Source organism: Levilactobacillus parabrevis (assembly GCF_044051715.1).
GTDB classification, from domain to species: domain Bacteria; phylum Bacillota; class Bacilli; order Lactobacillales; family Lactobacillaceae; genus Levilactobacillus; species Levilactobacillus parabrevis.
In genome coordinates this window covers 1497810-1555480 of sequence record NZ_CP168688.1, presented here as the reverse complement: position 1 = coordinate 1555480, position 57671 = coordinate 1497810, and the positions used below count along the sequence as shown (strand labels likewise).

52 protein-coding genes, 1 other RNA gene and 2 pseudogenes (2 of these 55 cut by a window edge) are annotated in these 57671 nt (G+C 51.1%); 43 read left to right on the top strand and 12 right to left on the bottom strand.

All coding sequences use genetic code 11. From position 1 onward, the window contains the following. From ACEPSU_RS07350 to ACEPSU_RS07325, 6 genes are all read left to right on the top strand, one after another. Positions 1 to 523, top strand: the 3' portion of a protein-coding gene (locus tag ACEPSU_RS07350; protein WP_395320905.1) for an ATP-binding cassette domain-containing protein. The gene continues 338 nt to the left of window position 1, outside the view; the window shows 523 of its 861 coding nt (coding positions 339-861); the start codon falls outside the window, past its left edge; its stop codon occupies positions 521 to 523. Position 524: 1 nt separating this feature from the next. Beyond that, positions 525 to 1400 (top strand): ABC transporter permease, encoded by an 876-nt coding sequence (locus tag ACEPSU_RS07345; RefSeq protein ID WP_395320903.1) that lies wholly within the window; start codon positions 525 to 527, stop codon positions 1398 to 1400. 19 nt (positions 1401 to 1419) lie between these two features. Further along, on the top strand, positions 1420 to 1875 hold the full coding sequence (locus ACEPSU_RS07340) for a LytTR family DNA-binding domain-containing protein (protein WP_395320902.1): 456 nt from the start codon (positions 1420 to 1422) through the stop codon (positions 1873 to 1875). 12 nt (positions 1876 to 1887) lie between these two features. Then, positions 1888 to 2289: a DUF3021 domain-containing protein gene (locus ACEPSU_RS07335; protein ID WP_395320901.1), complete on the top strand. Its 402-nt coding sequence runs from the start codon at positions 1888 to 1890 to the stop codon at positions 2287 to 2289. 274 nt (positions 2290 to 2563) lie between these two features. Continuing rightward, positions 2564 to 3073: an LlsX family protein gene (locus tag ACEPSU_RS07330; protein WP_395361494.1), complete on the top strand. Its 510-nt coding sequence runs from the start codon at positions 2564 to 2566 to the stop codon at positions 3071 to 3073. Positions 3074 to 3084: 11 nt separating this feature from the next. After that, positions 3085 to 5079 (top strand): KUP/HAK/KT family potassium transporter, encoded by a 1995-nt coding sequence (locus ACEPSU_RS07325; protein WP_395320899.1) that lies wholly within the window; start codon positions 3085 to 3087, stop codon positions 5077 to 5079. Positions 5080 to 5175: 96 nt separating this feature from the next. On the opposite strand, the gene yjeM is transcribed toward ACEPSU_RS07325, so the two are convergent. Together yjeM and ACEPSU_RS07315 are read right to left on the bottom strand one after the other, a co-directional pair. Beyond that, positions 5176 to 6690 carry a glutamate/gamma-aminobutyrate family transporter YjeM gene (gene yjeM, locus ACEPSU_RS07320; RefSeq protein WP_020088968.1) on the bottom strand — a complete coding sequence of 505 codons (1515 nt, stop codon included), beginning with the start codon at positions 6688 to 6690 and terminating at the stop codon, positions 5176 to 5178. A 56-nt stretch (positions 6691 to 6746) separates the two neighbouring features. Next, positions 6747 to 8162 (bottom strand): C69 family dipeptidase, encoded by a 1416-nt coding sequence (locus ACEPSU_RS07315; protein ID WP_260340118.1) that lies wholly within the window; start codon positions 8160 to 8162, stop codon positions 6747 to 6749. A 281-nt stretch (positions 8163 to 8443) separates the two neighbouring features. Here ACEPSU_RS07315 and ACEPSU_RS07310 point away from each other — a divergent pair, with 281 nt between their 5' ends. The 6 genes from ACEPSU_RS07310 (at position 8444) to ACEPSU_RS07285 (ending at position 16041) form a co-directional block, all read left to right on the top strand. Then, on the top strand, positions 8444 to 9334 hold the full coding sequence (locus tag ACEPSU_RS07310) for a YitT family protein (protein WP_395323157.1): 891 nt from the start codon (positions 8444 to 8446) through the stop codon (positions 9332 to 9334). Between the two features lie 111 nt (positions 9335 to 9445). Beyond that, complete coding sequence (locus ACEPSU_RS07305; RefSeq protein WP_020090404.1) at positions 9446 to 9634, top strand: 2-hydroxymuconate tautomerase; 189 nt, start codon at positions 9446 to 9448, stop codon at positions 9632 to 9634. 176 nt (positions 9635 to 9810) lie between these two features. Then, entirely contained in the window at positions 9811 to 11310 is a 1500-nt protein-coding gene (gene glpK, locus ACEPSU_RS07300; protein WP_395320896.1) for a glycerol kinase GlpK, read from the top strand. 65 nt (positions 11311 to 11375) lie between these two features. Then, complete coding sequence (locus ACEPSU_RS07295; protein WP_395320895.1) at positions 11376 to 12242, top strand: helix-turn-helix domain-containing protein; 867 nt, start codon at positions 11376 to 11378, stop codon at positions 12240 to 12242. Positions 12243 to 12385: 143 nt separating this feature from the next. Next, entirely contained in the window at positions 12386 to 14020 is a 1635-nt protein-coding gene (locus tag ACEPSU_RS07290) for a glycoside hydrolase family 43 protein (protein ID WP_395361492.1), read from the top strand. Positions 14021 to 14892: 872 nt separating this feature from the next. Further along, the gene (locus tag ACEPSU_RS07285) at positions 14893 to 16041 is read left to right on the top strand and encodes an ArgE/DapE family deacylase (protein ID WP_395320892.1); all 1149 of its coding nucleotides are present in this window, start codon (positions 14893 to 14895) and stop codon (positions 16039 to 16041) included. 101 nt (positions 16042 to 16142) lie between these two features. On the opposite strand, the gene ACEPSU_RS07280 is transcribed toward ACEPSU_RS07285, so the two are convergent. Next, positions 16143 to 16955 (bottom strand): Cof-type HAD-IIB family hydrolase, encoded by an 813-nt coding sequence (locus tag ACEPSU_RS07280; RefSeq protein ID WP_395320890.1) that lies wholly within the window; start codon positions 16953 to 16955, stop codon positions 16143 to 16145. Between the two features lie 218 nt (positions 16956 to 17173). Between ACEPSU_RS07280 and ACEPSU_RS07275 the strand changes: the two genes are divergently transcribed. Further along, the gene (locus tag ACEPSU_RS07275; RefSeq protein ID WP_395320888.1) at positions 17174 to 18544 is read left to right on the top strand and encodes an RsmF rRNA methyltransferase first C-terminal domain-containing protein; all 1371 of its coding nucleotides are present in this window, start codon (positions 17174 to 17176) and stop codon (positions 18542 to 18544) included. 123 nt (positions 18545 to 18667) lie between these two features. Here the strand turns inward: ACEPSU_RS07275 and fni are convergent, their stop codons facing one another. The 4 genes from fni to mvk form a co-directional block, all read right to left on the bottom strand. Continuing rightward, positions 18668 to 19708 (bottom strand): type 2 isopentenyl-diphosphate Delta-isomerase, encoded by a 1041-nt coding sequence (fni, locus tag ACEPSU_RS07270; protein ID WP_395320886.1) that lies wholly within the window; start codon positions 19706 to 19708, stop codon positions 18668 to 18670. Positions 19709 to 19719: 11 nt separating this feature from the next. After that, positions 19720 to 20793 (bottom strand): phosphomevalonate kinase, encoded by a 1074-nt coding sequence (locus ACEPSU_RS07265; protein ID WP_395323314.1) that lies wholly within the window; start codon positions 20791 to 20793, stop codon positions 19720 to 19722. Positions 20794 to 20861: 68 nt separating this feature from the next. After that, positions 20862 to 21845, bottom strand: a complete 984-nt coding sequence (gene mvaD / locus ACEPSU_RS07260; RefSeq protein ID WP_395320882.1) for a diphosphomevalonate decarboxylase — start codon at positions 21843 to 21845, stop codon at positions 20862 to 20864. Next, entirely contained in the window at positions 21842 to 22789 is a 948-nt protein-coding gene (mvk, locus tag ACEPSU_RS07255) for a mevalonate kinase (RefSeq protein WP_395323630.1), read from the bottom strand. The genes mvaD and mvk overlap by 4 nt, the downstream gene beginning before the upstream one ends. Before the next feature lie 634 nt (positions 22790 to 23423). Here mvk and ACEPSU_RS07250 point away from each other — a divergent pair. The 4 genes from ACEPSU_RS07250 (at position 23424) to ACEPSU_RS07235 (ending at position 28952) form a co-directional block, all read left to right on the top strand. Then, positions 23424 to 26267: a helicase C-terminal domain-containing protein gene (locus ACEPSU_RS07250; protein ID WP_395320880.1), complete on the top strand. Its 2844-nt coding sequence runs from the start codon at positions 23424 to 23426 to the stop codon at positions 26265 to 26267. A gap of 49 nt (positions 26268 to 26316) precedes the next feature. Beyond that, the gene (locus tag ACEPSU_RS07245; protein ID WP_020089270.1) at positions 26317 to 26820 is read left to right on the top strand and encodes a DUF5590 domain-containing protein; all 504 of its coding nucleotides are present in this window, start codon (positions 26317 to 26319) and stop codon (positions 26818 to 26820) included. 115 nt (positions 26821 to 26935) lie between these two features. Continuing rightward, positions 26936 to 28111: a pyridoxal phosphate-dependent aminotransferase gene (locus ACEPSU_RS07240; protein ID WP_395320878.1), complete on the top strand. Its 1176-nt coding sequence runs from the start codon at positions 26936 to 26938 to the stop codon at positions 28109 to 28111. Positions 28112 to 28253: 142 nt separating this feature from the next. Next, on the top strand, positions 28254 to 28952 hold the full coding sequence (locus ACEPSU_RS07235; protein WP_395320876.1) for a DnaD domain-containing protein: 699 nt from the start codon (positions 28254 to 28256) through the stop codon (positions 28950 to 28952). A 91-nt stretch (positions 28953 to 29043) separates the two neighbouring features. Here ACEPSU_RS07235 and ACEPSU_RS07230 read toward each other — a convergent pair whose 3' ends face one another. Together ACEPSU_RS07230 and recU are read right to left on the bottom strand one after the other, a co-directional pair. Further along, positions 29044 to 31374, bottom strand: a complete 2331-nt coding sequence (locus ACEPSU_RS07230; protein WP_395320874.1) for a transglycosylase domain-containing protein — start codon at positions 31372 to 31374, stop codon at positions 29044 to 29046. A gap of 30 nt (positions 31375 to 31404) precedes the next feature. Next, positions 31405 to 32013 (bottom strand): Holliday junction resolvase RecU, encoded by a 609-nt coding sequence (gene recU, locus ACEPSU_RS07225; RefSeq protein ID WP_020089274.1) that lies wholly within the window; start codon positions 32011 to 32013, stop codon positions 31405 to 31407. 202 nt (positions 32014 to 32215) lie between these two features. Here recU and ACEPSU_RS07220 point away from each other — a divergent pair. The 6 genes and pseudogenes from ACEPSU_RS07220 to ACEPSU_RS07195 all read left to right on the top strand — a co-directional run. Next, positions 32216 to 32776: pseudogene (locus ACEPSU_RS07220) on the top strand (DUF1273 domain-containing protein); the annotation flags it as partial. 54 nt (positions 32777 to 32830) lie between these two features. Further along, a complete protein-coding gene (gpsB, locus tag ACEPSU_RS07215; RefSeq protein WP_020089276.1) occupies positions 32831 to 33184 on the top strand; it encodes a cell division regulator GpsB in 354 nt (117 codons plus the stop codon). Positions 33185 to 33203: 19 nt separating this feature from the next. Continuing rightward, positions 33204 to 33583, top strand: an RNA gene (rnpB, locus tag ACEPSU_RS07210) — RNase P RNA component class B. A 223-nt stretch (positions 33584 to 33806) separates the two neighbouring features. Beyond that, complete coding sequence (locus ACEPSU_RS07205) at positions 33807 to 34952, top strand: class I SAM-dependent RNA methyltransferase (protein WP_020089277.1); 1146 nt, start codon at positions 33807 to 33809, stop codon at positions 34950 to 34952. A gap of 6 nt (positions 34953 to 34958) precedes the next feature. Then, the gene (locus ACEPSU_RS07200) at positions 34959 to 35345 is read left to right on the top strand and encodes an HIT family protein (RefSeq protein WP_395320871.1); all 387 of its coding nucleotides are present in this window, start codon (positions 34959 to 34961) and stop codon (positions 35343 to 35345) included. Between the two features lie 499 nt (positions 35346 to 35844). Further along, positions 35845 to 36411, top strand: coding sequence for a DUF1643 domain-containing protein (locus ACEPSU_RS07195; protein WP_395320869.1), 567 nt, complete (start codon positions 35845 to 35847; stop codon positions 36409 to 36411). Positions 36412 to 36512: 101 nt separating this feature from the next. Here ACEPSU_RS07195 and ACEPSU_RS07190 read toward each other — a convergent pair whose 3' ends face one another. Continuing rightward, positions 36513 to 36884 carry a helix-turn-helix domain-containing protein gene (locus ACEPSU_RS07190; protein WP_395320867.1) on the bottom strand — a complete coding sequence of 124 codons (372 nt, stop codon included), beginning with the start codon at positions 36882 to 36884 and terminating at the stop codon, positions 36513 to 36515. A 467-nt stretch (positions 36885 to 37351) separates the two neighbouring features. Between ACEPSU_RS07190 and ACEPSU_RS07185 the strand changes: the two genes are divergently transcribed. From ACEPSU_RS07185 to ACEPSU_RS07160, 6 genes are all read left to right on the top strand, one after another. Then, positions 37352 to 38119, top strand: coding sequence for a hypothetical protein (locus ACEPSU_RS07185; protein WP_395320865.1), 768 nt, complete (start codon positions 37352 to 37354; stop codon positions 38117 to 38119). Between the two features lie 581 nt (positions 38120 to 38700). Then, positions 38701 to 40044, top strand: a complete 1344-nt coding sequence (locus ACEPSU_RS07180) for an ammonium transporter (RefSeq protein ID WP_395320863.1) — start codon at positions 38701 to 38703, stop codon at positions 40042 to 40044. Positions 40045 to 40174: 130 nt separating this feature from the next. Then, positions 40175 to 40363: a hypothetical protein gene (locus tag ACEPSU_RS07175; protein ID WP_260339790.1), complete on the top strand. Its 189-nt coding sequence runs from the start codon at positions 40175 to 40177 to the stop codon at positions 40361 to 40363. A 96-nt stretch (positions 40364 to 40459) separates the two neighbouring features. Next, entirely contained in the window at positions 40460 to 41560 is a 1101-nt protein-coding gene (locus ACEPSU_RS07170) for an acyltransferase family protein (protein ID WP_395320860.1), read from the top strand. Further along, a complete protein-coding gene (locus ACEPSU_RS07165) occupies positions 41539 to 42009 on the top strand; it encodes an 8-oxo-dGTP diphosphatase (RefSeq protein WP_395320859.1) in 471 nt (156 codons plus the stop codon). The genes ACEPSU_RS07170 and ACEPSU_RS07165 overlap by 22 nt, the downstream gene beginning before the upstream one ends. Positions 42010 to 42072: 63 nt before the next feature. Further along, positions 42073 to 42417: a hypothetical protein gene (locus ACEPSU_RS07160; protein ID WP_395320857.1), complete on the top strand. Its 345-nt coding sequence runs from the start codon at positions 42073 to 42075 to the stop codon at positions 42415 to 42417. Positions 42418 to 42470: 53 nt separating this feature from the next. On the opposite strand, the gene ACEPSU_RS07155 is transcribed toward ACEPSU_RS07160, so the two are convergent. Beyond that, complete coding sequence (locus ACEPSU_RS07155) at positions 42471 to 43136, bottom strand: lysostaphin resistance A-like protein (RefSeq protein WP_395320855.1); 666 nt, start codon at positions 43134 to 43136, stop codon at positions 42471 to 42473. 186 nt (positions 43137 to 43322) lie between these two features. Here ACEPSU_RS07155 and ACEPSU_RS07150 point away from each other — a divergent pair, with 186 nt between their 5' ends. The 6 genes and pseudogenes from ACEPSU_RS07150 to ACEPSU_RS07125 all read left to right on the top strand — a co-directional run bounded on the left by ACEPSU_RS07150 (position 43323) and on the right by ACEPSU_RS07125 (position 49639). After that, positions 43323 to 43847 (top strand): TetR/AcrR family transcriptional regulator, encoded by a 525-nt coding sequence (locus ACEPSU_RS07150; RefSeq protein ID WP_395320853.1) that lies wholly within the window; start codon positions 43323 to 43325, stop codon positions 43845 to 43847. 148 nt (positions 43848 to 43995) lie between these two features. Further along, positions 43996 to 44214, top strand: coding sequence for a type II toxin-antitoxin system HicB family antitoxin (locus ACEPSU_RS07145; RefSeq protein ID WP_395320851.1), 219 nt, complete (start codon positions 43996 to 43998; stop codon positions 44212 to 44214). Between the two features lie 296 nt (positions 44215 to 44510). Beyond that, a pseudogene (locus tag ACEPSU_RS07140) lies at positions 44511 to 45649 on the top strand (RNA-guided endonuclease TnpB family protein). 342 nt (positions 45650 to 45991) lie between these two features. After that, positions 45992 to 47497 (top strand): carboxypeptidase M32, encoded by a 1506-nt coding sequence (locus tag ACEPSU_RS07135; protein ID WP_395320849.1) that lies wholly within the window; start codon positions 45992 to 45994, stop codon positions 47495 to 47497. Positions 47498 to 47601: 104 nt separating this feature from the next. After that, positions 47602 to 48204 (top strand): nitroreductase family protein, encoded by a 603-nt coding sequence (locus tag ACEPSU_RS07130; protein WP_395320847.1) that lies wholly within the window; start codon positions 47602 to 47604, stop codon positions 48202 to 48204. Positions 48205 to 48514: 310 nt separating this feature from the next. Further along, positions 48515 to 49639, top strand: coding sequence for an NAD(P)/FAD-dependent oxidoreductase (locus tag ACEPSU_RS07125; RefSeq protein ID WP_395320845.1), 1125 nt, complete (start codon positions 48515 to 48517; stop codon positions 49637 to 49639). Here ACEPSU_RS07125 and ACEPSU_RS07120 read toward each other — a convergent pair. Beyond that, complete coding sequence (locus ACEPSU_RS07120) at positions 49615 to 50022, bottom strand: ribonuclease HI family protein (RefSeq protein ID WP_395320843.1); 408 nt, start codon at positions 50020 to 50022, stop codon at positions 49615 to 49617. The genes ACEPSU_RS07125 and ACEPSU_RS07120 overlap by 25 nt on opposite strands. 38 nt (positions 50023 to 50060) lie before the next feature. On the opposite strand from ACEPSU_RS07120, the gene ACEPSU_RS07115 reads away from it, so the two are divergent. The 8 genes from ACEPSU_RS07115 to ACEPSU_RS07080 form a co-directional block, all read left to right on the top strand. Beyond that, positions 50061 to 50477 carry an EbsA family protein gene (locus ACEPSU_RS07115; RefSeq protein WP_395320841.1) on the top strand — a complete coding sequence of 139 codons (417 nt, stop codon included), beginning with the start codon at positions 50061 to 50063 and terminating at the stop codon, positions 50475 to 50477. Beyond that, a complete protein-coding gene (locus ACEPSU_RS07110) occupies positions 50474 to 52129 on the top strand; it encodes a formate--tetrahydrofolate ligase (protein ID WP_395320839.1) in 1656 nt (551 codons plus the stop codon). Before ACEPSU_RS07115 ends, ACEPSU_RS07110 begins: the two co-directional genes overlap by 4 nt. 145 nt (positions 52130 to 52274) lie before the next feature. Continuing rightward, complete coding sequence (locus ACEPSU_RS07105) at positions 52275 to 53045, top strand: hypothetical protein (RefSeq protein ID WP_020089292.1); 771 nt, start codon at positions 52275 to 52277, stop codon at positions 53043 to 53045. A gap of 550 nt (positions 53046 to 53595) precedes the next feature. Continuing rightward, a complete protein-coding gene (lspA, locus tag ACEPSU_RS07100) occupies positions 53596 to 54060 on the top strand; it encodes a signal peptidase II (RefSeq protein WP_020089293.1) in 465 nt (154 codons plus the stop codon). Next, positions 54060 to 54983, top strand: coding sequence for an RluA family pseudouridine synthase (locus ACEPSU_RS07095; RefSeq protein ID WP_395320837.1), 924 nt, complete (start codon positions 54060 to 54062; stop codon positions 54981 to 54983). The genes lspA and ACEPSU_RS07095 overlap by 1 nt, the downstream gene beginning before the upstream one ends. Before the next feature lie 132 nt (positions 54984 to 55115). Further along, entirely contained in the window at positions 55116 to 55649 is a 534-nt protein-coding gene (gene pyrR / locus ACEPSU_RS07090) for a bifunctional pyr operon transcriptional regulator/uracil phosphoribosyltransferase PyrR (protein ID WP_020089295.1), read from the top strand. Between the two features lie 24 nt (positions 55650 to 55673). Further along, complete coding sequence (locus ACEPSU_RS07085) at positions 55674 to 56753, top strand: carbamoyl phosphate synthase small subunit (RefSeq protein WP_395345632.1); 1080 nt, start codon at positions 55674 to 55676, stop codon at positions 56751 to 56753. A 2-nt stretch (positions 56754 to 56755) separates the two neighbouring features. Then, positions 56756 to 57671, top strand: the 5' portion of a protein-coding gene (locus ACEPSU_RS07080; RefSeq protein WP_395320833.1) for a carbamoyl phosphate synthase. Its footprint extends 1658 nt past the window's final position; the window shows 916 of its 2574 coding nt (coding positions 1-916); the start codon lies at positions 56756 to 56758; its stop codon lies off the right edge, out of view.

The following is a 57671-nucleotide window of genomic DNA, read 5'->3' as shown; positions in this document are numbered from 1 at the left end:
TACTCACCAACGGTATGGCACTCTGTCTGGGGGTCAGAAGCGGCGGGTGGATATCGCCCGAGCCCTATTGAACGATCCCGATATCTTGTTTTTAGACGAGCCCACGACCGGACTGGATATTCAAACGCGAACGGCCATCTGGGATCTCTTGCGGCACCTGCAGCGAACCCGTCAACTGACGGTCGTCCTGACGACACACTATCTGGACGAAGCCGATGCGGCGGACAGTGTTTATATCATTGACCATGGGAGTTTGGTTGCGGCTGGGACCGCCACAGCCATTAAGGCGCAGTATGCTGAGGATGTTTTACAGGTGACGAGCGCCCATGTTGACCAGTTGCGGGCTCAGCTGACGGTAGAACCGACAGCGTGTGAGGGTGATCGCCTAGTTTTCAAGTTGTCATCACCGCAGACCGCTCTCGAGATATTGACGACTAACCGCGATCTGATTACGACCTTTGAGTTTCGGCCAGGGACGATGGACGATGCCTTTCTCGCCCTGACCGGAAGGGAGATGCGTTAGAATGCTAGCCATGATAAAACGGAATCTATTGTTATACTTTCGTAATTGGAGTGGCGTCTTCTTCTCACTGATGGGGGCGTTGATCTCATTTGTCCTGTATCTTATTTTCCTGAAGCAGAACATGCTAAATAGTTGGGCTCAGGTTCCCCATGCGGCGCGTTTGCTGGATCTGTGGCTCATCGGGGGAACGCTTGCCATTACAGGGATTACGACCACCCTGACCAGTCTATCGCAGATGGTTATCGACCGAGAAAAACACGTGACGGCAGACCTGCAGTTGGCCGATGCCGGCCCGTTGCGGTTGCAGCTGAGCTATTTACTGAGTGCTGTAGTGGTTGGCGTATTGATGCAGGCAGCCATGTTTGCGATTATGCTAGGTGACTTTGCGCTCACAGATCACGTGACGGTCACCATCCCCCAAACAATCAATGCCCTGGGACTTATGGTGGTGAGCGCGTTATTGGCGACCGCCGTGAATGCCATCCTGATTCAGGGGGTTCGGACGGTGACTAATTTAAGTAAACTTGGCTCAATCATCGGGACGGCCGCTGGATTCTTAGTTGGCACCTACATCCCTATTGGGCTATTGCCGACCTTTGCTCGGGATCTTGTCAAACTCACGCCTGGTAGCTATGTGGCTGCACTGTATCGGCAGCTTTTGATGGATGATCGGCTGAATACGGTCTTTCGGCAGGCGCCAGCGGCTCGGTTGAATTTTGAAAAATTAATGGGGATCCGTCTCAGCTGGTCGGGACTGTTGACCCAGTCTGCAACTTACCACATAATAGGGTTAATCTTTATCGGTGCGCTGATCTTGACGGTGGGCCCAACTTGGGTGAAGCAGTACCACCAGCGGCGCCGATTGCGCGAACGGTAGTAGTGGGGAGGCGTGGTGCGTGCGGCATAAATTTGAGGAAAATTCTGAAATCGACCCAGCAGATCCGGTGGTCGTGGTCCAAGCTGCTAGTGAGACGGGAGCGGTGCCCGACTTACTGGCGTATTTGGATCGCTATGCGGCTACGCAGCCGGGGATGATTGCGGTGAAGACGCCAGATCGGTTGGTCATGGTCAAGGTCGCCACGATTATTTCGGCGGAAATTCAGACCGCCACGCTACTTCTGTACACGACGTCGGGAGTTGTGACGACTAAGGAGCCGTTACGGCACCTGCTGCAGCGGCTAGCCAATCCGAATTTTGTGCAGGTTTCGAGGCACAGCGTTTTGAATTTGGACCATCTACAGTCGTTGGAGGATAGCTTCTCAGGTAGTATGACGGCGACGTTGACGGCAAAAGTGAAGACCGATGTGAGCCGGAAATACGTGAAGGGACTCATGCAGCGGTTGGGTATTTAGGAGGTGACCCTAGTGAGTAAAGTAATACGTTATGCCTTGCAGGGCATGGGTTACGGTGGGGTGGCCTACCTTCTGTTGATGGCTAGTCATATGGAACCGACAACTAGTACCACGAAGAGCATTCTGAGTATTTTACTGATGAGTGCGGCCATTGGTGTTGTTAGCCTGATCTTTGAAAGTGACCGGCTCGGTTTCCCCGTGGCCCTGGGCCTGCACCTGAGCGGCACGTTAGCTTTGGTGATGGCTATGTTGTTCTATAATGGGTGGCAGTTTGTGTTGGTGACGAGAGGGACATTTTGGATTGTGTTTTTCCTGGTGTATGCCGGTATTTGGGCCGCAGTCACATTGGATCAACACTTACGCGTCACCAAGATTAATCGAGCCATTGCTGAACGGAATAAAAATAAAGCTTGACGAATCTTAATTAAACGTGTATAGTTAATTATTAGAGTTTAAGAGATGCTAATAAAGAGATTCAGAGAGATTGTTTAGCAAGCCGGAGTTTCTTAGATTTTAAAATGGTCCGCCCATTCGCAGGAATGGGGGGCCATTTTTTGCGATATGAAGTGAGTGTAGCGGAGTATGATGGGTAGTATAAAAATCATTTGTACAATTAATGTGAAACTGTACACTTTTAAGTACGCTTTGTGATATAATAACGCTATGTTATGAAAGGTGGCATGCATCCATGGCAACAACTGCAACCAACATTACGGACGCTCGGAAAAACCTTAAAAGTTTAACTGATGACGTCGTCGATTATAATGAACACGTTATTATTACCAAGCCTAAAAACAGAAATGTCGTATTAATGTCGGAATCAGAATTTCGATCTTGGCAAGAGACCCTATATATTTTAGGTTCTGATGAGAACCGAAAAGCGCTTGATAAGTCGATCAATCAGATGCGCAAGACGGTACTACGGCTCAGTTTGGAAATCGTGGGTGGGATGATTGTGTCGGCAGGCTTACTGTCGCTGATCATTTCCAGCACCTACGTCTACGTGCACGCATCGGGAGTCGCGCACTACAATCTCAATTTATTGGGATTATCATTCTTTCGGATTAGCCACGTGGCGGGCCACTTTAGCGGGCAATCTAATTCGTTAGGTATGGGTTATGTGTGGCTAGCGGGAACGGCAATGATTCTGCTTCTAGGCGAGCTGCGCCACCGGCTAATCACGCATCGGTGGCTGTAGGGGGCGAGCACATGCGAATGACGACACAGAAACTCACGGGGGTGGGGATGCTGATCACGCTGGGGATCGTTTACGGCGACATCGGTACCTCGCCCCTTTACGTCATGAACGCGATTGTTGATCAGGCGGGCCGCGGGGCGATGACGGCCGTGACGCCGGTCATGCTGGGTAGCATCTCCCTAATCTTTTGGACGTTGATGCTGATCACCACGGTCAAATACATCCTACTGGCGATGCGGGCCGATAATCGGCATGAAGGTGGCATCTTTGCCCTGTATGCCCTGGTTCGTAATCATGCCAAGTGGCTGATCTTCCCCGCGCTGATTGGGGGTGCCGCGTTACTAGCAGACGGCACCTTGACGCCAGCGGTAACGGTGACCTCGGCGATTGAGGGCCTGAAGAGCCAGACACTCGGCCCCCTACATTTCAGCGGGAGCCAGGGATGGGTCCTACTCGTGGTCACGGGGATTCTGGTCGGACTGTTCTTGGTCCAGCGCCTGGGGACCCAGTTGATTGGCTGGTCATTTGGCCCGTTGATGCTGGTGTGGTTCAGTTTTATTGGGTTGGTGGGTCTGCGGAATCTCCTCGGTGATCCCCTGATTGTCCGAGCACTCGCGCCGACGTATGCACTACGTTTCTTAGTCAGTCCGGACAATCGTCAGGGTATCTTTATCCTCGGGAGCGTGTTCCTGGCGACAACTGGTGCGGAGGCTCTATACTCCGATATGGGGCAGGTTGGCAAACGCAATATTTACGGGACCTGGCCGTTTGTTTACCTGACGCTGATGCTGAGTTACTTGGGCCAAGGAGCCTGGGTGATTCACCACGCCAGTCAGCTGGGAGCGGCTCATCCGGTAAATCCCTTCTATGCGATGGTGCCGGGGAGTTGGCGGTTGTTTGCCATTGGCATTGCGACCGTGGCGGCAATCATTGCCTCTCAAGCCCTGATCACTGGGTCTTACACCTTGGTGCATGAAGCGATGGGACTGAAATTACTGCCGCGACTACGTATCAATTTTCCTGGTAGTGAAAAGAGCCAGCTGTATATCTCAACCGTCAATTGGTTGCTGTGTGCCGTGACCCTAGGCATCGTCTGGTTCTTCCGGACGTCCAGCCACATGGAGGCGGCGTACGGTTTGGCAATCACGTTGACCATGCTGATGACGACGTTGCTCCTCCACGCGTTTTTGCGGCAACGCGGTCATCGGGTGCTGGCTCAGGTCTACGTGGGTGTGTTCGGCTTGCTTGAAGGTTTATTTCTAGTGGCAAGCTTGGCGAAATTCGTTCGTGGTGGTTACGTGACACTGTGCCTGACGGTGGTGATTCTGACAATCATGGTCTTCTGGTACTACGGTAACCGGCGGCGGAGTGCCCACGTGGAGGATGCCGAGTACGTGTCGTTGCTGGACTTTCTGCCACAGTTGGCAGCCTTGAGCCAGGACGACCAGGTGCCACCGTTTGCGACGAATCTGGTCTATGTGGGTCACGTGGCACCGAACTACGCGATTAAACGGGCGGTGGTCTACTCGATTCTGGATCAGCAACCGAAACGCGCGGCAGTCTACTGGTTTGTGACGGTTAACGAGACAGATACGCCCTATGAGTGTAGCTACACGGTGGAAACGCTGGGCACGCGAAACGTGATGGACGTGCAGCTCTATCTGGGCTTTAAAAAGCCACAGCGAGTCAACGTGTACTTGCGTCAAATCGTCAATGATTTACTAAAAGCGGGAATTTTGCCGGACCAAACGCCCCGGTATTCGAGCGTCCCGGGCCGCCGCGTCGGCAACTTCAAATTTGTCATGCTCAACCAGCAATTCCAGGATCTCGGCGCGGATGATGACCTGCCGGCAGTGGATCGATTGCTAATCGGTGGTCGACTGCTACTCCAACGCGTGAGCCTGTCTCCTCAACGTTGGTACGGTCTGGAATTTAGCGACGTGGTGGAGGAACGAGTGCCATTGTTCATTGGGCATGCGCCGGACCGGACGTTGCGGCGGAAATAATATGAAGCTTCGGTAGATTAATTGTGGTACTAATCGTATAAATGTAACGTCAAAAAAGTTCGAGACCAATCGTCTCGAACTTTTTTAGTAAGCAATTTAATTTTCGTCACTAGCCGGATCGTTTTCCTTAGCTGAACGCTTTTCAGCATTGCGGTAGAAGATCCAAGCCACGGCACCGAAGAAGATGGGGCCGATGATCGTCCAGAAGGCGGTCTTGTAGTCGGCGTCCAGAATTGGTTGCAGGCAGGTGAAGACAATCCCGGCAATCAAGACCAGCAGCACGATTCCCACAATGATGTTGGTGAAGACCTTGTTCTTGTAAACGACGAATGGCCGTTCCAGGTCGGTCCGCTTCTTGAAGAATGGGAAGGCCCCAATCAAGAAGAGGTAAGGTGCTGAAGTGGAAACGTTGGCCATGTTGGTCAAGATTTGGTAGAACTCCTTGGCTGCGGAACCCCCAAAGGAGACGAAGAAGATGAAGACGGCAACCACTGTGGCTTGAATCCACATGGAGTAGGCCGGCACACCAGCTTTGTTGAGGCGCGTCATCTTCTTAGGCCACAGCTTTGGTGAAGATCCCATGATGAAGGATTTCAGTGGCGAGTAGACCAGAACGAAGAAGGAACCCAGGTAAGCCATGAACATACTCAACCCGGTCAAACGAGCCAAGATATCCCCAATCAGCACGGAAGTTCCGTGAGACAGGTTCATTGCGTGCCCCATGACCAGCCCTAAGTTATTCATCAGAACGTAGGTGATGTTCCCCAAGTTAACGGAACCGCCACCCAGGACTTCATGCCAGTTAGCACTGACCCCCCAGAGGAAGATCGAGACGGAGTAGGCAATCGTGATGGTAATCGTGGAAATGATCAGCCCCTTAGGGAAGGTCTTTTCCGGTTTCTCCATACTATCCGTGATCCCCCCCATAGATTCCATACCGGCGTAAGCAAAGACGGCGTAGATCACGAAGGACAACAGGGCCATTGGTGACTGGAATTGTGGGTTGGGTGAGGCAATGAAGCTGTGCAGACCGTTAACGGGTTCTGCCAGTTGGCCCTTGTTCAAGATCCAGATTAGAATGCTGGCAATGAAGAACAAGATGGTCAGGCCCATCACGAAGATTCCCCCCAATGAAGAAATCTTAGCGATTGAGCTAACCCCACGCGTTGCGAAGAAGGTAACGGAGAGAATCCAGATGATTCCCAAGATTCCGATTGTTTGCGTGGAGCTTAAACCAAGGATTCCCCAGGTCTGCGTTTGGTCGCTCCCAGAGATCAGGGTCGACAGTGGAATCCAAACCTTAGTTGAGGTCGACAACATCCAGATGATCCAAGAAGATAGCCAGATGAAGGTCCCAATGAACGCCATCTTTTCGCCAATGGATTCGGCCAACCAGGAGTAGATCCCCCCTTTGGCTTCCTTAAATGTTGATCCGTATTCTGCCAACATCAAGGCACTTGGCAGGAAGAAGAACAGGGCGGCTAAAACGTACCAGATAATGCTGGCATATCCCATTTGGTCATAGGCAACAGTTCCGTTAGCGAAACCGTAGATGGCCGAAAAAATCATTAAGATCAGACTGAAGAGTCCAATCTTCTTTTGCTTTTCCATTAGATTAATATCTCCCATTTATGTGGTGCGGACTAGACTGGCTAGCCCGAGCCGTGTTATAAGTTCAGGTCCTGGTGATAATTGAGGGGCCCGAGGTCGGTGGCCTTGGTGATCAAGGTCGCCGCTAGCTCGCGGTAACGCCGAATTCCCAATGCGGCGTTCTCGTTGGCTTGTTGCGTTAAGTACTGATTCAGCTCGGTACCGGATAGTTGTTGACCGACGATATCGGTGTGTTGGACGGACTGTTTAAAGGCAATCCGCAGTTCCTTTTGAACGGCACTAACTGTTGGCCAAGCCGACTGGTAGTGCGCATCTAAGAGGACGCTGACGAGCTTGTAGACCCAGTAAGCGGAGTCCGCATCGTAGGTCTCTTTGCCCAAGTGGTAGGCGGTCGGTGTACTTTCGATGCCAGCATAGAACGGCACGTAGACACTCTGAGCACCGACCCCCATGGCAAGCCACTGGATACCAGCTAAGGCTGGGTCCATGGCCGGTCGTAACTGTAAGACGTGTGATTCCTGTGTCTTAGCGAGGCTGACTGGTCGGAATCGTTTACGCTGTTCCGGTGTGCCAGCACCGACTGGATCGTAAGGGGTGCCCTCAAAGTGACTGCTGAGGTAGCCCTGTGCGTCATCGACACTCAACAGGTGATCGGCGTACTGAATAAAAGGTAAGTCGAATGATTGCGGTTCCTGTGCGACTTCTGGATTAAAGCAACGTTGGCCGTACCAGACGCGCGGGGTGTTGTAGTACAGATCCGATTGGTCCTGTGTCCCGAAGATGTTGCGCCAGCAGAAACGGTCGCGGTCAGGGTTCAAGTGATTCGTCGTCACAAATTCGCGTAGGTTGCGTGCGAACATAAAGTTCTCGTGATCCTTGAAGTCAATGTCCTGAATGGCCATTTGATTGGCAACGACCGCGTAGCCATTATCCGGAATCCGTTGGGCGACCCAGTAGTGGCCGGCCCCCGTTTCCAGGTACCAGGCTTCCTGTTGGTCGGCGAATAAAATACCGTTGGACTCGCTGGTCCCGTAATGCTCAACGATTTGGCCGAGCAGGGCGACCCCGTCTCTAGCAGAGGTGACGTAAGGCAGGACGACCGTGATCATGGCTTCCTCACCAATACCATCTTTGACCAGCGGATCGGCGCCAAGTACCCGTTCGTTTGAATAGGTACTTTCGGTGGCACTCATGGCTACGCCAAATTCATTGATCCCGTCTTCCTCGAACAGGCCGTATTTGTCGGTCCATTCAGGGGTGGCGGTGTATTTGGCAGCAGACTGGGGTAGCGGCATGGTGAAGCCGTTGTCCGTGCTGACGAAGGTTTGGGGCGTCGTGGCTGTTGTCGCGGGGTGAACGATGAAGTGCTTGGGCCAAGCGGCCTTAGCATCTTCGTTGCGGCCAATCATGACCGATCCATCCGTGGAAGCTTGCGCACCAATTAAAATACTTGTACAAGCGGAATAATTCATGGGAGCGCTCCTTTCTATATAGTAGTGAATAAATTCTCGTTACTATTCTATCATTTTTAAGGATTAACGGGGCCGGTTTCCGAATATTTTTAATTATTTTACACGATTTTCTCATGAAAATAAATATTTATACAATTTGGTGTTTACGTTAGACTGGGATTTTACGGTGGTTGTGGGGGCTAAAGACTGATGGGATGGCCGTACTAGGGCTAGCTAAGTCGTAAGAGTTGTGGTTAAATGGTGAAAACAACTGATGATTGAAAGGCGTGAAGATGAGAATTATGTTAGAAAACAATCGGCGCGAGGTGGGCAAACACCTGTTAATTTTGCTTGGATCGGCCATAATCACGGCCATTGCATTAAATGAATTCTTAGTTCCCGGTAAGATTTTCAGTGCAGGTATCAACGGGATCTCTCAGATTATTGCCACGTTACTGGCAGCGGTCGGACTCCACCTGAGTACTGGGTGGTTCATCCTGCTCTTTAACATTCCCATTGGCCTGTTGGGCTGGTTCAAGGTGGGCCGGGGCTTCACCATCTATTCCATTGCGGTGGCGATTTTGACTTCGGTGCTGGCCATTGTGATTCCGGTCAACAACATCTCAAATAATTCGTTATTGGCAGCGCTGTTCGGGGGCATTTTGACCGGCGTTGGCGTGGCTTATCCGTTGAAGAACGGGTTCTCAACCGGGGGGATGGATATCATTGCCGTGGTGCTAGAGAAGACCACGGGGCGGACGATTGGGACGTTAATGATGATGATCAACTCGGGAATCGTCATCGTCGCTGGCTTCCTGTTTGGCTGGGAAAGTGCGTTATACACGATTATTTCCATTTATGCAATGTCTCGAGTGGTTGATAGCATTCACACCCGGCACCAAAAGCTGACCGCTTTCATTGTGACGTCGGAACAGGACGCCGTTATCACAGAACTTAATAAAACTCTCATTCGCGGCATCACAGCCATTCCGTCATTCGGGGCCTACACCCGGCAGTCGAGTACGGTGTTAATGACCGTTATTTCGCGGTATGAACTTTATGCATTGGAGCGGGCAGTCAAGGAAGTTGATCCCCGGGCCTTCGTCAACCTGGTCAACACCGTCGATATTGAAGGGAACTTCTACAATGAAACGGAGCAGTTGAAGTTGCGGGCAGAGACGATGAAAAAGTAGGTCTATTCGTTGCTAGGTTATGGCAGCCTAGCAGGAACGACAGTAGAGGATTGCCATCTTTAGTGGTTATCGGTATAATAAGTGCATTCAATTAAGAAGGGAACGAAAATAATGCCAATTGTTAACATTGATTTGATTGCGGGCCGTTCACAAGCCCAACTCAAGGCTTTAGTTCAAGACGTGACGTCTGCTGTGACCAAGAACACTGGTGCCCCAGCCGAACATGTCCACGTCATCTTACGCGAAATGCAACCCGACCGTTACGGTGTGGCCGGCGTTTTGAAGAGCGACGAAAAGTAGTAAAAATTTCCAAAATCTTATAAACCGCCACCAACCCCGATACTCTCGTCTTGGTGGCGGTTTCATTTACAAAAACATTTGGCGCGGCGAGCACTTTTCGGTATACTGGTAACAAGTGCGACATCACGGTGGATTTAGGCCGTCGCTTACAACGAATGAATGGAGAGTCTATGACAATGAATGATCAACAATACATGATGGCAATTGACGAAGGGACGACGAGTACCCGGGCTATTTTATTCGACCGGCACGGCCAAATTGCGGGACAGGCACAGCGGGAATTTCACCAGTACTTTCCCCAGCCAGGTTGGGTCGAACACGATGCCAACGAAATCTGGAATGCGGTCCAATCCGTCATTTCAGACGCGCTGATTGATTCCGACGTGCAACCTTACAAGGTGCGGGGAATCGGGATCACCAACCAACGGGAAACCACGATCATCTGGGACAAGAAGACCGGTGAACCCATCTACCATGCGGTTGTTTGGCAATCCAAGCAAACCAGTGATCTGGCCGATCAACTGAAGACAGACGGCTACACTGACGCCATTCACGACAAGACCGGGTTGGTCATCGACTCCTACTTCTCTGCGACCAAGATTCGTTGGATCTTAGACCACGTTGAAGGGGCCCAGGAGCGCGCTGAACGCGGCGAGCTGCTCTTCGGGACCATCGACACCTGGATTCTCTGGAAGCTGACTGGTGGCCGGGTTCACGCCACGGACTACACCAACGCCAGTCGGACCATGCTGTACAACATTCACGATCTGAAGTGGGACGATGACATCTTGAACTGGATGAATATTCCAGCCGCCATGTTACCCGAGGTTCGCTCGTCTTCTGAAATTTACGGCTACACCGCTGGTTACACGTTCTCCGGAGTTCAGGTGCCCATCGCTGGTATCGCTGGAGACCAACAGGCTGCCTTATTTGGCCAGACGGCCTTTGACAAAGGGATGGTCAAGAACACTTACGGTACTGGGGCCTTCATCGTTATGAACACCGGAGAAGAACCGACCTTATCCCACAATGGGTTATTGACCACGATTGCCTACGGCTTAGATGGCAAGGTCACCTATGCGCTGGAAGGATCGATCTTCGTGGCCGGTTCCGCCGTACAGTGGTTGCGTGATGGGATGCGGTTCTTCGAGCACGCTGGTGAATCTGAAAAGATGGCGGTCGACGCCAAGACTACCGGGAACGTTTACGTGGTGCCTGCCTTTACCGGGTTGGGTGCGCCGTACTGGAACCAAGAAACGCGGGGGGCTGTCTTTGGCCTGACTCGCGGGACCACACGTGAACAGTTCGTGCGGGCAACGGTGGAAGCCATCGCCTACCAGACACGAGATGTTGTGGACACCATGACCAACGAGACCGGATTGCACATTCAATCTCTGAGTGTCGATGGTGGGGCAGCCAACAACAACTTCTTGATGCAGTTCCAGGCGGATATTTTGGATACGCCAATCAAACGGGCGGCCATCAACGAAACGACTGCGCTAGGGGCAGCTTACCTGGCTGGTTTAGCCGTTGGCTTCTGGCCCGACATGGACGCCATCCGGAAGATGCACGCCTTGCGGGACGAATTCACCCCACACATGGCGGCCGACAAACGGGAAAAGTGCTACAAGGGCTGGCAAGCCGCTATTAAGGCGACCCAAGCCTTCGAAGATTAAGTGATTGTTTCGCTACCACCGGCCCGTGTTGGCTGGTGGTAGTTTTTGGCTAGGAGGAGATTGAGATGGCAATTGACTATTTACCGGTGATCAACACGCACTTTACGCTGTTCGGCGGTCATCAGGAGACCGTTCCCGCCGACTGGCAGTGGCCGGCCGAGGAGCATCCAGCCTTTGAGCTGATGTACATTCTAAAAGGGCGACAGCGGACCATTACCGAAACGGGCGAGCTCGTCTTACAAGCGGGGGAGTTCACGGTGATTCCAATCGAGACGCGCCATACCAATTACGCGTTGGACCACCGACCGATGACGTACTTCTGCATGCACTTTAATCTGGACGATCCGGCACTGCGCTACCTGTTGATTCGCGAGTATGCCGGTCGGATCATCACACCGGCCGATGCGATTTACCCGGCGTTGCGGACCCAGGCCGAGCACCTCATGGCGATGATCGGTCCGGACTATAACTTGGCCGACCAATTGGATCTGCAGGTGAGTGTGATCGACGTTATCATGACACTGGTCAAGGATCTGAAGGTCGCCGGGAAATTCAAGCCACACGCCGCCGACGTGGACCAGTTCATGCTCTGTCACCAGTTGGCGAGTGATCTGAAGGCCCAGTTGGACTATCAAATCTATCACGCCGCCGAGCCCCAGCAGCCATCCGTAGCGAAAATCGTTGCAGCACGGAATATCTCGCAGAGCTACGCCTTGAAGCTGTTTCAGAAGTATTATCATGAGTCGCCGCAGCAGTACCTGATCGCCCTCAAATTGGCCACGGCTAAGGAACTCCTGCGCCAGCCCAAAGCCCGAATCAACGCGGTTTCAGCCAAGCTGGCTTATACTTCGCCAAGTCACTTCACGCGAGAATTTAAGAAGCATTTTGGCCAAACGCCCCGCGAGTACATGCGTCAGGAGAAAACAGAATAGTACGAATCAGGGATAGTTCTATACGGATTATCCTCTTTTTTTGTTGCTAAAAACGCGTACAATGTTTACTGTAAGCGCTTAACGGAACTGCTATTTAAAAACGACCGTCAGTTGACGGCCATTATTCAAGGAGGATTTTATCCATGACTGAAATTCAAAATCCAATTCTACCCGGCTTCACTCCGGACCCTTCAATCCTGCGAGTCGGTGAGGACTACTACATTGCCACGTTGACCTTTCACTGGAACCCCGGGATTCAGGTCTACCATTCAAAAGACTTAGCCAACTGGGAACTGATTGCCCATCCATTGGCTGATGTGCCCGAGGTAGATCTGCGGGGAACTATGACCCCCGGTGGGATTTGGGCACCAGATTTGTCCTACGACAATCAGACAAAGCTATTCTGGATGACCTACAGCAAGATGAATAATCAGGACGGCCGGATGTTTGACGCCGACAACTATACCATGTCGGCCAAGAGTATCCTGGGGCCTTGGAGCAAGCCCGTTTACCTCAATTCCATCGGCTTCGATCCGTCACTGTTCCACGATGATGATGGCCGTAAGTGGGTCGTCACGCTGGAATGGGAGACGCGGTTGGGGTATCAACACCCTGGGGCCATTGTCTTGGAAGAATTTGACCCTAAGCAGGGCAAATTAATCGGTGATCCCGTCCGCATCACGCGTGGTGGTACCGACCGTGGGGCCCAAGAAGCACCGCATTTGTACAAACACGACGGGTACTACTACCTGATGACGGCGGAGGGTGGTACCGGCTATGGGCATGCGGTCGTCTTACAGCGGTCTAAGAATATCGCGGGGCCATACGAGTCCGATCCGCAAAATCCCATCATCACGTCGACGCCGTACTACTATTACCGGCGTAACGACCCGGATGCTGGGCGCCCAGATCTATACAATCCGGATGCGCCGCTACAAAAGGCCGGTCACGGGTCGTTGGTTTCTACCCAGACGGGTGAATGGTACGTTGCTCACTTGTCAGCGCGGCCGTTACCCGGACTGCATTCCATTCTCGGTCGAGAGACGTCGCTGCAGAAGATGGTCTGGACGGATGATGGCTGGTTACGGATGGCCGATGGTAGTAACCTGGCTAAGGCCTCGACACCGGGGATGACTGGCGTTGAGCTAGAACATGCTCAGCGGCCATTTACGCTGATCGATGACTTTGGTAAATCAACTCTGGACCTGCACTGGCTCACGCCATATGGCCGTCCTAATAAAGACTGGTTGACGTTCCAAGACCAAGGCCTGCGGATGCGCGGGCGTCAGTCGTTCTTCTCGCGGATGGACGTCTCTTTGATGGCCACGGCGGTTACTGGATTCCACGAGACGGTGACGACCAAGCTGAAATTCAAGCCAATTCATTTTTCACAGTCGGCAGGACTAGTCTTGTACTACGACAACCACAACTGGCTGTTTGAACGGTTGAGCTACGACGAACGCAACGATCAAACAGTGTTAGACGTGGTTCAGGCCAAGGATGGCGAACGAACCGAACTCGAACCCATCAAGATTCCGGTGGCCAGCTCAGCCGCTGAACTCCGGGTCACGACCGATGATGCCCAGGCACAGTTCTCCTGGCGTGAAAACATCAACGCCAAGTGGGCGCCGGTTGGTAAGCCTGTTGACATCAGCTACCTGTCTGATGAGGACATCGATGGCTTCACGGGACTGATGGTCGGTATCGGTGCTTGGGATGCCTACCGGCGGGAATCATACGCCGACTTCGGCTGGTTCACGACGGAGACGCAGGGTTAATCGTGGTTAAATACTAAAGATAAGTGCGAGATTGCCGTGAGTTGGTCACACTGCGGCTGCCAGAGATTCTGCCTGCTGTGGGGACCGGTCCAAGCCTGTGAAGCGGTCTTGGACCTCGACTTGGAGCCGTCACAGTTCAGACGTCTCCAAGCTCGTCCCAGGACCTAACCTGACAAAAGACGTCAGCTAAGGTCATCGTCACGGCTGGCTCCATCTCTGGCCGCCTCCGGCTTAGGTTGAGTATCTATAAAAACATTGGTGCTCACGATTAATACTGGGGTCTCTCGAATCATCATGTTGTAACTATTTGATTCGGATTAAACTGTCAAATTTAGTGCTAATGGTTTTGCCGGAATAATTACGATTACGACTAAGTAAATGGTGAATTTGCAGTAAATATACTGATTGAAAGTCTTATTTGGAGAAAGCTATTCCTCTTAATGAGGCTTTTTGCTATATACAAATGGCCAAAATCTTCGTAATTATTATGTAGATTAAGAGCTTTTTTGAATATTTTGGTTAAGCTTGCAGCAGATTAGACTAAATATTAGATGTGGTTTGTCCAAAAGTGCTGAGTTACCAATTATATGTAGTATACAACTAATTTAATGCGATAGTTTATCAAAATAATGAGACTGATTTGGCGATTTTTACATTAGTAATAGTATAGGGATCACTTGGACGGGAGAAGACGGATTTCAAAAGTGCACAAATTCTGTGGCAGAGATGAGGTGTCGCCTATGGGTCGCATCCAGTTGATAGAGTGGTTAGTACCATGGCAGACAAATCGGCGCCGAATTCTATGTGGGGTCAAATAAGTGAGATTCGCAATTATTTGCGTTAAAATCGACTTAACTAAGGAGGAATCAGCGATGGCAGTGTTTACAGATGAACAGAAATTACAGATTCTCACGGACTTGGTGGCGATTCGATCGGTCAATAATCACGAGACCGATGTGGCCACCTATCTCCAGCAGTTGTTAGGCCAACATGATATTCAGGCCCAGCTCGTTCCCTTGAGCGATTCGCGGGCTAACTTGATTGCGGAAATCGGTTCCGGGCATCCGGTGCTTGGCGTTTCTGGTCACATGGATGTGGTTGCGCCGGGCGACGTTAACGCCTGGTCATCCGATCCGTTTCAAGTCACGGCCCGGGCTGGGAAGCTCTACGGTCGTGGCATTACGGACATGAAAGCCGGACTCGCGGCGCTGGTCATCGCGATGATCGAGCTTCATGCGGCCGGACAGCCCGCAAAGGGGACAATTCGACTGATGGCAACCGTGGGTGAAGAAGTCGGCGAGACTGGCTCTGAGGCCTTTTATGAGGCTGGTCACATGGATGATGTCGATGGCCTGCTTATCGGTGAACCCACTGGCTATCACATTTTCTCCGCCCATAAGGGGTCTATGGACGTTAAGCTGACTTCACAGGGCAAGGCGGCACACAGCTCGATGCCCGAACTGGGTCAAAATGCAATTGATCCGCTACTGTCGTTGCTGGGTCAGGCAAACGAAGCCTTCCGAAAGACTGACCGCGTGAACGCTGCTCTCGGAAAGTTAACCTTCAATACGACCGTTTTCAATGGTGGTGACCAGGTTAACTCGATTCCGGCAGTGGCCACGGCGGAAATGAATATTCGGACGATTCCCGAATTCGATAATGCCACAGTCACACAAGTCTTACAGCAGCTGGTAACGCAGGAAAATGAACAGGGTAGCCATGTGACCATGGATATTTACATGTCCCAGTCGCCCGTTGAAGAGCCTAAGGACAATCCGCTGAGTGACTTGGCGGCCACTATTGGGGCGACCTATGCGTGTGCACCCGTACCCAAGCTGGCATTACCGGCGGTTACCGACGCGTCCAACCTGTTAAAGGATAAGGGGCATAATTATCCGTTCATCGTCTTTGGTCCCGGTAACGAGACGGCGCATCAGGTCGATGAGTATGTGGATCAACAGATGTACCTGGACTTCACGGAACTCTATCAGAAGTTAATGACGTCATATCTTGAGGACTAACTGAAGCGGCAGAATCCCTAACTGCCGCAGGTGACTACTTTTAAGCAGATCATCAAAAAACGCGTGAGCCCCCAATCGAGTTCACGCGTTTCGTATCACAGCTATTCGGCTAGTTTGAGATAGTCTTGTAGGTAGGTGGCCAGACCGTCGTGGTCGTTGTCACGGGCAGTCATGTCGTTAGCCAGTGCCTTGATCGGTGCGGTGGCGTTTTGCATGGCCACGCCCCAACCGGCGTAATCGATCATTGCGGCATCGTTGTGTTCGTCGCCAAAGGCAATGATATTTTTCCGGTCAATTTGGTAGTGGTGAGCCAGCGCTTCAACACCAGTGGCCTTCTGAACCCCTTTGACGCCCAATTCAACCACGGCGTTAGGTCCGCCCCATGGTGCTGCATCCACGACATCGTTAAAGTTGTGGCGCAGATAGCTCAGTAGGTGGTCCTCGTGGCTACGGTCAACGGCGACCGTCAGGCTGATGGGATTTTGCTGAAGCGTTTTTTGATTTAAAATTTCGTTGGACTGCAGGACTGTTGGGAAGAAGCCAACTTCGACGGGATGGTCGCGAGCGGCCAAGAAGAGGTTCTTGCCCTCAGCGGCAATCATGTTGATACCCAGCTCAGCACGGTGAGCCAAGAGATCGAAGGCAACATCCTTACTGAACGTGTACTGGTACTCATCATCCCAGTGTTGGTGGGGGATGTGGCCCAGACTCCCGTTGAAGTTGATCATGGGTCCATCCAGATGTAATTCATCGTAAAAGTTTGCGGAGATGCGGTTCGGCCGCCCCGTCACGATACTGACGATGTGACCGGCTTCGCGCGCCTGAGTCAAAACGGTTTTCGTCTTGGCAGAGATCTGGGCGTCCGCATTTAAAGTGGTACCATCAAGGTCGATGGCGATTAATTTTCGTTCCAACAGAGAACACCTCGCATTAGTGGTTTAGAGTCGTGTAAATTGCGTAAAGTAACCCTCTTAATGTAACATATCTCAGTGCGACTTGCATCCATTTCACCCAGCTCCGGGGTAGTGCTAACGGGGCGAAACGGGTATAATAGGCAGAGTGAATTTGAGCGAATTAGCATTATGTATATAGCAAATAAATTAATTGTAAGATACAAAATGGAGGAATAACGGTGAATTTACCTGAAGACTTTATCACGAAGTACCGCGACCTGTTGGGCACAGAAGCCGATGCTTTTTTAGCGAGCTTTGACACCCCTAGTCTGAGTGGCTACCGGGTCAATCCAGCCCATCATGACTTGCCAACGAAATTAACCACGGCTGAGCCAGTCCCTTACGAGCCGCTTGGCCATTTTGGGACGGTCGGTGGACGGACGTTGATGCATCAGAGCGGGGCCGTTTACAGTCAGGAACCGAGCGCGATGTTTGTCGGTGCTACGGCGGCCCCAAAACCGGGTGAGAAGGTTCTTGACCTGTGTGCCGCACCTGGTGGAAAAACGACCCATTTGGCCAGTTATTTACAGGGAACTGGCCTGCTAGTGACTAACGAAATCAATCGCAAACGGGTCAAGGTGCTCGCAGAAAACGTTGAACGTTTTGGTGTGCGGTCCGCTTTGATCTTAAATGAATCTCCAGATCGACTGAGCCCAATTTTCCCCGATTACTTCGATAAGGTATTGGTTGATGCGCCGTGTTCTGGTGAAGGGATGTTTCGCAAGGATCCCGATGCCATGTCCTACTGGTCCCTCGATTACGTTCAGGATTGTGCAACGCGGCAACGTGAAATCATGACGGAAGCTTTGAAGATGGTGAAGCCTGGTGGTCAACTGATCTACTCGACGTGTACTTTTGCACCCGAGGAAGATGAACAGATGATGGCCTGGGTGTTGGATAACTTCCCAGAGTTCCACCTGCTGCCGATCAAGAAGGTCGGCGGTGTCGTGGATGCTCGTCCAGAATGGGCCAACGGTAATCCGGAACTCAAGAAGGCAGCACGTCTGTTCCCGCACCTGATGAAGGGTGAGGGTCACTTTGTGGCGAAGCTCGAACGTGACGCCGGTGATGCGCCAGCCATTCACGGCCAAGCTAAGTTGGGCACGCCGTTGACGGGTGATCAACGAAAGTTGTGGCAAGCCTTTGCAACTGAAGTTCTGGGGCAAGATTCGTTTGATAATTTAATCACCGTCAAGGATCAACTATTTGCCGTACCAGCTGGGCTACCTAACCTGAAGAAGTGCCACGTGTTCCGGCCCGGCTTACATTTAGGAACGTTCAAAAAGAACCGTTTCGAGCCGGCTTATGCGTTGGCCTTGGCGAGTGACCCGCAAATGGTGACCCAGATGCTGGCCATCACTACAGATCAGTGGCGGGCCTGGGTTCACGGCGAGACTTTCACGTTGGCAACGGCGCCACAGAAGGGCTGGTACCTATTAACGTGTGACAGCCAGCCGGTTGGTTTCGGTAAAGTCGTTGGTACGACGGTGAAGAACTTCTTCCCTAAGGGCCTGCGCTTTACGGTTTACGATGAAGATTTACAGAATTAAGTAGTTTGTTGGTTTAACCGGTTAAAAAAATCCCCATAGCACGGCAACACTGGCTGGTAACAACCACGTTTGTCCTGCTATGGGGATTTTCTAAATTCTAATGTTTGTAAGGGCCAAAAAGCGCTACTGCGTTAGGCCGCGTTGTCGGCAATAACTCTCTAATTCGGGGGACAAAAGAAGCTGCTGTTCCCGGAGTGCCGCCAAATTGCGAGTACCAAGTAACGTCATAATCGTTTTGAGTCCGGTTTGCCACTCCAGCAGCATTTGCGTGGTCGTGGCCTCATCGGTCTTGATTAAGCTGTGTAACACTTGACCAGCACTTCCAACCACCGATGCGCCCAAGGCTAAGGCTTTGGCTGCATCGAGCGGTTGGCGAACTCCACCAGTCGCGATGACCGTTAATTCTGGGGCCTGTCGTGTTTCCAACAGGGACTCGACCGTTGATTGCCCCCAACCAGCCAGGTAGCTGAGTTCCTTTTCCGGGCGGCGGAAGTTTTCAATCTGCGCGAAGTTTGTCCCACCACGGCCGCCGAGATCAACGAACTTTACGCCGACATTGGCCAACTGTGCCAGCGTCTCGTGGGCCATTCCGAAGCCGACTTCCTTGACGATCACTGGAACGTCGAGTGCGGCCACAATTTCACCGATTTCATCCAACCAGTGAAAGTCGCGATCACCCTCGGGCATGACCAACTCTTGGGCCACGTTGACGTGGACTTCCAGAGCATCTGCCGCCAGCATGGCCACGGCTGCTCGTGCTTGGGCTACCGAGTGACCGGCACCGATGTTGGCAAAGACCAGACCGTCGGGATTGTTTTCCCGTAACACGGTGAAGGTGGGGACAGCAGCGGTATCCTTGAGCGCAATGCTCTGGGAACCACTGGCTACGGGCATCCCCGTGGCGGCGGCAATCCGACCCAACATAGCGTTGACCTTGCCCGTCCGTGGACTCCCACCGGTCATGGCTTCAATCATCAACGGCACGGGTAGCGTCAGCGGTCCGAGCTGCGTTTGCAGGCTCACATCACTGACCGCCATTTCTGGCAGACTCTGGTGCACGAACCGCAACTGGTCGAATTGACTGGCGGCGTGTTCCTGATAAAATTTTTCAGCCAGCGAAAGGTGTTCGTCCTTCCGGTGGGCGTGGCGGGATAGTTGTGCCATAAGTGGTCTCCTTACTCAATCACGTGATGGACGTTTAGTTTCAATGGTTCGATACCGCGGTGTTCCCATTCTTTGAGCAGGCTGGCCAGGTCTTTGGCAGCGTTGATGATGACAATACCGCAGTCACCACCACCGGCACCGGAAGACTTAGCCGCACCGCCGATATGAACGGCGATATCGCACATAGTTCTCAGTAGTTTCGTTTCAATGGTAACGTGGCTCAAGTTGGCCAGTTGATTCAACAGTTGCCGGTTGACGGCAATTTCTTTTTGAATGGCGTCGAGGTCTTGATCGTGGAAACCGGCAATCATCCGTTGTAGGCAAGCTTTACTTTCTCGCAGAAAGGCGTGATAGTCGTCACGGCGGGTGGCCTTAAAGAGGGCAACCTTATCGACGAGATGGGAGGTAGAAGCCGGCGTACCGGTCCAGCCGATCATCAGGCGTAAAGACTCTGGTGGCGTCAGGAGCTCGATCTGTAGGCCGGGCCAATCCATCGTCAACAGGTCGGTCAGACTAATCTCACGGCGTGCGGAAGCCAGCCAGTCACGGTCGAAGGCTTGATAGGCGATCCAACCGCCGTAAACGGAAGCAGCGATGTCACCCAAAGAGCCGTTACCTTGGACGTCTAGGTGCGCGATGGCGGCTAGTTTGAACAGCCGGTCCTTAGGCATCTCGATGTCGTAGAATTGGCACAGAGCCTTCACGGTCGCCACAGTGACGGCAGCGGAAGATCCTAACCCGTATTTCTTACCATCGGCGCTGTCGAGGTCACTGTTGACGTTCAAATGGTAAATAGCTAAGGGTTTGCCCAATGATTGGGCGTACTGTTCGGTCAATCGAATGGCCGACAGAATATAGTGGAAGGGGTTATCCCGGTTGTCAAAAACGAGCTCGGTTCCCTGGCGTTGCCAGTAGAGGGAGTTCTCTTGGTATTGTTTGGAGGCGATACGTCCATAGTCGTGGCTGGGGGTAATTGTGACGGTCACAAATTGGTTCAAGGCCACAATAATGGCCGGATAGCCCGGTTCAACCACGGCGTATTCACCAGCAATATAGAGTTTTCCGGGTGCTTGCGCGGAAATCAAAAAATCAGGTCCCTTCTGTAACAGTTAATATTTTTTATGGTTTGTCATTAGTTTAAGTTTTGAAGCGATTAGGCTTCGTTTAGAAACTGAATACCAGGTCCTGGGTGGGCCACAATAACGTTGTCGCTCCCGAACTGGCGGGCGAAACGGTCTTGAATCGCGGGAACGTCCGCCGTCTGGCAGAAGACTTTCAGGTTCGGACCGGCATCTAGGGTGTAGTAGCATTCCAGGCCGGCTGCTCGGAGTCCTTTGACCATCTGCATGGCGATAAGGGTATCGCCGTTGAAGTAGCTAAAGGGTGGCCAGGCACTGAGCGTCAGGGCGTGCATGCGCATGGCGTTCGTTTCCAGCGTTTCCCCCATCGTCGTGAAGTCCTGCGCCCGAATGGCGGGCTTGATGGCGTCGAGGTCATCGGCAACCACCTGTTTCCAAGCCGGATAGAACGGTGAGGTGGTCACACTACTCTGCATCCCTTGACGTGAACTGACTTTTTTGTGGTGAGGGTCCAAGACCAGTGCCACCACGGCGATTGGCCAGGTTACCTCTTCAATCAGGGGAACGGCACGGGAACTGAGATCATCGTGACCTGCTTCCCATTCGACAAAGCCGCCAAAGATGGAGCGAGTGGCGGAACCGGAACCACGGCGTGCAAGTCGTGACAGGGCGGTCTTGTCGAGGTTCATGCCGGCAGCCTTACTGGCGGCACCGGCTAACGCCGCAAAAGCGGAGGCCGAGGACGCCAATCCCGCAGCGGTTGGCACGTGATTCACGGAAGTTACTCGCGCAAAAGAGGTGCGCGAAGCTTGTTGGCGCACCAAGTTGAGAAAGTTATGTACTTTTTTAGCTGCTGTCGGCGAGAGTAACTGATCGTTGACGGTCACCTCATCGGCAGTCAGTTGGTCATCGAATGTGACCGTAGTATCCGTGTAGAACTGGTCGAGAGTCAGTGAAAGACTGTTCGTTTGGGGCAGCATCAACTCGGTGTCGGCCTTGCCCCAATACTTGACTAGCGCAATGTTGGTGTGGGCTCTTGCGGTTACGGGTGCGTTCATTCGGGTTCCTCCTCTAAGTTGAAGGCTTCGATCCACGTTGCCGTGGCGCCAGCAGCGACTAAGCTTTGCTGGACGCGCTGGGTGGTGGTCACGTCGGGACACAGGGCGATGAGGCAGCCACCCATGCCGCCACCAGTGAGCTTGGCGCCCAGTGCACCGTTAGCTGTGGCGACCTGCGTCAGGTGGTCCAGTTCGGGTGAACTAACGCCCAGACCGCGTAACTGTGTTTGTGCCTCACTGATGATGGCTCCCAGACGGGTTAGGTCGGGCTTAGCCAGTGCCGTTCGGGCTTCACCACTCAAGCGGCCCAACGTTTGAATTTGTAAATCCGTTTCGGTGGGCAACGTCGTCTTCCGCCGAGCCACGGCAGAAACGGCCTTACCAGTTTGCCCCTTGATGCCACTATCGGCAATCACTAAGTATCCTTGCAAGGCGAAAGGAATCTGCGTCGTTTCTTGGTGGGGGACAAACCAGATGGGGACGTCCGAACTGACCGTTGCGGCGTCGATACCACTGGGATTCCCGTGGGTGATCTTCTCTGCAATCTCGGCATTGGCCAGCAAGAGATCGCGATTCAACGGGCGGTCAAAAAAAGCGTACATGGCCCGGGTAATCGCCACGGCGACGGCCGCAGAAGATCCCATGCCACGTTCGGCCGGTAAATCACTGGTGATATTCATTTCAAACGGCGTCTCGTGACCGTCAAAACGGGTGAGCAAGGTGTCAATCAGCTTGGCAACGCCGGCCAGGTTTTGACCCAATTGGGAAATGGGACCGTCGAAATACCGGCTAGTCAGGCGTTGTCCGGCGGTCACTGACCGCATCGCAACGTTAGTCGTTACGGATGGTAGTGGCAGGGCAATCGCAGGCTGGCCATAGACCACGCTATGATCACCAATAAGAATAATTTTGGCATTACTTTGTCCGCTGACGGTTCTACCCAAGGTCACTCGCTCACTTTCTTCATTAAATTTCCTACCAGAATATCATACTCTACTGATTGGTATTGCGCTAGTTTTGCCGCCGAAAATTCGTAAAACTACGAAAAATTAACCCTTTCTATAGAAAGTTTCCCGAAAAAACGGCAAAATCCAGTAGAAAGTGCGGATAATTGGTGGCTGTTTGCGGTAGTTAGGAACTTTGTTGCTATTGGAGACCAGATGAAATCGAAGAGCATCCGGCCTCCAGCAGTTTTGTTTGAAAATCGAAAATCAGATAATGATGGTGGCACATTGATAAGAGGTGCGAGAAAACTGTTGTAGCCATAGGAGGCCGAGGGTGTAGCCGGCCGTGACGATGCCGTTAGGACGGGCGCTTGGTCTTACCCGTGCTTACGGCATGGGATGAGCTTGAAGCCTTGCTGGACTTTGGCAAGGCTTCAAGTCAAGGTGAAAGACCGCCTTCTTAGGCTTTCACCGGTCCCCACAGCAGGCGGAACCCTGGGCATCCGGAGGCGGCGTGCAGCGACAGTGTTGCCTGGACCATATTTAGACCGAGACCGTAGTAGCGCTACTGGCTCAAGTGGTGTATCATAGTGCCAGTTATTAACGCAATTATGCAGAAATTGGTGAGCATATTATGGATAAAGACACGGTTTACGCGGTGGTCGATATTGAGACTACCGGAACCAGTGTGACAGATGGCGACCGCATTATCCAGATCGGGTGCGTCTTCGTCCAACATAATCGGATTATTAATCACTTTGAGACCGATGTGAATCCGTTGCGGGAGATCCCCGCGTCGATTTCACGGTTGACCGGAATTACGAACAAACGAGTCCGTCACGCGCCGCTCTTTGACGACGTTGCCGCGACGTTGTACAGCCAGCTGACCAATACGGTCTTCGTGGCCCACAACGTTAATTTTGATTTACCCTTTATCAATGCGGAATTTGCTCGGGTGGGGTATCCAGAACTGACGATTGAAGGCCTCGATACGGTCTCACTCAGTCAGATTCTACTTCCTACGGCGGCTAGTTTCCGTCTTCGTGACTTGAGTAGTCTCTTCAACATTGAGCATGACAATCCGCACTCCGCGGACAGCGATGCCAGTGCCACCGCAGAACTCTTTATTTTCCTCTTTCGGCGGTTGCGGGCCTTGCCGCTGGTCACACTGCAACAGATGATTGATTTGCACCCTGAACTACCGCTACAAACGGCGGCACTTTTTGACGTGGCAATGCGGCTGAATCATGAGAAGCCTCGGAAGCTGCCAGACTATCTGTACATTAAGAATGGCTTGGCTCTGAGACACGCGTCAGCGCTACCGGCAACGACCTTGGCGGAACCGGTCAAGTATCCTAAGACCAAGAAACAGAAGCAAAAGCTGATGCCGGACAACCTGGAATGGCGGCCGGAACAGGCTAAAATGATGAATTACATCTACAATAATTATGCTAACAGCGACCAGCATCCCGTCAAGCAGATGATCGTCGAGGCGCCAACTGGGATTGGGAAGAGTCTGGGCTACCTATTGCCAATGGCTTACCTGAATCAGCAAGGGCCAACGGTGGTGATCAGTACCGCGACAACGCTTCTGCAGGAACAGTTGTTGGACCAGACTTTGCCACTACTCAATCAGATCGTGCCGTTTCAGATCAATGCGGTGCTGGTCAAGGGGAGTCGCCACTACCTAGACTTGCAGAAGTTTGCGGCGACCTTGAAAGTGGCGGAAACCTCGAAGCAAACGCAGCTACTGAAGCTCCGCCTGCTGGTTTGGTTGACGATGACCACGACCGGTGATTTGGATGAGTTGCATTTAGCTACGTACCGAGCACCGTACTTCCAAGAGGTCGTCCATGAGGGAACGATTCGTGAAGATAATCCGTTTTATGAGGACGACTTCTTACGACGGCGGGATCAGCAGATGACGCAGGCTCAAGTAATCATCGTCAATCACGCCTACCTTAGCGAGCATGCCAGTGACTTAGGTGAGCGCCTCGATCGGCCATATCTGGTCATCGATGAAGCTCAACATCTGGCAGAGAACACCTTGCGACAGCGGCGAACCCAGATTAAATTTGCCCAACTGACTAATGCGTTGCACCATATTCAACGCGATATTAACCGGGAGATCGGTCCGAGCCTGTTGGCGCTGTTCACCGGTGATACGCAAGCAACCAACACGTTACATCGGTTGGTGCTACTGAGTGAAGAGCTAGAAGAAACGCTGAATCAATTGGTTAATCAGTTGTTCCTAGCCTTTCTCGCCCGCCAACGAGGGAACAATCAGAACCAAACGATTGAAAAGTTAATTCCAACTGAAGAACTCGACGCCTTGCGTCCGCAGACCGATCCACTGGTTGCGACGATTGTGGGCGACACGACCGATCTGTTAGCCCAGTTAGGCGGACTACGGCAGAGCTTCGATCGCCAGCAGGACCGCTTTTCGGCATCCGAACGCCACTTATTCGAACAGGTTGATACGCGAATTCATCAGTTTGATGACGAAGTCTCGCAGTTACAAGACATCTTTGCTCAGGTGACGAAGACCCATACGGCCAGTCTCTTTTGGGTGACCATCAATCATGTGGGTGACCGTAACAGTTTACAATTTGCAAGTGGCTTGTTGGCAACTGAGGGTTTCCTGCGTCGCCAAATTTATGCGCACTTCCAGCCAGTTCTGTTAACGGGGGCAACCCTCTTTTCTTCCGGTCGTTCTCAGTACATTCTGGACCAGTTTGATTTGGACCGGGATGAGACTGTGACTCACCGAATGCGGTCAAGCTTTGACTACAGCGAGCAAGCCCAGTTATTCATTGCCGACACGGGTCCCGAACTGAGCCGCGTGGCACCGGCAGACTATGTGGTCTACCTAACCGCGGCGATCAGTCAGATTGCGGGGGCCGTCAATAAGCAAACCCTGATTCTATTTAATTCCCTGAGTGTTATTGAACAAGTTTACCAGCAGTTGGTCGAACAACCCGAGTTTGCCCAACGGGAGATCTTCGCCCAAGGCATCAGTGGCAGTCGGGAACGAATTGCTAAACGTTTTGCCACCAGTCACGGCGCCATCTTGTTAGGGGCAGCTAGTTTCTGGGAGGGCATTGATCTGCCTGCCGAACAACTGGAATTGCTGATTGTGACGCGGTTGCCGTTCGATTCACCGGACCGGGTCTTCGTGAAGGCCGATTATGCACGGTTAGAGGCGGCGGGAAAGAACCCATTCTACAACGCGGCCTTACCCGCGGCTACCCTGAAGCTTCGGCAAGGGGTGGGCCGGTTGATTCGGACGCCGACGGACCGTGGTGCCATTGTGATTCTGGATCAACGGTTGATTGAGCGTCACTACGGTCAAAGCATCCTGCGCGCACTGCCAGCTGATTTGCCGCGGACGACAGGGGATGTTACGGCTATTTCCCAAGGTTTAGTTAATTTTTTCGAAAAAAAGCCGGCCAAGCCGGTGACGCCGCCAGAAGTTTGATATAATTGAACAAGATTGAATTCTGACAAGGGAGTACGATGGAAAATTGATGAGACAACAATATCAGCGGCGCCAGCGACCACGGCATTGGGTGTTACTCAGTGTGTTAATCGTGATCCTCGTGCTGTTGCTGAGCGCGGGCTACGTGATCAATAAAGCCACGAAACCCCTCAGCCAAGACCAAACGCGGGCCGAGTCGGTCGCTAAGAAGTCTGGCCACCTGACCAGCACCAGTGGGTTCTACTGGACGAATCTGGATACGACTTACTACACGGTTGCTGGGAAGAATAAGGCCAAGCAGGCTGTCTACGCCATTGTGCCCAAGTCAGGGGATAATGTGACGGTGCTCAAACAAAGCGAGGGCCTTTCTCGGAATGCGGCTCTTCAACGCGTTTGGAATCGGAATCCGAAGAAGGTTCTGTCGGCGGCGTTGAGTATGTTTAATGGCAAACCGGCTTGGCAGATCAGCTACTTGAATAAGAGTGGCAAGCTCTGCTACCTGACGTATGAGTATCGTAATGGTAAAGTATTACAACAAATTTCTAATATCTAATTGTGATGACCGAGGCGGCGATTGGCGTCGGCTTGGCCATTGAATAAACGCCACCCGCACAACAACTCTGTCGTGCGGGTGGTCCTACATAATCGTTTAACGGAGGCGGATTCACATGCAATTGTCTAAGCGAGCTTCAGCAGTCAGTCCCTCGGCAACGTTGGCGACCGGTCAGCGGGCCCAAGCCTTGCAAGCACAGGGCATTGATGTCATTAATTTAAGCGTTGGTCAGCCAGACTACGCCACGCCACAGACCATCAAGGAGGCGGCGGTTACGGCGATTCAGGCCGACCAAGTCAATGGGTACACGGCAACGGAAGGGGTCTTACCCTTGCGGCAAGCGATTGCGGCGAATCTAGCCGCCTTGCATGGTGTGCAGGTCGATCCCAGCCAAGTAGTGGTGACGACTGGTGCCAAGATGGCGCTCTATGCGCTGTTTCAAGTGCTATTGAATCCTGGCGATGAGGTGCTCTTACCGGCACCATACTGGGTCAGCTACAGCGAACAGGTCAAGCTGGCTGGTGGCCAACCAGTCGAGGTGGCGCCAACGGCTAGCCTTAAAGTCACGCCCGACCAGTTAGCCGGTGCACTCACGCCGGAAACCAAGGCCATTGTCTTGAATTCGCCACAGAATCCGAGTGGGACGACCTATACGCAGCCTGAACTACAAGCGATTGGCGATTTCGCGGTGGCTCATGATCTGATTGTTGTTGCCGATGAAATTTACGGGGAACTGCTGTATGATCAAACGACGGCAGCGCCCTCCATGCTGGGCATCTCAGCGGCTATCGATGACCATACCGTGTTGATCAACGGGGTCTCGAAGACTTACGCGATGACTGGGTGGCGGATTGGTTACGCCGTGGCGAATACAGCGATTGTGGGCGCACTGAAGACAGTGTTGTCCCACATGACGGGAAATCCGGCGGCCGTGAGTCAGGCCGCGGCTACAGCAGCTTTGACGGGGAGTCAGGAGTCGGTCGTTCAGATGAAGGCCGGTTTTAAGCAACGGCGTGATGTGATCTATCCACAATTGGCGGCTTTACCAGGTTTTAAATTGGCCAAGCCGGCCGGGGCCTTTTACTTCTTCCCCGATGTGACGGGCGCGATGGCCTTAAAGGGTGTGACCTCGACCGCAGAATTTGTGACGTTGATTCTGAATGAGGCACACGTGGCCACGGTCACCGGTGAAGCTTTTGGTTTACCAGGACACATCCGGCTGAGCTACGCGACGGACTTAGACACGCTGCAGACGGCGGTAGACCGGCTCAAGGCGTTTATGAACGCTTAAACTAAACGGACTAACACGTGTTTTAGAAGAGTTGGTGAGACGATCGAACTGCAAGCGGGTTCGGTCGTTTCTTGCCTTTAATCGGTCAACTTAATTAATGCCGAAATTCAAACGACAAGTTTTAGAATCAGGGGGACCTTTCATGGAAGACTTTACACAGCGCTACATTCAAGACGGACAGACGAGCATTGCCAACTACTTGCTCGATCATTTTCGCGAAGTGGGGATGACGACCGACCAACTGTTGGTCTTTCTCCAACTACGACGCTACATGGATCGGGGGCAATCGATGCCTGAAGCCGATGTCATGGCGGCTCACTTGGGGTGGGACAAGCAACGCGTCTACCAGATCTTACACGAGCTGATTGCGAATAAACTCATGGTGATTACCAGCGTACCAGACGGCAACGGGCAGAAACGCGATGCCTATGACTTCCGGCTGTTAACGGAGAAATTGAGCCAACTGGCTGTTCAGACCACGCAAAGAGAAGTCAAGGCGGCAGCCACCAACGACCGATCAACTGTGTTTAATCAGATCGAGACGGAGTTTGGCCGGCCACTGTCGCCTCTCGAGATGGAGAGCATCAATCAGTGGCTGGACGATGACCACTACCGACCAGAGTTGATTCAACTTGCTCTGAAGGAGGCCGTCCTGAGCCAGGCATACAGCCTCAAGTATATGGACCGAATTCTATTGAATTGGGAAAAGAAGAACTTGAAGACGGCCGCCCAGGTCCAGCGTGACAAGGAACGCCAAAATCCGCGGCCATCATCGAAGCCAACCGCAACGCCGGGTAATGATATTCCGGACGTGCCGATTTTTAAGTTAACTGATCACTGACCTTTAGGATACACTATGCTAACTGAAAAAGGGCGCCACCAGTCAATCTCGTTTGAGATGACTGGTGGCGCCCTTTGTGTTTGACGATCAGTTAATCTTTGTTATCATCCTTATTTTTCGTGGTTGTTGCGGATGATGTGTTCGTGGAACTTGAATTGGTCGTGGTGTCGTTATCGTCATTCCCATTGTTACCGCCAGGCGTTTGTTCCGTACTGGAAGATTCCTTGCTGGTACTGGACTCAGTGGTGGATGACTCAGTCTTCGAGCTGCTGGAGTTGGTCGTGACTTGACCATTGCTGCTGTAGACCGAAGAACTCGTGGTATTCGTGGACCCATATGGACTAGTTGCCGTTGCGTCGGTAACGGTACCCGGATGACCGGTAACGTAATACTCGGTCTTACCGTTCTGTGAAGTCTGGGTGACCGTGCTTGGCTTAGTCCAGTCGGTATTGGTGCTCTTGGTGGATAGGTAGCTCATGGTGTACTTGTAAATTTCTTGAGCAATCGTGGTCTGGGTTTCGCTGACATAGTGACCGGCCTGGAACTGCTTATCGTATCCGGTCCAAACGGAAACGGCGTAGTTCTTGGTGTAACCAGTGAACCAGGAGTCCATCGTGGCACCGTCTGGAACCTTGTCCGCGTAATCGTCAGGGTAGGAGTCTGTCCCGGTCTTCCCGGCTTGGTACAGGCCGGAAATGGCAGCGGAGCGTCCAGACCCATTTTCATTGGTCATAACATCCTTCATCATATCCGTTAACATGAAGGCGGTCGCTGCGCTCATGGCACGTTTGCCAGTCGAAGCGTAGTTGTGGGCCTTGCCATCCTGGGTAACAATCTTAGAGACCAGGTAAGGCTTGTAGTACGTTCCACCGTTGGCGAAGGCGGCGTAGGCCGCGGCTTCCTGCTCGGTTGAGATGTACAGGCCAATCCCGTTTTGTAAGGTTAACGTCTTATCAAAGGACATCCCGAGACCGTCCAAGAAGGTCGTGGCTTTCTTGATGCCTACGTTTTGGAGAGTCCGAATAGCGGGGATGTTCCGTGATTCGTAAAGGGCCTTACGCATAGTGATGGTCCCTTGATACTGACGGTCCCAGTCGTAAAGGTTCTTCGTCGTGCCGGGATACGTGAACGCGGTATCCTTCACGGGTTCATACGTCGGATACTTGAGGTATTCGATGGCAGGACCGTAGTCCATCAGGGGCTTGGCGGTTGAGGCACTGGACCGGTCGGTTTGAACGGCCCGGTTCAGCCCGAAGGTCACGTTACCAGTCTTCCGGCCACCAATCATGGCCACAACCTTCCCGTTATTTGGATCAACAATGGTCGAGCCAACTTGGAATTTGCTAGATGGGAAGTTCACGTAACTACTGCCATTAACGATGTTGTAGAGCTTCTTTTGGGCGCCCATATCGAGGTTGGTGTAAACTTTCAGGCCGCCGGTAGTGGTGTTATAGCCCTTGGATTTGAGTTCAGCATAAACTTGTTTAAGGTAGGCGTCGATGACCTTGGTGGTCTTGGCACTGGCCACGGCCGTTGACTTGTGGGTCTTGGACAGGCCGGCTTTGATGCTGGTAGTCTTGGCCTGTGCGGCTTGTGCTGAGGTGATCGCGTTGTTCTTGGCCATGGCGTCCAACACGAGATCCCGCCGTTTCTTGGCTAGTGCGGGGTAGGTAGTGGGATCGTAGTTAGTTGGGGACTGTGGCATCCCGGCCAGCATGGCGAGTTGAGACAAGTCCAGGCTGTTGAGGTTCTTACCGTAGTAATACTGGGCGGCCGTCTGCATCCCGTAGACCCCGTTACCCATGTAGACCTTGTTAATGTAGTATTCCAGAATTTGATCCTTAGAGTAGTTGTGATCGACCTTTAAGGCCAACCAGGCTTCCTGAGCCTTACGCTTGAGTGTTCGGTCCGAGGCGGCCGTGGAGAAGACGGAGAGCTTGACCAGCTGTTGCGTCAAGGTACTCCCACCTTGCATCCCCAGTGAGGAACCGGTGACGTTAGCGAGGGCGGCCCCGACGATTCGGATGGGGTCGACCCCGTTGTTCTTGTAGAAGCGTCGGTCTTCGGTGGAGACGACGGCTTGTTTCAGACCGTCCGGAATATTGCTAGACTTCACGTAGCTTCTGTTCTGGGCACCTAGACGCGAAATGACGGCTCCGTTGGCATCGTAGACCCGCGTAGAAGCATCACTGGATAGTGCGGACTGTGAAATCTTTGGGGCGCTTTGTGCGTAGAAAAAGAACAATCCGGCACCGAACAAAATTCCTAAGACGCCAATGGCGACGATGACGAAAAGTACCCGGCGGAAGGTCCGCCAACCGTTGCGCGGTCGTTTGGGCCCGCCGGATTTGCCGGTTGGACTCGGATTACGCTCAGCGTTGCGGTTCATCCGGGTCTCTCTGGTTGAATTGTTACTAGACATGGTAATCTCCTTTACGTTTAAACGTGTCAGCTACCGCTTTAGCAGCTGGTCCACGGCGTTAAGATAGGGCACCGGCAATTGAAGCTGCGCGGTGAGCTTGATACCGCTAGCGGCAATCTCCGTGTAGGGGATGGACTTGCGCCCACCGTTAGCTTGGTCATCCCAGAAGTGAAACAGATCTTCAGCGGGGTACAGGTAGGTCTCTTGGCGACTAACGAATTTGATAATGGCAAAACAGATACCGCCTTGAGCCGTGCAGGCCCGCATATGATCAATCTGGTGTTGATGGAAATTTTTAAGTGGAAATGACCCCTTGTTCTTCGTTTCCTTGGCGTCAAAGTCCAGGTAGTGTCCTTGGTAGACACCGTTGTAGTCGGTGGTCGATGCCGTACTGAAGTAGGCTTCCTTGATGACCGCCGCACTTCGCTTGGGGTAATCGACCTTGACGATACGGATGGGGGTCGGTTTCTTGTGAACGACGGCGAGCCCATGCGTCTGATAATAGGTATTACTCTGGTTCAATTCCTCTTCCAGCGTCATACCCCGTTTACCATAGTTGGTGTAGTGGCTGGCAAACTTGGGCCGCGTAGCTGATACTGGCGCTTGGTAGGCATTCCCATTGGGATACCGAATAGTCATTGACTCCTCACTCCTTATTGAAAGCTGGCTTTCATTTGTGGCCCAGTTATTGACATTATACCAAGGTGACCGTGAAATAAAAACTCCCAAACGTTCGGTTGAGAATTGTTTTCCTATAACTTAATTATTTTAATTGCGTCCACTCCCAATTTTCGCTACACTTGAATAGACCAGTCAAAAAGGGGGTAGTTTGGTGAGTTGACTTTGGTTAACGGGGTATCGGAGCTATGAACTGAGTGTTTTTGGGAATCAGGACCCGAAACTCCTGGTTATCAAAGATACCCTGCGTAAATTGTTGATCAATAAGGTAGAGTCGGGAACGGATTGGCTGATTACCGGTGGCCAATTGGGCGTTGAGCAGTGGGCTGCCGAGGTGGGACTGAAGCTCAAAGCGGATTATCCGGAGCTGAAGGTCGCCATGATGACGCCGTTCGCCGAATTTGGTGGTAATTGGAATGAAGGCAATCAGGCCCAGTATGCGACCCTGGCCAGTCAGGTTGATTTTCACCAATCCGTTAGCGAGCAACCCTATCATGGGCCCCAACAGTTAAGAAACTATCAAGAATTTATGTTGACCCATACAGACGAGGCCGTAATGGTATATGATTTAGAGGTTGAAGGGAAACCGAAGTATGATTACCGCGCTGTGACGCAGTTTCAGGAGCAACATACTTACCCCCTAACACTAATCGATATGGATTGGTTACAAGAAAGTGCCAATGAATATCAAGAAAATTTAAATAATGGTTCCCAAATCGAATGAAAACTGGTATTATATTAATTGCCGGTTTGATAAGACAACGAGGTGTAAAGATCAATGGAAAACGTTAATTTCACTCCCAAGGAAATTTTGCAAAAGCAATTTCGACAAAAGATGCGTGGTTACGATCCAGATGATGTTGATAGTTTCTTAGACAACGTCATTAAGGACTATGACACCTTTGTTAAGGAGAATCAGCGGCTTCAAGACGAAAACGAACGGTTGTTGGCGAAAGTTGATGAGCTCACGAAGCAAGTGCAAGTGGGCGGTAGTCAACGGCAAGCTTCGACGACCAGCCAACCCACTTCAAGTGCCACTAATATGGATATCTTGAAGCGGCTCTCCAATTTGGAACGGCACGTTTTCGGTTCACAATTAGATAATGATCCAAACGAGTCACATCGTTTGTAGAATTATAAAGACTGGTGTAAATCCTGAGTAATCGCGGTCGGCTTTTGTCGGCTGAGGAAAGTCCATGCTCGCACAGACTGAGATGTCTGTAGTGTTCGTGCTCGGTGAAAAAATAAGCCGGGGGACGTTAGCAATAACGTTACGGCGGGAAAACACGGCTACGGCTTCGGCTATGCCCTAGTATCCCTGAAAAGTGCCACAGTGACGATACGTCTAAGGAAACTTAGGCGGTGGAACGCGGTAAACCCCTCGAGCGGGCAACCCAAACTTTTGGTAGGGGCGCTTCACATATGGAAATGAACGAAATGTGGGGGGAGAGGAAACTCTCGAGATAGATGATTACTGCCAGTCAGCCGTTTGCCTGAAACGGTTGGGTGGTACAAAACATGGCTTACAGGGATTTACACCATGTCAGGTTGGGTGGGAGCTTGCTCCCACCCTTTTTTTAGACATTAAAACGGGGTAACCCCCTCTGATTGGTGGTAAAATCAATGTGTATGGGATCTTACTGCAGAATCAACATTGAGGTCGAGAAGTGAAAGATGTTTGGCGCTAAGAAGATTAGTTGCCACCTTTCAGCCTTTAACTGCTTCATTTAACACGTGTAAACAAGGAGGATTTTATGAAGAAATTTCATTTATATGCCGCAACTGCCAGCGGAATCGAAGCTTTGGCCGGTCGGGAATTACGCGATCTGGGCTACGAAACGCAGGTTGAAAACGGTCGGGTTCGGTTCGATGGGACGATTGAGGACATCTTGCGGGCCAACCTTTGGCTACGGACGGCTGACCGCATTCGAATCATCGTGGCTGAATTCGATGCCGTGACCTTTGACGAACTGTTTGAAGCCACGAAAGCCGTTGCCTGGGATGAACTGCTGCCGATGGACGCGGCGTTCCCGGTTGAAGGGCGTTCAAAGAAGTCACAGTTACATAGTGTGCCGGATGCTCAAGCCATCGTGAAGAAGGCCGTTGCTACTAAGCTGGCTGCTGTTTATCACCGGCGGACGCGGATGCCCGAAACTGGGGCTAACTATCCGTTGGAAGTCATGATCGACAAGGATCACGTTATGCTGACGCTGGATACGACTGGGCCAAGTCTCTTTAAACGGGGCTACCGGGTTGGTAAGGGTGGCGCGCCAATTAAGGAAAACATGGCTGCGGCCTTGATTGCCTTAACCAGCTGGCACAAGGACATGCCATTCTGGGATCCCGTGTGTGGATCTGGAACAATTCCGATTGAAGCCGCTCTGATCGGTCGCAACCTAGCGCCTGGGTTTAACCGCGACTTCACCTGCGAACATTGGGACTGGGTACCACAAGAACTCAGTGACAAGGTGCGTGATGAGGCGGATGCCAAGGCCGACTATGATACGCCACTTCAGATTTTTGGGAGTGACATTGACGAAAACATGGTCGCCATCGCTAAGAAGAACGCCGAAGAAGCTGGGCTGTCGCAAGACATCACGTTCACTCAGTTGGCGGTTCAAGATTTCAAGACGGACTTGGAACATGGGGTCATCGTCGCTAACCCGCCTTACGGGGAACGGCTGAGCGACCAAGCTAGTGTGCGGGAACTGTATACGCAGATGGGCAAGGTTTTCAAGCCTTACACGGACTGGTCCAAGTACATCTTGACGGCTGACCTGGAGTTCGAACACTTCTATGGCCAAAAAGCCACCAAAACGCGGAAGCTTTATAACGGGGCATTACGGACGGATTACTTCCAATTCTGGGGTAAGCGTAAGCCACGGCAACACAAGGAGTAGATCGGCGTGATCAAGACGGACTGCATTTTCTGTCAAAAGATGGATATCGTGCTTGAAAATGAGCTAGCCAAGGCGTTCTGGGATATTCATCCCGTACGCGAGGGGCACCTCTTGATTGTGCCCAAGCAACACTACACCACATACTTTGATGTACCAGCCACGACCAAGCAGGCATTAGATGATCTGTTGACGGCGTCGAAGGCGTTCTTGGATGAACGTTATCACCCGGCCGGTTATAATATTGGCATCAACGTCAATCCAGCGGCTGGGCAAACCGTGATGCACGCGCACATTCATCTGATTCCGCGCTATAAAGGCGACGTCAAGGATCCACGCGGAGGGATTCGTAAGATGATTCCGCGGGCTGTACGTAAAGTGAGAGGCTTAAAATAGGTGTTTCTCTACCATATTAAGTGAGAGGTTTTTGGGGGGCTGGCCAATCAGCCCCCTTTTTGATTCTAAGATATCTGTTGTTGGTAATCGATCTATTTGATTACTGGCAGCAGATTTTTTAGTAGAGGGGCCTTTTTGCTATTATTGAGAAATGTCTTTTATTATTAAGTAACCGTATACGTTACCTCCCAACCCTTATGAGACGTCACGCTAAGTTCATTTCAGATTCTGAAAAAAAGTAGTGGTTCTTGTATGCAGGATCAACCGGGGTGCATGGTTCCTTTAGAAAGAGGTCGAAAGGTATGGCGGATACAGGTAAATGAAAATTTACGATGTCAGCTGAAACTGGGTTGGCCGCATTGGAGTTGCACTTATTAACTATAGCCTAACAAACGGATAATGCTAAAATAGAGAAAAATCATTTTGACGTTGCTATTATAGAGACGTACAATTAACATTGTAAATTAGCCAATGAAATAAATATAGATGGAGGTTTGTTATGACTTATTCTTATCCAGAAGGGTTCAAACCAATTCGAGCTAATATTAACGCGGGTTGTCGTTACTCACTAGAAATCAGCACGCCGAACCCGACTAGTAACTTAACACTTTTCGTTTTGATGATGAATCCAAGTGTCGCCAACGGAGCGAACAGTGACCGGACGATTAATACGATCTTGAACGCTCGGGGAAATCTTTATCGCAAGGTTGTTGTGGTAAATACAACACCAGTAATTGAAACAGATAGTAGCAAATTAAAGACGCGAATCAGTGATATTCACAAGAACGCACTACCTAACGCCAAGGCAATTGAGCACATGGTTAAGACCGCTGGTCATTTTCACTTTTTAGTAGCGACTGGCGAGGTAATTAAGGGTGTAAATGATGACTCCTACATTAAATTGATGAATCAGATTGATTATCTCACGGTTGGCGATGGTTTGTATGTTGTAAAGCTGACTGCTAAGGGATATGGTGGTCACCCACTCTATAAACCTAAGGAAATGATTGAAAATCTGACACATGTGCGCAAGGCCGATGATCAGTGGCATTTGAAGATAGTTTAAAACGATAGCCGTGCCATCAGGCTGTATTAGGGGCCATGGCCGTATTGAAAAATGGCATTCTCAACAATTGAAAATGCCATTTCTTTAATAAGTATCGGGATTTACTTAGCTGCGTCCGATGGCGTATATGTGCCTTGACGTAGTTCGACATGGAATTGGTGGCGCTGGAAGTCAGCGTAAGCTTTGATAGCAGAACGGTAGTAATAAGGCAGATCATCGACTTTGATGACTTCTAACTTATCCTTGAACAAGTGAGGATCGGTCAGATTGTCTGTCCGGCCTAAAACGTAGTCAGCAGGGACCTGGAAATAATCAACTAGTCTTAGTAGTTCATCGCTAGAGACTTTACGAGTCCCTTTCTCGATGCGACTCATGCTTGACTTGTCCAAACCGATCTCTTCAGCCAATTTTCCTTGGGTGATATCTAAAGCTTCTCGAAGATCGGTGATTCTTTCTGGTAACGTTTTACTCATCATAGTTCCTCCATTTCTATTTTCACAACAAAGCATATATAATTATCCAATTAAGGTGTGCTTTAATGTTAAAACGGAGAATATGATTTTCAATTTCTCTTAAATAGAGAACCAGAAAAATGGGTGTGAACTGTAGCTGTGGGAATATATTGGGACAGTTAGATAAATGTTGAATTCGATTTTGCGTAAGGTTCGCTGTTAAAACGACGCTGAATACCGTGATCAGGTTGATTGGACTTTCAGTAAGGGAGCCACTAATACTGGATAGTGTTACTGGTCATTGTTGCGGCTATCACTGTGACTTTAAAACTAAAGTTAGGTGAAACGTCCGATTGGCATATTGCCATGAATTAACCAATAAGGCTTACGACAGTATACGCCAGTGAGCTTAAAACGCAACTGTACCCGGTCGTTCGGGAAAAACAATCAATGTCGAAATAATTTTATAAAATTTGGAGGAATTTATTATGCAAAAGACTCAATTGGTCAAAGCACTTTCTGCTTTGTCCGTCGCCTTGTTTGTGGGTGGAACGGTTACAACGGTTGATGCTTCAGCAAAAGCAGTTAAGACAAAAGGCTTCCGTGTAACCAAGATTACCAAGAATACCCACTACAAGAAGAGCGCGTACACTAAAAAGTCCCCTAAGAGTGTCACCCTTTATTCTAGCCGGTATCTGACTAAGCATACGACTTCCAAGAATACCAAGACGTTCTACTCAACCCAAAGTGTCCGTGTCAAAAAGTCTACTGGCAAGACGGCCACTTACCGTTATGTCAAGAACGCCAAAGGCTCAGTTAAAGGTTGGATTTGGACGGGTAATTTAAAGGGCAAGCAGGGGAAAGTGACCAAGGTGTCTAACAAAACGGTCATTGCGCCAACGACTAACGTAAAAGTAGCCCGTAAGACGACAACTACTGCCTTATCTAACCCAACTAATTCCAAAGACAAATTGCGTTTAATCAGTGATGCAGTTTCCAACAAGGATTACAAGGGAGCGAAGAATGTAGCTAAATTACGAGATACTTTGAATAAATTGGCTACTATTTTGCATAATCACCCTCAAGCTTGGGATAAGACGGTTGGGTACGAAACCGCCTATGGTCAATATATCTTTTATTATATTTCATATGTAAATCAAGTCAAGCCAGGCCATACGGCTGGTAAGGGTGCTACCGAGATTATTAATGAAGATATTTATCAAGTTCAATGGGCTATTAATGAAGCTAAGTATTAATACAAGACGATTAGCAATCAAGACCACTCTTCAATAGGGTGGTCTTTTTGTCGTTATTGAGAAGTACCCTTTAATACTAAATGACCCTATATACTATCCTGAAAACCCTTGCTTACTGCTACGGGTTTGGCAACACTGTCTCTTGGGGGTACGCTGATAGTCGCTGACGCGGTTCAGCCACCGGTGACTACGTATGCAGCAACCGATTTGGTGACAGCAAGGAAGGCATTGAAGACTTATTTGGATAAGGGGAAGATTATCCTAGCTAACAAGAAGGCAACGGGTCAAGCCGTGAGGTTGTTCAGGGTTACTAAATAGGTGAGACCATTCAGCGATGAGTGGCCTTTTTACTGCAAACTGCTAGGGAAGTCGCTGGGAACATCGATTTATTTTAAAAGAATGTGTCAGAAAAAATAACACGTCACGCCGGTTTAGTGGGAGCGTAATTAGACCAAAGCCTTGAATTACCCCCGTTAGTAAGTCAAAACCGCAAACAGTAGGCTAAATCAAAGTCAGTGGTGGACGTAGACCATTTTTAATGTTAGGATTTGTGACATTAAGAGATAAAGAGGGCGTCGTTGATGAATCTTGCAAACACTGCATTCGTTTTAATCGCTAGTATCTTGGTCTTATTCATGACTCCAGGACTGGCCTTCTTCTATGGGGGACTGGTCTCGGAAAAGAACGTGGTCAACACTATGCTGTCGGTCTTTATCATGACCGGTGTCGCAATTCTACTGTGGGTCTTCTTGGGCTACAGCCTGGCATTTTCCGGGAACATTGCGGGGATCGTGGGCAACCTGCACCACGTCTTCATGGCTGGGGTCAACCTGGCTAGCTTGACGGCGACTCACATTCCGGTCGGGGCCTATTCTTTATTTCAAATGATGTTTGCCATCATCACCCCAGCGCTGTTTGTGGGAGCGGTCGTTGGCCGGATTCACTTTAAGTTCTTATTGATCTTCCTGATTGCTTGGTCGATCTTCATTTACTACCCGATGGTTCACTTAGTTTGGAGCCCGCTGGGGTGGCTGGCCAAGCTGGGCGTGCTGGACTTTGCCGGTGGGACCGTCGTTCACATCAACGCGGGGGTCACGGCACTGGTACTCTCCGCTTGGTTGGGACCGCGGTTGTCCGGTAACCGGGACAATCCACATTACAACTTACCTTGGGTTTTGCTGGGAACGGCGATCCTCTGGATTGGTTGGTACGGTTTCAACGCTGGCAGTGCCTTAGCCGTAAACGGGGTGGCTCTACAAGCAGCCATCACCAGTACGGTGGCCACGGCCATGGCTATGGTGACTTGGATGTTCTTGGATATTTGGACCACGGGTAAGCCAACGCTGGTCGGTGTTTGTACCGGGACCCTCTGCGGTTTGGTTGCGATTACGCCGGCGGCCGGCTACGTCACGATTATGGGGTCGGTAGCCATTGGCTTGATTGCGACGATGACCAGTTATGCCTTCATTCGCCTGCTGAAGCCACGCCTGGGTGTGGACGATGCGCTGGATGCCTTTGGTTGTCACGGTGTGAGCGGGATCGTTGGGAGTATCTTGACCGGTGTCTTTGCGACCAAGGCAGTTAACCCAACGATTGTAGAAAATGGTTTGGCCTATGGTGGCGGCTGGCACCTGTTAGGTGTTCAGATCCTGGCAACGGCTTTCACGATTGCCTTCGTTGCCGTGATGGGTTGCTTGCTAGTTGTCATTTTACGGCGGTTCATGCCCATGCGGGTCACAGCTGGTGAAGAAGAGCTCGGCCTGGATCAGGGCGAACACGGTGAGCAGGCCGACTATGCGGTTGGTCTGAGTGAACGTCTTTCAGAGTTCCAGCCGGATCAGGCACGGTACGCTTCCGAATTCCGTGGGCAGCTACAGCACTTGGAACACCCGCTACCACAGTCGAATCACAGCGGCGGTAATTAAGGTGGAAAGGCTGCAAAAGTTAGTGACTTTATTAAGCTTGGTCAAAGTCGTTGTCGTTTTCGTGGAGACCTGCTAAACTATGAATTGTGGTTAGGGGCCACAGAAAATAACTTAGCTTGGGGGGAGCAAAATGACAAAAGACATGGTTGCTTTAACAGTCTTGGTCGTACTAGCAGTTGGCTTCTTAAGCCTGGTGCTAGTGTTAATGAAGTCACCGCTTTGGATCGTCTTTCCACTGGCATTTGCCGGTTTGGCAGCGGTCTGCTACAGCGTTGATGGCTTAGTTGAAAAATTCAAAAATCGCGAACGCGAAGCTTAGTGAAGAAATAAAAGAGGCCAGTGAGCCTCTTTTTTTTGTCTTTACAGACCTGTCGCCGGATTGCTAAAATGAAAAGGGTAAAGGCGATGACGGCAAGTGAAAAATGAAGAATTGCATGCAGTAGCGGATGGCGGTGATTACCTGAAAGTGTTTGCCTGCACGGCAGTGATACTACAGTCCGTTCTGGGATTCGCTCTGGGACTGACACAGCCAGTTGCACTTCAGCGTGGTTTGGCGTGGGCCTATCTGCTGGTGAAGTTTACGGCGCCGGCTTTTATCTGTGGCATCCTGTTGACGACCATGCGAACGACGGCTCGCCAGCAACCAATCTATCGGCATTACCTGAAGCAACAGTGGTCGGCACTGTTTTTCCCGACAATCTGCTGGACGCTGGCCTACCTGCTGATTTTTCCGGGCTTGCAGCAACAGCGGGCCTATCACGATGGACTAAGCTTTGTCTGGCAATTTGTGAATGGCAATGCTGCCCCGCATCTGTGGTATAACACGATGATGTTGCAGATGATTTTCTTAATGCCTCTTTTCTGGGTGATTCGGCGGTTGATCCACAGTCGTTGGGCGGCTTGGTGGGCACTGGGATTGACGGCGATTGGTTATCTAGCGTGGGTGGCTTGGTACACGCTGCGGGTTTACCCCACGGCTCAGTTTACAGACTGGTATCTCTTGGATCGGGTCTTTCTCGGGTTCTTCCCATACGCAATCTTGGGGATCTTGGCGTGGGTTGGCTGGTCCGCGGTTCAGCGGCAATTGCGTCGCTGGTGGTGGCTGTTGCTAGTGATTGGCGTTGTGGCGCTGGTCGGACAGAATCGAGCGTTGTTGAGTTGGCCTTTGCCAGTGAGTTTTAGCCATACCAGCTATTATTTACCGGCGACGGTGATTTACATATTAAGTATTATTGGGCTGATTTTGGCGTTGGCCGGTCATCAACAGTCACGACATTCCCGGTGGCTACCGGTGATTCATCGGCTAGCGGGTTACGCGTACCCCTCGTATTTAGCCAATGTTTTTTGGCTACAGTTAATCTGGCTGCTAGGAGGTGCGGCATTTACACGACAGCATGCGTTGTTAGGAATTGCAAGTTGCTACCTATTAACGTGGTGCTGGTCGTTTGGATTCACGGCACTGCTAGATAATGCTTTGAAATGGAGGAAGACGAGATGGCAAGAACGCAACCGGTAGAATTGGTAACGATGGTGATGGTGACCGATCCACGGACGGGCAATGTATTAGTAGAGGATAAAGTTAACGTTCCCTGGAAGGCCGGTCACAGTTTTCCGGGTGGTCACGTAGAAGTCGGCGAGAGTTGTGCGGCTGCGGCCATGCGCGAAGTCTTCGAAGAAACGGGATTATCACTAAAGACGGTCGATTTTTGTGGGACCTGCGAATGGTTCAGCACCGACCGGCAGCAACGAAAGCTGGGCCTTTTGTATCGCGGTGACCAATTTACCGGTGAAATTAAGGCTAGTGAAGAGGGCCCCATCTACTGGTTAGCGCCACAGAAATTGACTGTCGAAAATAGTGCTGAGAGTCTACTGACACTGCTACGGGTCTTTCGCGGCGAAGTGCCGGCCGTCACTAGTGCTGAATGGAACGGCGAACTTCACGTCGATACAAGTCAGCAGTTGTAAATGATTTGAAAATAATCGCGTGAGCCACTACACTGAAGGTAGGTTCAAAAGGAAGCGATAATCGTGAAATCCATTAAGGAAACCCAACGCTGGTACGGTTACTTCTTTATCGCGCTCAGTGCGGTGGCACTGCTGTTGGCGGCGGTCATAGGGGCCACTTTGCTTCAACGGGCACTCTTGTTGACGACCGCGTTAACGCTATTGGTCTACGGCCTCACGTATGAAGCACGGATCACGCGTGACTGGTGGCGAGCTTTGCTGGCTGTCAGTGTGGCGGTGTTAGTTTTGGACGTTGGCGTGACGTTTGCCACGACCTCGGCATTAGTGACGCCCTTGTTAAGCTTTTTGTTGCCGCTGGCATTTCTGGCGATTCTGCTGGGTTACTTGCGACGCTATATCAGCCGTTAATCAAAAAATCTCGTCTCCCATTTCGGGTGGCGAGATTTTTTGTCTACTGACGATTAGGCAAATAATGTGACTAAAATATCCCAAGTCATGTGCACAATGATTCCGGGCCACAGTGAACGGCTCTTGGCATATAGCCAACCGAAGAGGGCCCCGAGAGCGGTGACCGTGATTAGGTTACCCACCCAGGTCATCGGGCTCATTGCTGGTACCGTGGTTAGGTAGCGTGGAATGTGAAGACTGGCAAAGGCCAGTGCTTGAATCAGGTTGGCTTGGGTGAGACTGAACTTCTTTAGAAGGACGTTGAAGAAGTATCCCCGAAAAAGAAATTCTTCCGCCACACCGACGACCAAGAAGTACCGTCCCCAATATTCTGGAGTGAAGCTGGGACTAATGCGCAGGCCATGGTGTACGACCCAGAACTCAACTAGGAGATACACCACGATGGCTGCCCAAATGATGTAGCCGGTCGTAAAGTGCCAGTTGGGCCGCCATTGCTCACGGCGACCGATGGCTAGTTCCTCGGGACGAGCTTGGTGAAGGAGCCAGGCGGCAGCGCCAACCCAGACGATCAGTTTGGCGGCATCGAGGGCTAGCTCCTCTGGCCAGCCATTCAGATGGTGTTCGATAGGGGAATTTACCCCGACCTGGACAATCAACCAGATTAGCCAAAAGCCGATAACTTGAAAGGTGAAACGACGGGTGGAAATGGTTCGTGACATAGACGGCACTCTTTTCTAAAATTAGGTTTGGTTTTATTATAAGGCTTTTAATGGGAGAACGGTGTAAAGCTTCTGTAAGGATTCGTAATTCAAAGCACATGTTATCACTGTTTACATATAATGTGAACAGTGATAACATAGGACGTAAATAGCGATAACATCGTTTTTCGAGGAGTGTGAGTAATTGTGGCAAAACAACCGTACCATCGTCAAAATTTAGCAGCGGCCATCGCGCAGCAGGCCCGAATTCAATTGGAAAATAAGGGAGCCACCCAGCTTTCTCTGCGTCAAATTGCCCGATTTTTGGCGGTGACGCCGGCTGCCGTTTATCGACATTTTCCGGACAAAGCGAGTCTCTTGGCTCAGCTCCGCACGGATATCGTGGCAGAGATCACGGCTGCCTTGCGGGAAGGGGTCTTGGATTCAGCCAACGCCAAGGCCATGCTCCAACGGATGGTGACCAATCTCCTAGACTATGCGCGAGCACATCCCAACGCCGTCGCTTTCAGCCTGACCGGACCATTACCCGTGCCACAGAGCTTACGGACAGTGGTGACCTTACTGGCGGCCCAACAACAGGTTACGGCGCCGGTTGAACAGGTCACACCAGCCATCTGGACGTTTTTACTGGGTGTCTTACTGCGGTTGCCATTTACGGAGATTGATGAAGCGTGGGTGACGGCTCAACTGTTGGCGTTGTTTGGAGGGTGAACATTATGTATATGGATTAAATGCGTATAACCTGCTATGATTTCTGTTAGAAAAGGGGCGAGCGATATGCCAATCCGGCCAGCTAAATTGGAAAATAAAATACGGAAAGATGCAGGGCTCAAGTAGCCTTGTTGGCATATCAAAATTCATGAAAGACAAATTGATCTATCCAATTATTGCGCAAGAGAATAACGATGAAGATGGCCATTACTTTGTGGGTTTCTCTCCTAATGTTCTCGGAATGGTTACACAAGGAGATACTTTAGTCGAACTGGTTGACAATGCAGAGGATGCGATTGCAACGATGCTCGATGGAGAAGCTTACCCTGAGGTACAAAATCCAAAAAAAATGGCATTTATAAGATAATGAATCTGTTGTTTATATCACGGTAAATATGGCAGCGTGGATTGGTCGAAACTCTAAAAAAGTAAAACGGTCGATTACGGTACCAGAATATTTAAATGAAATGGCAAAAGAACGCAAAATCAATGTTTCACGGGTAACTACGGATGCATTAGAAGGTATTTATAATAAACTAAGCAGAAAACCTGCGATTTTAATCGCGGGATGAATGCCAGAATTTAACAAGCTTTTTCGAAACATACGTTCCCCTAGAAGCTCAAACATGGTATACTTAACCCAATCTACAGGGGAGGTATCCATTGGTTAAATTAGGGCGAACAATCAAGCTGAGACTCTATCCCGATATGAATCAAGCAGAACAATTTCTAGCGATGAGTCAAGAGTATCAACGATTAGCTAATATTGTCAGTCAATGGATCTTTGACCACGGCTTCCAGTTAAGTTGGTTAAAAATCAATCACCACCTGTACAAAATATTTAGACAAGAATCAGAACTCAATAGTCAGATGATTCAATCTGTTTTTCGTACAGTCTCAGCTCGCTATAAGACCGTTCGAGAACAAATGGAACAACATCCTTACCGCTACAAAAGCGAAGAAAACAAGTGGATTCAGGTTCCTAGAGACCTGAACTGGTTAGTAAAACCCATCTAATTTCGTCGGCCACAAGCAGACTTGGTTCGGCAGAGTAATTACTCTTTTGTAGATAGGATGCGACAGATTTCGATAACCACTCTAGGTAAACGGACTAAGTTGAACTTCACCGGCAGAGGATTCGAAAAATATTTTACTGAGGATTGGAAACTAGGCACTGCCAAGCTGATTCACAACCAGGGTAAGTGGTTTTTGCACATTGGTATCACGAAGGAAGTTAGTGATTTCGATACTAAGGATAATCCTCAAATTGTAGGTATTGACCGTGGGTTACGTTTCCTAGCAACTGCCTTTGATGGTAAAGGAAAAGCGCTATTCTTTAACGGTCAAAAGATTTTACGTAGGCGGAAGAAGTTCCTAGAAATTCGGCGACAACTACAACGCAAAGGTACCAAGGCTGCCAAAAAAGATTGAAACAACTGGCTCAACGAGAGAACCGCTGGATGGCCGATGTGAATCATCGGCTAGCTAAGACACTCGTTGCACTGTATGGTTCACATACGCTCTTCGTTTTGGAAGACATTAACCAATGTGACTTTCAACCCGAATGACTTGCCTAAACCTTTGCGTGATAGCCATCGTTCCTGGTCTTTCTTCCAGTTAGAATCTTTCCTAACGTATAAAGCTCAAGTCGGCATCATGATACTCATGAGTATTGGTGTAACCACTGTCAATATCGGTGTAATGACGATCGACTGGGGGCCATGAATATTGAGATGCTTGGCGAAGAATGGTTGAACGGTGTCAAACACCCAAAGATTAAGAAGCTAACAACTGCTGGGTAAACCTGGCAGTTAAACGGGTAGCCGTCAATTACCCGATGATGTTGCCACTACGAGTAGGAGTGCCTTAACGGGGATGTTGGACTACTGTGTCGTCAGACACGTGAGCGACAAGCCTCTGAATTCATTCAGGGGCAATTGACAACGCCGCAAGAAGCTAATTTTAGAACCAAAGAATGGAGATGCTAGCTCAGAGTTGGGCCGGTATCTCCATTTTTTGTTTAACTGAAAGGCCAATTGGAAATTCAGAAGACATGTGATTAAAAAGTAATGAGAAATTTCACGAGATTTTTACAATCAACCATGCTAGACTTAATCTAACTTAAAAAATGGAGGCGGATAGCCATGGCGACACAGGAACAGGATTTTCTGGCATTAGTTAAGCAAATCAACCTATTAGATATGAATTTAACGTTGATCGATTGGGATTCTCACACGAATTTACCGCAAGACGGGGCGAGCTTTCGGGGTGAATTGGCCGGCTACATCAGTAGTCAGGAGCTGGCTTTACGGACGGGGACGGCAATGGGGCAATTCCTCGATTACTTTGCGGCACACCCTACGGCACTCGACGAGAAGGGTCAGCAGGTCTTGCAACTGGTCAAGAAGGATTATGATCTGAATCATGACATCCCCGCCGAAGACTACGCAGCGTACCAGCAGGTTGTTTCCGATGCCCAACAGGTCTGGGAACAGGCCCGCGTGGCTCAAGACTTCAGCTTGCTGCAACCGTATTTGGAAAAAATCGTGGCATTCAAGAAGCAGTTCATTCCTTACTGGAAACAAGGCCAAGCGACCGATTACGACGTGCTCCTCGATCAGTTTGAACCGGGGATGACCGTGGCTCAATTGGACCCCATCATGGCTACCCTAAAGGCCGGCATTCAAAAGATTCAACGGACCTTAGCAACGCGGGGCACGCAGCCCAGAACGGACTTCATGAGTCGCGCGGTTCCCGAGGCTGTGCAGGAACGATTAGTTAGAGCGACCGTCTCGCGGTTGGGTTACGACTTCAAGAAGGGAAACCTGTCACGGAGCACACATCCCTTCACCGTGGCCTTGAACCGCGGGGATGCTCGGATCACCAACCGCTACGGTCTCCATGACTTTCAAATGGCTCTGCTTGGTGGTATTCACGAGGCGGGTCATGGCCTGTACATGCAAAACTTCAATCCCGATTACGACTACACGCCGCTGGCGGATGCGCCATCGATGGGGTTGCATGAATCACAGTCATTGTTCAATGAAATCTTTATTGGGCGCAATGCGGCGTTCTGGCAAGGTGAATATGATCGGTTCCGGCAGACGACTGGCGATATCTTCGCGGACATTGACGAGGCGACCTTCTACCAGGGATTCATGGCAACCAAGCCAACCATGATCCGGACGGAAGCCGACCCGTTGACGTATCCGCTGCACATCATCGTGCGCTACGAGCTCGAGAAGGCGTTGTTTAATGGCGACACCACGGTAGCGGAGTTACCCGCACTGTGGCGGCAAAAGTACCAGGAATACCTGGGAATCACGCCCGCTAACGACACGGAGGGCATTCTCCAAGACATTCACTGGGCGGGCGGTGACCTCGGTTACTTCCCAACGTATCTGCTGGGGCAAATCTACGCGGCTCAGTTCTACCACACTATGAGCCAGACGCTGCCGGTTACCGATATCTTGGCCAGTGGGGACTATTCACAGATTACCCAGTGGCGTAAGGATAATATCCACTGGTTCGGCGCCAGCTTGACGCCACAAGCCTTGATCAAGCAAGTTTCCGGGGAGGCGCTGAACCCCCAGTATTGGTTGGATTGGATGACGGCGACCTTTGAAAATGCCTATCAGGTTCCTAAATAATCTCTTTACTTCCTAAAAGTAAGTGGTAAACTTGATGCCAGCGTTTGAATCACCACTCATCGCTCTAAAATGACGACAACTTTAAAAGTGAGGTTTTTTAAATTATGGAAACTAAGTTTATCGAATTAGCTAAGCAACGGCGCAGTATCTATGCATTAGGCAAGAACGTTGCCTTCTCTCAGGACGAATTGGTCGAGCTGATTAAAGCCAGCATTAAGCAGGGGCCCTCTGCCTTTAACAACCAGACGACGCGGGCCATCATTTTATTCGATGATTCCCACGACAAACTCTGGGACATCGTTGCCGATTCACTGCGTAAGGTCGTCAAGGACGATGCTGCTTTCGCTAAGACACAGGCTAAGATCAACGGCTTCAAGGCCGCCTATGGAACCATCCTGTACTTTACCGAAACCAAGACGGTTAGAGAGTTTGAAGAGAACTTCCCACTGTACGCGGACAACTTCCAAGATTGGTCCGAACAGTCACAAGGAAACGCGCAGTATGCCGTGTGGACGTCACTCGCCGAAAACGGCTTGGGTGCGAACCTCCAACACTACAATCCTCTGATTGACGACGCTGTCCGTGAAGCTTTCAATGTCCCAGCAAGCTGGCGGTTACGGGCACAGATGGACTTTGGGTCCATTGAATCCCCAGCCGATACTAAGACCTACATGGATGATGACGAACGCTTCCGGGTTTTTAAGTAATCTGCTAATGTAAAATGGATTTTGCCGAAGAAGGGCAAGATCCATTTTTTGGCATAACTTCTGTTTTAAGGGGACGCTCCGAGCATGATGGGTGAGATCGTGATAGTTGCTGGCGGCTTTCGATTTGTGCCGAGGGCCTGTGCACATGAACGTGAGGCTTTAGTCACTAATCGGCCTATCAAAGGATAGCATCGCCTGGTTAGCACCCAAACGCAACCCAATAATCGTAGATTAACTAAGCGTTATCTGGCGCAAGTTATGCTAAAATGAAAATTAGTGAAGTAGTGACTTGATTAGGAGGTCAATTTGCATGCAAAAGAGAATTGCCATCATCGGTGGCGGTATTGTTGGTGCCACCGCGGCTTATTATTTGAGTAAATTACCAGGTAGTGAAAAGATCAAGGTCACGCTGTTTGATGACGGTGTGGGCCAGGCGTCAAAGGCCGCAGCGGGGATCATTTCGCCGTGGCTCTCTAAGCGCCGGAATCAGCAGTGGTACCGCCTGGCCAAGGCCGGTGCCGATCTCTATCCGGAATTGATCCACGATGCGCAGCTGGGTACCGACGTCTATCAACAGACGGGGACCATCGTGACGCGTGAGGATGAAGCGGACCTGGAAACACTGTTTGCATTGGCCCAAGATCGGCGTAAGACCGCCGCTACCATGGGGGATGTTGCCACGTTAACGGCGCAAGAGGTGCAGGACCAAGTGCCATTATTGACTAATCCGCAACCCGGCGTTGTCATTACTGGGGGGGCACGGGTCGATGGTGCGGCCTTGGTTAACGGCCTGCTAGCGAGTGCCAGCAAACGCAATCTGAAAGTCAGTCACGAACGCGTCAAGCTCAATGCACAGGGACAAGTCATCACGTCACTTGGGGCGCGTCAATTTGATCGCGTCATCCTGGCTGTCGGGGCCTGGCTCAAGGAATTGATTGCCCCATTGGGAGTGAACGCCGACGTTCGACCACAGAAGGGTCAACTGATTGAGCTCGCTGTGAAAGATTATCCCTTACAAGAACACATGCCCGTCGTGATGCCTGAGGGCGAACGGGACTTTGTGCCATTTGGTCACGGGAAGCTGATCGTTGGGGCCACGCATGAAGACGATGGCAAGTTCGATATCAGTGTCAATTCTGAAGTAACGGCCGACCTGTTGGGCAGTGCCCAGCGACTGGTCAAGAGTGTTACGGCGGATAGTCTCACCGGTGTGCGGGTCGGTACACGGGCCTACACCAGCGACTTCGCCCCATTCTTTGGGCTGGTTCCGGAACACGAGGACTTCCTGGTGGCGTCCGGTTTAGGCTCATCAGGGTTGACGACTGGTCCTCAGATTGGGAAATTCCTAGCGGGTTCCGCGTTGTATGGCGGGACACCGGACTGGAGCCAGTACGAGAAGCCACTGACGACTTATTTGGCCTCCTCCGCGGAGTGAAGGGCCTGATTGGCCAACGTGTGTGCGCCCTGGTTCTGTTTCTCAGGGACCCATTGCGTCAGCACCAACTGGAAGGGTGCCTGGGCGGCTAGGAGTGCGTCCACGAGACTTTGGTAATGTTTTGCATAATGTTTCTGTAAACTATCGCTAACAATCTGGCTATCGGTATAGAATAAGACGGTAGTCGTTGCGCAAGCGTCCCCGGCAATCTCTGCCAGTCGTTGAAATCCCAATCGGGCGATCTCGAACTCGGCAGCGTGATTGTTGGTGGCAGACAGGCGGCTCTTGAGTTGGGTCTGTTCGTGGTCGTGAATGATCAGAATGCCCCCAGCACTCAGGCCGCTTTGTGGTTGCGTCGCGGCATCGGTATACAAAGAAAACACAGAATCACTCCAATCTTTTTCGTGAGGTGTTGTAAATTATGATAACCCAAGAACGGCGATTTTTGTATCAACCCAACCCCGTTAGCAGCATTATTAATTGGAGTTGGACGCTGATGGTCCTGATGGTGGGGGCCATCTTCTGGCTGGAAGTGACCCACTTTAACTGGTGGACCCTCGGCTTCTTCGTGGCCTTTGCCATTTTATGTTGGGCGGAGGTCCACTATCGTAATATCACCATGGCCAATGGTGTCTTGACGGTCAGCACCGTCTTGAATCATCATCATCTGGTCATTCCGCTGGCCCACGTCAGCGCGGTCCGCGTCTCGCGTTATCGGATGGGGATCGTTGCCCAGGGTAAAATCTATCAATTTTTACTGCCCCGTAACTCAGCCATTGAATTGGCTGGGCTGATTCAAGCTGCCATGCCGGGAACAGTGAAGGAGGAAATCAAGTGAGCGACATTGAAATTTCACAGGAAACGCCGTTAGAACCTATCGAAAAAATTGCGGCAAAGGTGGGGTTAACGCCCGACCAAATCGAACCCTACGGTCACACTAAGGCTAAGATCAACCTGCCACTGGCCGGCGATCATCAAACGGGGAAACTCGTTTTGGTCACGTCGATCAACCCAACTCCGGCTGGGGAGGGAAAATCGACCGTTGTCGTCGGCCTGGGGGATGCCATGAACCGTGCGGGCCACAAGACCGTGCTGGCGCTGCGGGAACCCTCAATGGGCCCCGTCATGGGACTCAAAGGTGGCGCGACCGGTGGGGGCTATGCTCAGGTAGTGCCCATGGAAGATATCAACCTGCATTTTACGGGGGACTTCCACGCCTTGACCGAGGCTCACGATACTTTGGCGGCGTTAATTGACAATCACATTCAACAAGGCAACGAATTACGGCTCGATCCTCGGCGTATCGTGTGGAAACGGGTACTGGACATCAACGACCGTGAGCTGCGGCAAACGGTCATCGGTCTCGGTGGTCGCACGTCCGGGGTCCCGCGCCAAGATGGCTTTGACATCACGGTTGCCAGTGAACTGATGGCGGTCTTGTGCCTGAGTGAAGACCTCAGCGACTTAAAGCGCCGGGTCAACCGGATCTTAATCGGTTATAATGAAGACAAGGAGCCAGTCACGGTCGGTGATCTGAAGGTCGGCGGGGCAATTACCCTGTTACTGAAGGATGCCATCAAGCCTAACCTGGTTCAGACGTTGGAACACAATCCAGCCATTATCCATGGGGGGCCATTTGCCAACATCGCCCACGGGTGTAACTCCGTCTTGGCAACGCAGACCGCGCTGCAACTCGGTGACTACGCCGTGACCGAAGCCGGCTTCGGGGCCGACCTCGGTGGTGAAAAGTTCATGGACATTAAGACGCCGGTGCTCGGCAAGACACCGGACGCCGTGGTCATTGTGGCCACCATTCGGGCGCTGAAGTACAACGGCGGCGTCAAACGTGCTGACTTGGAAACGGAAAACGTGGCGGCTCTCCAGACGGGAAGTGCCAACCTGAAACGGCACATCGCCAGTATGCAACAGTACGGCGTGCCGGTGGTCGTGGCCATCAATCGCTTCACCAGCGATACCGATGCCGAAATTGCTGCACTGACGGCCGACATCGAAGCGTTGAACGTACCCGTTGCAACGACGACGGTGTGGGCCGATGGTGGTGCTGGGGCTATGGACCTGGCTGACAAGGTCGTTGCGGCAACGCAGCAGCCCAGCCACTTTACCCGTTTAACGCCAGAACATGCTGATCTGGTCACTCAGATGACGGCCATTACGCAGAAAATCTACGGTGGGGCTAAGGTTGAACTGTTGACCAAGGCGACTCGTCAACTGAAGACCTTTGCCAAGCATGGTTGGGACAAACTGCCCGTCTGCATGGCCAAGACACAGTATTCACTGACTGATGATGCCCACCAGCTTGGGGCGCCCACGGACTTTACGATTCACGTCCGCGAGTTCGCGCCACGATTGGGTGCCGGTTTCGTGGTTGCCTTGACGGGAAACGTCTTGACGATGCCGGGGTTGCCTAAACATCCAGCGGCGTTGGATATGGATATTGACGCTGATGGGAAGATTACGGGGTTGTTCTAGACTATCTGAATCCGATTATTAAAATTATTTTGTGAACGGTCAACCTACCGGAGTTGGCCGTTTTTTTATATCGTCGCGCAATTAATGTGAACTTTGACAGTCGGTGCGTCAGTGCTAAACTAGCCAATAGTGGGAGGAATTTAGTATGAAAAAAGTGATTCAAATCATGACGATTATCGGTGTTGGCATTGGCCTTTCAAGTGTTGTCAGTATGACGGCTTCTGCAAGTAGCCAGTATTCGGCTTCGCGTGCCAGTTCGGTACGGTTAGTTTGGCGGAAGGCCATGAAACGGCATGCTTACACGGCAACGACCGGTTCACGGTTCTCAAAACACCTCAGCATCCGTTATGGCAACAATAAGACGACGGCGAAGGTGACGTGGTACACGGATGCCCATGAAATGTTGTATAAGAAGTACGCGGGACACAATGCCATTTACTATCACGTGAAGAGCGCAGATGGATCCTTGCAGGGGTGGATCTGGCGTGGTTACCTGAAGGCTAGAAATGGCAAAACGACGAAGACACAGGTCACAGATGATGTGACTGTCGATAGTAAAACTATGATTCGGACCATGTTTCCTAAGTCTACATACAATTCAAAATTGACGGATGCGGCAAACTCCTTTGAAACGATTGATGATTCCGCTGACGTTAACGAACTGCGTAGCCAAGAAGGCATGAGTCAGGTGATTTCCAGATACGTGTCATTCAAGAGGATGAAGTATATCGATTTTTACAGCAAAAATCCGGCTAGTATGAAGTCGATTGACCAAGCCCTGACTGCTCAGGGATACGATGCGGCAACCAGGAAGAACTTCAAAGGGTGGTCCGTTGGTGGTAGTGTCACGGGGCTAGATGATGCGCTGGAAGGCATTGACCCAGGAGAAGGTATTATTTATCTCATTCAACAATAGTCAGTTTTTCCGAGAGGCGGTCATCAGTGGTGGTGACTGCTTTTTTTAGATCCGCTTTTAACTTGAATCAGCTGAGCTGAATACTTAGAATTGTCTCTCAGTCGGCACTAACGTCATTCGGTGAACAGATTGTCGCCAATAAAAAGATGCCGTTTGAGCTGTCTCGGATAAGCTCAGAGGAAAAACGCAGCCAAATAGTTAGAAGAACATGACACGATTAAGGCGATGAACAATCATCGCTTTTTTTACACTCTCCATTTACTACTAATGTAATTTTCACAATTTTAGTCTCATAATTTTTCAAAATAGCTGTAATATTTGTTTTAATTCGCAATTCATTGCGGAGATGATCGATCGGCAAAACTCCGGCTAAACGCCAAACTCGGCACGTGTTCACTCGTCATCACACCCCAACAAGAATTCTGTTGCCCCTGAATCCATAACCCCCATGAAATGGTTCTCCAATTTTTATTTTGCCCAAACCGTCAGAGCCCGGCTTTTTCTGGTATAATTTTCAACAACGACTTATAGGAAAGGTGCTCCAGAAGTTATGCTGATTGCTGATACCATCTTAATTATTCTGCTGGTTGGGCTCGACCAGTGGATCAAATACGCCGTGGTGGCCAACATCCCCCTCGGTGGCGAACAGAGCTTCATCCCCGGGCTGGTATCGTTGACCCACTTGCGCAACGATGGGGCCGCCTGGAGTATCTTACAGGGCCAAATGTGGTTCTTTGCCGTCATCGCCATCGTGGCGTTGGGCGTCATGGGCTACTTCTTCTGGCAGTACCGCAATCGTGGTGAACACTGGCCGGAAGAATTGGGGCTCGCCCTAATGATGGCCGGAACCATTGGGAACTTCATCGACCGGCTCACACAGGGTTACGTCGTCGACATGTTCCAACTCGACTTTATTAATTTTCCAATCTTTAACTTTGCCGACAGTTGTTTAACGGTCGGTGTGATATTTATTGCGATCGGGGTCTTTCTCGCCGATCGTCGGGAGGCACATTAATGCAAACACATGAATTTACGGTAACGGAGACGGCGCGGCTGGATAAGCTCGTTGCCGAAACGGTAACCACAATTTCTCGCTCACAGGCCAAAGGCGCCATTGAAGCGGGACAGATCACGGTAGACGGCCAACCGGCCAAGCCAAAGGATAAACCGGCCGTGGGGGCTACAATTCACATTGAATTGCCCGACCCACAGCCACTCGATGTCACTCCGGAAAACATTCCGCTGGATATCGTTTACGAAGACGATGATGTCATCGTCGTGAACAAGCCGCAGGGGATGGTCGTTCATCCCGCACCGGGGCATCCTAATCACACGTTGGTCAACGCACTCCTGTATCATAGCCCCTTGTCTAGCATCAATGGGACGTTGCGGCCGGGGATTGTGCATCGCATTGATAAGGATACATCGGGCTTACTGATGGTGGCCAAGAACGACCACGCCCATCAGAGCCTCTCTGCGCAACTGCAGGCCAAGACCAACCTCCGAGAGTACGTGGCAATCGTGCACGGTAACTTCAAGGAAGAAGAGGGCGTAATTCGCGCGCCACTTGGTCGGGCGCCTAAGGACCGTAAGAAGCAGGCCGTCGTGGCCGATGGTCGCCCTGCCGTGACTCATTTCCGCGTATTGGAACGCTACGGCAACTACACGCTGGTTTCCTGTCGCTTGGAGACCGGTCGGACCCATCAGATCCGCGTGCACATGGCGTACATTAACCATCCGGTTGCGGGTGATCCGTTGTATGGCCCTAAGAAGACGCTAAAGGGTGAAGGTCAGTTCCTGCACGCTCGCGAATTAGGGTTCGTCCACCCGACAACGGGTGAGCAGTTAGACTTCACTGCGCCCGTTCCGCCGCACTTTATGGCGGTCGTCAATAAGCTACGGCACGAGGCCGGTTTACCGGTTGACAAAGTAATCTAAGCTTTTTAAACTAAATGTACGAGATAAGCGGGTTTGCCGGTAGCTAGGCGGGCGGGTTTCTTCACCATTTTGCCGAAGAGATCTGCCCGTTTCCTGCACATGAACGCGTGAAACTTTAAGGAGGAATTTAAGATGGCAAAGGTAGTTGTGGACGCAATGGCAATGCAACGGGCCCTGACCCGAATCACATATGAAATTATTGAAAGAAACAAGGGTGTCGATGACCTCGTTATTCTAGGCATCAAGACGCGCGGCGTGTATTTAGCACGACGAATTGCCAGCCGCTTACAACAACTGGAGAACGTGACGGTACCGGTCGGCGACCTCGACATTACGTCGTATCGCGACGATATCGAACACGACGCTGCGACCGATCCTACGGTATCTGCAGCGAACATCAACTTTTCAGTCGCCGGCAAAAAAGTAATTCTGGTCGATGACGTTCTGTACACGGGTCGCACCATTCGGGCCGCAATGAGCGCCGTCATGGATCTTGGCCGGCCGAAGTCTATTAACCTGGCCGTCTTGGTCGATCGTGGACACCGGGAGCTGCCAATTCGGGCCGACTTTGTGGGCAAAAATATTCCTAGCTCTCAGCGCGAACGGATCAAGGTCTCCGTCAGTGAGATCGACGACCGCGACGCCGTGGAAATCCAACAGGCATAGACTTGACGAAGGGGCCGATTTAGCATGGCAAAACGCTATTTGATTTTAGAAGACGGCTCGGCCTACGCCGGTGAAGGATTTGGTGCCGGCGCGACAACGAGTGGCGAAGTCATTTCCAACTTGAATCTCTTAGGCTATCAGGAAACAATCACCGATCAGATTTATCACAACCAAATCATCATTTTTGCGCAGCCAGCCATTGGTAACGTGGGGATCAACCACGATAGTTACGAGTCGATTCTGCCCACGGCTAAGGGGATGGTGGTCCGCGATGTCACGAATATCTCGACCAACCGCCTGTCCCGGCTGTCGCTTGATGAATTTTTACAACAACACAACATTCCGGGTATCAGTGGCATCGATACCCGCCATTTGATTCGTAAGCTCCGCAAAATGGATGGGCCGGTCAAGGGGAGTATCGTGGATGTTGCGGACGCCCACGCCTTTGATCAGCTCAACGCCACGGTGCTGACGAATCGCCAGGTCGATCAGGTCGCCACGCCCAAACCGTATCCCAACCCGGATACCGGTAAGAACGTGGTCGTGATCGACTTTGGGCTGAAACACGGGATTTTACGGCAGCTGTCAGAGCGCCGGTGCAACGTCACGGTTTTACCGTGGACGGCAAGTGCTCAAGACGTGCTGAACTTGGATCCGGATGGGGTGCTCCTGTCGACGGGGCCTGGTTCACCCTTAGACCTCGGTGAAGGGGTCTTAGAGATGATTAGAGCCGTTCAAGCGGAGATTCCGTTATTCGCTATTGGCTTGGGCCACGAGCTCTTTGCGCTGGCTAATGGGGCGAAATTAGAGGCACTGCCCGTGGAGTATCACGGCAGTAGCCATCCCATTCGTCGGATCATTACGAACGATATTATTTACGCCACGCAGGGTCAGGGGTACGCCGTCACCGCCAAGACGATTGACCGTGACCGGCTGATCACCACCTACGTGGACCTGATCAACGGCACCGTTCAGGGACTGCGACACCGTGACTACCCAGCATTCTCCGTGCAGTTCTTCGCGGATGGTGCACCGGGTCCTCATGAGAGTCGGGACCTGTTTGATGAATTCATGGAAGCCATGACAGCACGGCGGGAGGGATAAGTTTGCAGAACTTGGATGACTTACAAAAAGTTTTGATCATTGGGAGTGGTCCGACGGAAATTGGTCATGAGACCGAGCTCGACAGTGCCACCGTCCAGATCATTACGGGCTTCAAGAAACACGGCGTCCGGACGCTGGTGATCGATAACAACCCATTCTCCGTGGCGCTGGAAGAAATTCAGCCAACCAACATGTACGTCCAGGCGGTGACGACCGCTAACGTTCGACACATCATTGAACGTGACCAGCCAGACGCCATCTTACCGACGCTGGGTGGCCTGCTGGGTATTCGAATCACTCAGGAGCTCATTGAAAATGGTGATATTGGTCGCTTTGGTGTCACTATTTTAGGGATGCCCGCCGCGACTCTACGGCAGATTAACAATCCAGCCGCCTTAAACGCCACACTCAAGGAGATTCACGAGCCAGTCATCGAGGCACAGGTCGTGTCTACAGAAGACGAGGCTCTGGGGTTGGTTGAGTCGATTGGCTTTCCACTGATTGTGAAGCCGGTGGCACCACGCTTGGATACCAACCGTACAATCTGTGAAAATGTCGATGACATGCTGGATGCCCTGAATCAGGGGTTCGCCCAGTCACGATTTGATCAGTGTACGCTGGAACGTAGTGTCGTGGGGTACAAGGAAATTGAAATGGTTGCGGTTCGCGATGTGGCCGATACCAAGATCCTGATCGCAGGGTTGGAAAATATCGACACCGTTGGGATTCACTCGGGAGACTCGATTGTGGTGACGCCACCACAAACGCTGAATGACCGGGAGTACCAGGACCTGCGGGACGCCACCTTTCGGATTGCAACCGAACTGGGAATTGTGGGAGTCATCCACATTCACTTTGCGTTGAATCCAAATAATCAGCATTTCTACGTGACTAAGATTGCCCCGTACTTTACGCGAG

Coding starts and splice junctions, on each gene's coding strand:
- ACEPSU_RS07105 (WP_020089292.1), top strand. CDS start 52,275: ATGAAAAAAGTGATTCAAATCATGACGATTATCGGTGTTGGCATTGGC.
- ACEPSU_RS07235 (WP_395320876.1), top strand. CDS start 28,254: ATGGAAGACTTTACACAGCGCTACATTCAAGACGGACAGACGAGCATT.
- yjeM (WP_020088968.1), bottom strand. CDS start 6,690: ATGGAAAAGCAAAAGAAGATTGGACTCTTCAGTCTGATCTTAATGATT.
- gpsB (WP_020089276.1), top strand. CDS start 32,831: ATGGAAAACGTTAATTTCACTCCCAAGGAAATTTTGCAAAAGCAATTT.
- ACEPSU_RS07305 (WP_020090404.1), top strand. CDS start 9,446: ATGCCAATTGTTAACATTGATTTGATTGCGGGCCGTTCACAAGCCCAA.
- mvaD (WP_395320882.1), bottom strand. CDS start 21,845: ATGAACGCACCCGTAACCGCAAGAGCCCACACCAACATTGCGCTAGTC.
- ACEPSU_RS07325 (WP_395320899.1), top strand. CDS start 3,085: ATGCGAATGACGACACAGAAACTCACGGGGGTGGGGATGCTGATCACG.
- ACEPSU_RS07135 (WP_395320849.1), top strand. CDS start 45,992: ATGGCGACACAGGAACAGGATTTTCTGGCATTAGTTAAGCAAATCAAC.
- ACEPSU_RS07240 (WP_395320878.1), top strand. CDS start 26,936: ATGCAATTGTCTAAGCGAGCTTCAGCAGTCAGTCCCTCGGCAACGTTG.
- ACEPSU_RS07285 (WP_395320892.1), top strand. CDS start 14,893: ATGGCAGTGTTTACAGATGAACAGAAATTACAGATTCTCACGGACTTG.
- ACEPSU_RS07175 (WP_260339790.1), top strand. CDS start 40,175: ATGACAAAAGACATGGTTGCTTTAACAGTCTTGGTCGTACTAGCAGTT.
- ACEPSU_RS07190 (WP_395320867.1), bottom strand. CDS start 36,884: ATGAGTAAAACGTTACCAGAAAGAATCACCGATCTTCGAGAAGCTTTA.
- ACEPSU_RS07115 (WP_395320841.1), top strand. CDS start 50,061: ATGATAACCCAAGAACGGCGATTTTTGTATCAACCCAACCCCGTTAGC.
- ACEPSU_RS07205 (WP_020089277.1), top strand. CDS start 33,807: ATGAAGAAATTTCATTTATATGCCGCAACTGCCAGCGGAATCGAAGCT.
- ACEPSU_RS07155 (WP_395320855.1), bottom strand. CDS start 43,136: ATGTCACGAACCATTTCCACCCGTCGTTTCACCTTTCAAGTTATCGGC.
- ACEPSU_RS07085 (WP_395345632.1), top strand. CDS start 55,674: ATGGCAAAACGCTATTTGATTTTAGAAGACGGCTCGGCCTACGCCGGT.
- ACEPSU_RS07185 (WP_395320865.1), top strand. CDS start 37,352: ATGCAAAAGACTCAATTGGTCAAAGCACTTTCTGCTTTGTCCGTCGCC.
- ACEPSU_RS07315 (WP_260340118.1), bottom strand. CDS start 8,162: ATGAATTATTCCGCTTGTACAAGTATTTTAATTGGTGCGCAAGCTTCC.
- ACEPSU_RS07330 (WP_395361494.1), top strand. CDS start 2,564: ATGGCAACAACTGCAACCAACATTACGGACGCTCGGAAAAACCTTAAA.
- ACEPSU_RS07125 (WP_395320845.1), top strand. CDS start 48,515: ATGCAAAAGAGAATTGCCATCATCGGTGGCGGTATTGTTGGTGCCACC.
- ACEPSU_RS07180 (WP_395320863.1), top strand. CDS start 38,701: ATGAATCTTGCAAACACTGCATTCGTTTTAATCGCTAGTATCTTGGTC.
- ACEPSU_RS07095 (WP_395320837.1), top strand. CDS start 54,060: ATGCAAACACATGAATTTACGGTAACGGAGACGGCGCGGCTGGATAAG.
- ACEPSU_RS07130 (WP_395320847.1), top strand. CDS start 47,602: ATGGAAACTAAGTTTATCGAATTAGCTAAGCAACGGCGCAGTATCTAT.
- ACEPSU_RS07230 (WP_395320874.1), bottom strand. CDS start 31,374: ATGTCTAGTAACAATTCAACCAGAGAGACCCGGATGAACCGCAACGCT.
- ACEPSU_RS07290 (WP_395361492.1), top strand. CDS start 12,386: ATGACTGAAATTCAAAATCCAATTCTACCCGGCTTCACTCCGGACCCT.
- ACEPSU_RS07165 (WP_395320859.1), top strand. CDS start 41,539: ATGGCAAGAACGCAACCGGTAGAATTGGTAACGATGGTGATGGTGACC.
- ACEPSU_RS07245 (WP_020089270.1), top strand. CDS start 26,317: ATGAGACAACAATATCAGCGGCGCCAGCGACCACGGCATTGGGTGTTA.
- recU (WP_020089274.1), bottom strand. CDS start 32,013: ATGACTATTCGGTATCCCAATGGGAATGCCTACCAAGCGCCAGTATCA.
- ACEPSU_RS07310 (WP_395323157.1), top strand. CDS start 8,444: ATGTTAGAAAACAATCGGCGCGAGGTGGGCAAACACCTGTTAATTTTG.
- ACEPSU_RS07250 (WP_395320880.1), top strand. CDS start 23,424: ATGGATAAAGACACGGTTTACGCGGTGGTCGATATTGAGACTACCGGA.
- ACEPSU_RS07145 (WP_395320851.1), top strand. CDS start 43,996: ATGAAAGACAAATTGATCTATCCAATTATTGCGCAAGAGAATAACGAT.
- glpK (WP_395320896.1), top strand. CDS start 9,811: ATGAATGATCAACAATACATGATGGCAATTGACGAAGGGACGACGAGT.
- lspA (WP_020089293.1), top strand. CDS start 53,596: ATGCTGATTGCTGATACCATCTTAATTATTCTGCTGGTTGGGCTCGAC.
- fni (WP_395320886.1), bottom strand. CDS start 19,708: ATGGCACAACTATCCCGCCACGCCCACCGGAAGGACGAACACCTTTCG.
- ACEPSU_RS07295 (WP_395320895.1), top strand. CDS start 11,376: ATGGCAATTGACTATTTACCGGTGATCAACACGCACTTTACGCTGTTC.
- ACEPSU_RS07345 (WP_395320903.1), top strand. CDS start 525: ATGCTAGCCATGATAAAACGGAATCTATTGTTATACTTTCGTAATTGG.
- pyrR (WP_020089295.1), top strand. CDS start 55,116: ATGGCAAAGGTAGTTGTGGACGCAATGGCAATGCAACGGGCCCTGACC.
- ACEPSU_RS07195 (WP_395320869.1), top strand. CDS start 35,845: ATGACTTATTCTTATCCAGAAGGGTTCAAACCAATTCGAGCTAATATT.